This is a genomic window from Kribbella pratensis (assembly GCF_004365355.1).
GTDB lineage: Bacteria > Actinomycetota > Actinomycetes > Propionibacteriales > Kribbellaceae > Kribbella.
Genome location: NZ_SODP01000002.1, coordinates 1,789,781 through 1,843,832, shown reverse-complemented (window position 1 = coordinate 1,843,832; position 54,052 = coordinate 1,789,781). Strand labels below are relative to the sequence as shown.

Annotated in this window: 65 protein-coding genes and 2 tRNA genes (2 of these 67 cut by a window edge); 29 read left to right on the top strand and 38 right to left on the bottom strand. The window is 67.7% G+C overall.

Annotation, left to right across the window (positions count from 1 at the left end; translation table 11 throughout):
- Positions 1-2 carry a 2-nt sliver of an NAD(P)H-binding protein gene (locus tag EV653_RS25665; RefSeq protein ID WP_134106223.1) on the bottom strand. The gene continues 823 nt to the left of window position 1, outside the view, so only 2 of the gene's 825 nt are visible here; only part of the start codon is in view: it crosses the left edge, with 2 bases visible at positions 1-2; its stop codon lies off the left edge, out of view.
- A gap of 75 nt (positions 3-77) precedes the next feature.
- On the opposite strand from EV653_RS25665, the gene EV653_RS25660 reads away from it, so the two are divergent.
- The 3 genes from EV653_RS25660 (at position 78) to EV653_RS25650 (ending at position 2,084) form a co-directional block, all read left to right on the top strand.
- On the top strand, positions 78-500 hold the full coding sequence (locus tag EV653_RS25660; RefSeq protein ID WP_134106222.1) for a MarR family winged helix-turn-helix transcriptional regulator: 423 nt from the start codon (positions 78-80) through the stop codon (positions 498-500).
- Between the two features lie 72 nt (positions 501-572).
- Entirely contained in the window at positions 573-761 is a 189-nt protein-coding gene (locus EV653_RS25655) for a hypothetical protein (RefSeq protein ID WP_166679455.1), read from the top strand.
- Between the two features lie 111 nt (positions 762-872).
- On the top strand, positions 873-2,084 hold the full coding sequence (locus tag EV653_RS25650) for an alpha/beta fold hydrolase (protein WP_134106220.1): 1,212 nt from the start codon (positions 873-875) through the stop codon (positions 2,082-2,084).
- Between the two features lies 1 nt (position 2,085).
- On the opposite strand, the gene EV653_RS25645 is transcribed toward EV653_RS25650, so the two are convergent.
- On the bottom strand, positions 2,086-3,495 hold the full coding sequence (locus EV653_RS25645; protein ID WP_134106219.1) for an FAD-binding oxidoreductase: 1,410 nt from the start codon (positions 3,493-3,495) through the stop codon (positions 2,086-2,088).
- 86 nt (positions 3,496-3,581) lie between these two features.
- A complete protein-coding gene (locus EV653_RS25640; protein ID WP_134106218.1) occupies positions 3,582-6,752 on the bottom strand; it encodes a BTAD domain-containing putative transcriptional regulator in 3,171 nt (1,056 codons plus the stop codon).
- A 48-nt stretch (positions 6,753-6,800) separates the two neighbouring features.
- Between EV653_RS25640 and EV653_RS25635 the strand changes: the two genes are divergently transcribed.
- The 3 genes from EV653_RS25635 to EV653_RS25625 are packed head-to-tail and all read left to right on the top strand — an operon-like array spanning position 6,801 to position 8,282.
- On the top strand, positions 6,801-7,391 hold the full coding sequence (locus EV653_RS25635; protein WP_134106217.1) for a class I SAM-dependent methyltransferase: 591 nt from the start codon (positions 6,801-6,803) through the stop codon (positions 7,389-7,391).
- Positions 7,384-7,788: a GNAT family N-acetyltransferase gene (locus tag EV653_RS25630; RefSeq protein WP_134106216.1), complete on the top strand. Its 405-nt coding sequence runs from the start codon at positions 7,384-7,386 to the stop codon at positions 7,786-7,788. Before EV653_RS25635 ends, EV653_RS25630 begins: the two co-directional genes overlap by 8 nt.
- A 20-nt stretch (positions 7,789-7,808) precedes the next feature.
- Entirely contained in the window at positions 7,809-8,282 is a 474-nt protein-coding gene (locus tag EV653_RS25625; protein ID WP_134106215.1) for a hypothetical protein, read from the top strand.
- On the opposite strand, the gene EV653_RS25620 is transcribed toward EV653_RS25625, so the two are convergent.
- The 4 genes from EV653_RS25620 to EV653_RS25605 form a co-directional block, all read right to left on the bottom strand.
- Positions 8,279-9,238: an acetylxylan esterase gene (locus EV653_RS25620; protein WP_134106214.1), complete on the bottom strand. Its 960-nt coding sequence runs from the start codon at positions 9,236-9,238 to the stop codon at positions 8,279-8,281. The two genes, EV653_RS25625 and EV653_RS25620, sit on opposite strands and share 4 nt — an antisense overlap.
- A 4-nt stretch (positions 9,239-9,242) precedes the next feature.
- Positions 9,243-9,701, bottom strand: a complete 459-nt coding sequence (locus EV653_RS25615; protein ID WP_134106213.1) for a hypothetical protein — start codon at positions 9,699-9,701, stop codon at positions 9,243-9,245.
- 34 nt (positions 9,702-9,735) lie between these two features.
- Positions 9,736-10,701 carry a hypothetical protein gene (locus EV653_RS25610; RefSeq protein ID WP_134106212.1) on the bottom strand — a complete coding sequence of 322 codons (966 nt, stop codon included), beginning with the start codon at positions 10,699-10,701 and terminating at the stop codon, positions 9,736-9,738.
- Between the two features lie 76 nt (positions 10,702-10,777).
- Complete coding sequence (locus tag EV653_RS25605; RefSeq protein ID WP_134106211.1) at positions 10,778-12,361, bottom strand: LCP family glycopolymer transferase; 1,584 nt, start codon at positions 12,359-12,361, stop codon at positions 10,778-10,780.
- 265 nt (positions 12,362-12,626) lie between these two features.
- Between EV653_RS25605 and EV653_RS25600 the strand changes: the two genes are divergently transcribed.
- Positions 12,627-12,716, top strand: a tRNA-Ser gene (locus tag EV653_RS25600).
- Positions 12,717-12,881: 165 nt separating this feature from the next.
- Here EV653_RS25600 and EV653_RS25595 read toward each other — a convergent pair.
- Together EV653_RS25595 and EV653_RS25590 are read right to left on the bottom strand one after the other, a co-directional pair.
- Entirely contained in the window at positions 12,882-13,757 is an 876-nt protein-coding gene (locus EV653_RS25595; RefSeq protein WP_166679555.1) for an LLM class flavin-dependent oxidoreductase, read from the bottom strand.
- Positions 13,754-14,170 carry a PPOX class F420-dependent oxidoreductase gene (locus EV653_RS25590; RefSeq protein ID WP_134106209.1) on the bottom strand — a complete coding sequence of 139 codons (417 nt, stop codon included), beginning with the start codon at positions 14,168-14,170 and terminating at the stop codon, positions 13,754-13,756. Before EV653_RS25590 ends, EV653_RS25595 begins: the two co-directional genes overlap by 4 nt.
- A 28-nt stretch (positions 14,171-14,198) precedes the next feature.
- Between EV653_RS25590 and EV653_RS25585 the strand changes: the two genes are divergently transcribed.
- On the top strand, positions 14,199-14,855 hold the full coding sequence (locus EV653_RS25585; protein ID WP_134106208.1) for a phosphoribosyltransferase: 657 nt from the start codon (positions 14,199-14,201) through the stop codon (positions 14,853-14,855).
- A gap of 61 nt (positions 14,856-14,916) precedes the next feature.
- Here the strand turns inward: EV653_RS25585 and EV653_RS25580 are convergent, their stop codons facing one another.
- The 4 genes from EV653_RS25580 to EV653_RS25565 all read right to left on the bottom strand — a co-directional run bounded on the left by EV653_RS25580 (position 14,917) and on the right by EV653_RS25565 (position 20,388).
- On the bottom strand, positions 14,917-16,806 hold the full coding sequence (locus EV653_RS25580; RefSeq protein ID WP_134106207.1) for a phosphoenolpyruvate carboxykinase (GTP): 1,890 nt from the start codon (positions 16,804-16,806) through the stop codon (positions 14,917-14,919).
- A gap of 324 nt (positions 16,807-17,130) precedes the next feature.
- Positions 17,131-18,324, bottom strand: coding sequence for a hypothetical protein (locus EV653_RS25575; protein ID WP_134106206.1), 1,194 nt, complete (start codon positions 18,322-18,324; stop codon positions 17,131-17,133).
- Entirely contained in the window at positions 18,321-18,911 is a 591-nt protein-coding gene (locus EV653_RS25570; RefSeq protein WP_134106205.1) for a hypothetical protein, read from the bottom strand. The genes EV653_RS25575 and EV653_RS25570 overlap by 4 nt, the downstream gene beginning before the upstream one ends.
- A gap of 922 nt (positions 18,912-19,833) precedes the next feature.
- Positions 19,834-20,388, bottom strand: a complete 555-nt coding sequence (locus tag EV653_RS25565) for a hypothetical protein (RefSeq protein ID WP_134106204.1) — start codon at positions 20,386-20,388, stop codon at positions 19,834-19,836.
- A gap of 109 nt (positions 20,389-20,497) precedes the next feature.
- Here EV653_RS25565 and EV653_RS25560 point away from each other — a divergent pair.
- Positions 20,498-20,573, top strand: a tRNA-Arg gene (locus EV653_RS25560).
- A 632-nt stretch (positions 20,574-21,205) separates the two neighbouring features.
- Positions 21,206-21,601, top strand: a complete 396-nt coding sequence (locus EV653_RS25555; RefSeq protein WP_134106203.1) for a hypothetical protein — start codon at positions 21,206-21,208, stop codon at positions 21,599-21,601.
- Between the two features lie 204 nt (positions 21,602-21,805).
- Here the strand turns inward: EV653_RS25555 and EV653_RS25550 are convergent, their stop codons facing one another.
- The 8 genes from EV653_RS25550 to EV653_RS25520 all read right to left on the bottom strand — a co-directional run bounded on the left by EV653_RS25550 (position 21,806) and on the right by EV653_RS25520 (position 28,010).
- A complete protein-coding gene (locus tag EV653_RS25550; RefSeq protein WP_134106202.1) occupies positions 21,806-22,255 on the bottom strand; it encodes a hypothetical protein in 450 nt (149 codons plus the stop codon).
- Between the two features lie 834 nt (positions 22,256-23,089).
- Positions 23,090-23,230 (bottom strand): hypothetical protein, encoded by a 141-nt coding sequence (locus tag EV653_RS41315; protein ID WP_166679554.1) that lies wholly within the window; start codon positions 23,228-23,230, stop codon positions 23,090-23,092.
- A 100-nt stretch (positions 23,231-23,330) separates the two neighbouring features.
- Entirely contained in the window at positions 23,331-23,921 is a 591-nt protein-coding gene (locus tag EV653_RS25545) for a nucleotidyltransferase domain-containing protein (protein ID WP_134106201.1), read from the bottom strand.
- A 759-nt stretch (positions 23,922-24,680) separates the two neighbouring features.
- Entirely contained in the window at positions 24,681-25,028 is a 348-nt protein-coding gene (locus EV653_RS25540) for a hypothetical protein (RefSeq protein WP_202871818.1), read from the bottom strand.
- 621 nt (positions 25,029-25,649) lie between these two features.
- Positions 25,650-26,057 carry an arsenate reductase ArsC gene (locus tag EV653_RS25535; protein WP_370358551.1) on the bottom strand — a complete coding sequence of 136 codons (408 nt, stop codon included), beginning with the start codon at positions 26,055-26,057 and terminating at the stop codon, positions 25,650-25,652.
- A complete protein-coding gene (locus EV653_RS25530; protein ID WP_134106200.1) occupies positions 26,054-26,800 on the bottom strand; it encodes an aquaporin in 747 nt (248 codons plus the stop codon). Before EV653_RS25530 ends, EV653_RS25535 begins: the two co-directional genes overlap by 4 nt.
- A gap of 85 nt (positions 26,801-26,885) precedes the next feature.
- Positions 26,886-27,569, bottom strand: coding sequence for an arsenate reductase/protein-tyrosine-phosphatase family protein (locus EV653_RS25525; RefSeq protein WP_134106199.1), 684 nt, complete (start codon positions 27,567-27,569; stop codon positions 26,886-26,888).
- Between the two features lie 72 nt (positions 27,570-27,641).
- Positions 27,642-28,010, bottom strand: a complete 369-nt coding sequence (locus EV653_RS25520) for an ArsR/SmtB family transcription factor (protein ID WP_134106198.1) — start codon at positions 28,008-28,010, stop codon at positions 27,642-27,644.
- Between the two features lie 79 nt (positions 28,011-28,089).
- Here EV653_RS25520 and EV653_RS25515 point away from each other — a divergent pair, with 79 nt between their 5' ends.
- Positions 28,090-29,487 (top strand): FAD-dependent oxidoreductase, encoded by a 1,398-nt coding sequence (locus tag EV653_RS25515; protein WP_134106197.1) that lies wholly within the window; start codon positions 28,090-28,092, stop codon positions 29,485-29,487.
- A 170-nt stretch (positions 29,488-29,657) separates the two neighbouring features.
- Here the strand turns inward: EV653_RS25515 and EV653_RS25510 are convergent, their stop codons facing one another.
- Both EV653_RS25510 and smpB read right to left on the bottom strand, forming a co-directional pair.
- Entirely contained in the window at positions 29,658-30,194 is a 537-nt protein-coding gene (locus EV653_RS25510) for a GNAT family N-acetyltransferase (protein WP_134106196.1), read from the bottom strand.
- A gap of 20 nt (positions 30,195-30,214) precedes the next feature.
- Positions 30,215-30,694 (bottom strand): SsrA-binding protein SmpB, encoded by a 480-nt coding sequence (gene smpB, locus EV653_RS25505; RefSeq protein ID WP_134106195.1) that lies wholly within the window; start codon positions 30,692-30,694, stop codon positions 30,215-30,217.
- A 78-nt stretch (positions 30,695-30,772) separates the two neighbouring features.
- Between smpB and EV653_RS25500 the strand changes: the two genes are divergently transcribed.
- Entirely contained in the window at positions 30,773-31,279 is a 507-nt protein-coding gene (locus EV653_RS25500) for a DinB family protein (RefSeq protein ID WP_134106194.1), read from the top strand.
- A 4-nt stretch (positions 31,280-31,283) separates the two neighbouring features.
- Here the strand turns inward: EV653_RS25500 and EV653_RS25495 are convergent, their stop codons facing one another.
- The 3 genes from EV653_RS25495 to EV653_RS25485 form a co-directional block, all read right to left on the bottom strand.
- Positions 31,284-32,498 carry an RNA polymerase sigma factor gene (locus EV653_RS25495; RefSeq protein WP_134106193.1) on the bottom strand — a complete coding sequence of 405 codons (1,215 nt, stop codon included), beginning with the start codon at positions 32,496-32,498 and terminating at the stop codon, positions 31,284-31,286.
- A complete protein-coding gene (locus EV653_RS25490; protein WP_134106192.1) occupies positions 32,498-32,968 on the bottom strand; it encodes a YciI family protein in 471 nt (156 codons plus the stop codon). The genes EV653_RS25495 and EV653_RS25490 overlap by 1 nt, the downstream gene beginning before the upstream one ends.
- Positions 32,969-33,106: 138 nt before the next feature.
- Positions 33,107-34,135 carry a hypothetical protein gene (locus tag EV653_RS25485; RefSeq protein ID WP_134106191.1) on the bottom strand — a complete coding sequence of 343 codons (1,029 nt, stop codon included), beginning with the start codon at positions 34,133-34,135 and terminating at the stop codon, positions 33,107-33,109.
- Positions 34,136-34,204: 69 nt separating this feature from the next.
- Between EV653_RS25485 and EV653_RS25480 the strand changes: the two genes are divergently transcribed.
- From EV653_RS25480 to EV653_RS25470, 3 genes are all read left to right on the top strand, one after another.
- The gene (locus EV653_RS25480) at positions 34,205-34,960 is read left to right on the top strand and encodes an SAM-dependent methyltransferase (protein WP_134106190.1); all 756 of its coding nucleotides are present in this window, start codon (positions 34,205-34,207) and stop codon (positions 34,958-34,960) included.
- A gap of 78 nt (positions 34,961-35,038) precedes the next feature.
- Complete coding sequence (locus EV653_RS25475; RefSeq protein WP_134106189.1) at positions 35,039-35,797, top strand: phosphotransferase enzyme family protein; 759 nt, start codon at positions 35,039-35,041, stop codon at positions 35,795-35,797.
- Between the two features lie 28 nt (positions 35,798-35,825).
- Positions 35,826-37,085, top strand: coding sequence for a hypothetical protein (locus EV653_RS25470; RefSeq protein WP_134106188.1), 1,260 nt, complete (start codon positions 35,826-35,828; stop codon positions 37,083-37,085).
- Here the strand turns inward: EV653_RS25470 and EV653_RS25465 are convergent.
- From EV653_RS25465 to EV653_RS25440, 5 genes are read right to left on the bottom strand one after another with little or no spacing between them, the layout of a single operon-like run.
- On the bottom strand, positions 37,082-37,798 hold the full coding sequence (locus EV653_RS25465) for a transglutaminase-like domain-containing protein (protein WP_202871817.1): 717 nt from the start codon (positions 37,796-37,798) through the stop codon (positions 37,082-37,084). The genes EV653_RS25470 and EV653_RS25465 overlap by 4 nt on opposite strands.
- A 52-nt stretch (positions 37,799-37,850) precedes the next feature.
- Entirely contained in the window at positions 37,851-38,798 is a 948-nt protein-coding gene (locus tag EV653_RS25460; protein WP_202871816.1) for a threonine ammonia-lyase, read from the bottom strand.
- A gap of 58 nt (positions 38,799-38,856) precedes the next feature.
- The gene (locus EV653_RS25455; RefSeq protein WP_134106186.1) at positions 38,857-39,639 is read right to left on the bottom strand and encodes a nucleotidyltransferase domain-containing protein; all 783 of its coding nucleotides are present in this window, start codon (positions 39,637-39,639) and stop codon (positions 38,857-38,859) included.
- Positions 39,624-40,202, bottom strand: a complete 579-nt coding sequence (locus tag EV653_RS25445; protein ID WP_166679553.1) for a histidine phosphatase family protein — start codon at positions 40,200-40,202, stop codon at positions 39,624-39,626. Before EV653_RS25445 ends, EV653_RS25455 begins: the two co-directional genes overlap by 16 nt.
- A gap of 2 nt (positions 40,203-40,204) precedes the next feature.
- Positions 40,205-40,549 carry a ClpX C4-type zinc finger protein gene (locus tag EV653_RS25440; RefSeq protein WP_134106184.1) on the bottom strand — a complete coding sequence of 115 codons (345 nt, stop codon included), beginning with the start codon at positions 40,547-40,549 and terminating at the stop codon, positions 40,205-40,207.
- 92 nt (positions 40,550-40,641) lie between these two features.
- On the opposite strand from EV653_RS25440, the gene EV653_RS25435 reads away from it, so the two are divergent.
- Positions 40,642-41,076, top strand: coding sequence for a hypothetical protein (locus tag EV653_RS25435; RefSeq protein ID WP_134106183.1), 435 nt, complete (start codon positions 40,642-40,644; stop codon positions 41,074-41,076).
- Positions 41,077-41,109: 33 nt separating this feature from the next.
- Positions 41,110-41,607 (top strand): hypothetical protein, encoded by a 498-nt coding sequence (locus EV653_RS25430; protein ID WP_134106182.1) that lies wholly within the window; start codon positions 41,110-41,112, stop codon positions 41,605-41,607.
- On the opposite strand, the gene EV653_RS25425 is transcribed toward EV653_RS25430, so the two are convergent.
- Entirely contained in the window at positions 41,604-41,984 is a 381-nt protein-coding gene (locus EV653_RS25425; RefSeq protein WP_134106181.1) for a VOC family protein, read from the bottom strand. The two genes, EV653_RS25430 and EV653_RS25425, sit on opposite strands and share 4 nt — an antisense overlap.
- A 53-nt stretch (positions 41,985-42,037) precedes the next feature.
- Between EV653_RS25425 and EV653_RS25420 the strand changes: the two genes are divergently transcribed.
- Positions 42,038-42,412 carry a hypothetical protein gene (locus EV653_RS25420; RefSeq protein WP_134106180.1) on the top strand — a complete coding sequence of 125 codons (375 nt, stop codon included), beginning with the start codon at positions 42,038-42,040 and terminating at the stop codon, positions 42,410-42,412.
- Here EV653_RS25420 and EV653_RS25415 read toward each other — a convergent pair.
- The gene (locus EV653_RS25415; protein WP_202871815.1) at positions 42,409-43,191 is read right to left on the bottom strand and encodes a phosphotransferase; all 783 of its coding nucleotides are present in this window, start codon (positions 43,189-43,191) and stop codon (positions 42,409-42,411) included. The two genes, EV653_RS25420 and EV653_RS25415, sit on opposite strands and share 4 nt — an antisense overlap.
- 164 nt (positions 43,192-43,355) lie before the next feature.
- Here EV653_RS25415 and EV653_RS25410 point away from each other — a divergent pair, with 164 nt between their 5' ends.
- Both EV653_RS25410 and EV653_RS25405 read left to right on the top strand, forming a co-directional pair.
- Positions 43,356-44,198 carry a DUF72 domain-containing protein gene (locus EV653_RS25410; protein ID WP_134106179.1) on the top strand — a complete coding sequence of 281 codons (843 nt, stop codon included), beginning with the start codon at positions 43,356-43,358 and terminating at the stop codon, positions 44,196-44,198.
- 19 nt (positions 44,199-44,217) lie between these two features.
- Positions 44,218-44,595 carry a hypothetical protein gene (locus EV653_RS25405; RefSeq protein ID WP_134106178.1) on the top strand — a complete coding sequence of 126 codons (378 nt, stop codon included), beginning with the start codon at positions 44,218-44,220 and terminating at the stop codon, positions 44,593-44,595.
- On the opposite strand, the gene EV653_RS25400 is transcribed toward EV653_RS25405, so the two are convergent.
- The 3 genes from EV653_RS25400 to EV653_RS25390 form a co-directional block, all read right to left on the bottom strand.
- Positions 44,592-45,092 (bottom strand): methylated-DNA--[protein]-cysteine S-methyltransferase, encoded by a 501-nt coding sequence (locus EV653_RS25400; protein ID WP_134106177.1) that lies wholly within the window; start codon positions 45,090-45,092, stop codon positions 44,592-44,594. The two genes, EV653_RS25405 and EV653_RS25400, sit on opposite strands and share 4 nt — an antisense overlap.
- Before the next feature lie 38 nt (positions 45,093-45,130).
- Complete coding sequence (locus tag EV653_RS25395; RefSeq protein ID WP_134106176.1) at positions 45,131-45,964, bottom strand: carbon-nitrogen hydrolase family protein; 834 nt, start codon at positions 45,962-45,964, stop codon at positions 45,131-45,133.
- Between the two features lie 347 nt (positions 45,965-46,311).
- Complete coding sequence (locus EV653_RS25390) at positions 46,312-46,797, bottom strand: cupin domain-containing protein (protein WP_134106175.1); 486 nt, start codon at positions 46,795-46,797, stop codon at positions 46,312-46,314.
- Between the two features lie 99 nt (positions 46,798-46,896).
- On the opposite strand from EV653_RS25390, the gene EV653_RS25385 reads away from it, so the two are divergent.
- A complete protein-coding gene (locus tag EV653_RS25385; protein WP_134106174.1) occupies positions 46,897-47,343 on the top strand; it encodes a MarR family winged helix-turn-helix transcriptional regulator in 447 nt (148 codons plus the stop codon).
- A gap of 101 nt (positions 47,344-47,444) precedes the next feature.
- Here EV653_RS25385 and EV653_RS25380 read toward each other — a convergent pair whose 3' ends face one another.
- A complete protein-coding gene (locus EV653_RS25380) occupies positions 47,445-47,786 on the bottom strand; it encodes a hypothetical protein (protein WP_134106173.1) in 342 nt (113 codons plus the stop codon).
- 91 nt (positions 47,787-47,877) lie between these two features.
- Between EV653_RS25380 and fgd the strand changes: the two genes are divergently transcribed.
- Positions 47,878-48,882: a glucose-6-phosphate dehydrogenase (coenzyme-F420) gene (gene fgd, locus EV653_RS25375; RefSeq protein ID WP_166679552.1), complete on the top strand. Its 1,005-nt coding sequence runs from the start codon at positions 47,878-47,880 to the stop codon at positions 48,880-48,882.
- 31 nt (positions 48,883-48,913) lie between these two features.
- A complete protein-coding gene (locus EV653_RS25370) occupies positions 48,914-49,492 on the top strand; it encodes a GNAT family N-acetyltransferase (RefSeq protein WP_134106171.1) in 579 nt (192 codons plus the stop codon).
- A gap of 2 nt (positions 49,493-49,494) precedes the next feature.
- Here EV653_RS25370 and EV653_RS25365 read toward each other — a convergent pair whose 3' ends face one another.
- The gene (locus EV653_RS25365; RefSeq protein ID WP_134106170.1) at positions 49,495-50,259 is read right to left on the bottom strand and encodes an IclR family transcriptional regulator; all 765 of its coding nucleotides are present in this window, start codon (positions 50,257-50,259) and stop codon (positions 49,495-49,497) included.
- 112 nt (positions 50,260-50,371) lie between these two features.
- Here EV653_RS25365 and EV653_RS25360 point away from each other — a divergent pair, with 112 nt between their 5' ends.
- The 6 genes from EV653_RS25360 to pucL form a co-directional block, all read left to right on the top strand.
- Positions 50,372-51,574, top strand: a complete 1,203-nt coding sequence (locus EV653_RS25360; RefSeq protein WP_134106169.1) for a DUF6986 family protein — start codon at positions 50,372-50,374, stop codon at positions 51,572-51,574.
- 9 nt (positions 51,575-51,583) lie between these two features.
- Positions 51,584-51,823, top strand: a complete 240-nt coding sequence (locus EV653_RS25355) for a thiamine-binding protein (protein WP_134106168.1) — start codon at positions 51,584-51,586, stop codon at positions 51,821-51,823.
- Positions 51,816-52,247 carry a helix-turn-helix domain-containing protein gene (locus EV653_RS25350; protein WP_134106167.1) on the top strand — a complete coding sequence of 144 codons (432 nt, stop codon included), beginning with the start codon at positions 51,816-51,818 and terminating at the stop codon, positions 52,245-52,247. The genes EV653_RS25355 and EV653_RS25350 overlap by 8 nt, the downstream gene beginning before the upstream one ends.
- 91 nt (positions 52,248-52,338) lie before the next feature.
- Entirely contained in the window at positions 52,339-52,833 is a 495-nt protein-coding gene (gene uraD / locus EV653_RS25345; protein ID WP_134106166.1) for a 2-oxo-4-hydroxy-4-carboxy-5-ureidoimidazoline decarboxylase, read from the top strand.
- Positions 52,830-53,144 carry a hydroxyisourate hydrolase gene (gene uraH / locus EV653_RS25340; RefSeq protein ID WP_134106165.1) on the top strand — a complete coding sequence of 105 codons (315 nt, stop codon included), beginning with the start codon at positions 52,830-52,832 and terminating at the stop codon, positions 53,142-53,144. The genes uraD and uraH overlap by 4 nt, the downstream gene beginning before the upstream one ends.
- A 4-nt stretch (positions 53,145-53,148) precedes the next feature.
- A protein-coding gene (gene pucL, locus EV653_RS25335; RefSeq protein ID WP_134106164.1) for a factor-independent urate hydroxylase crosses the window boundary here: on the top strand, positions 53,149-54,052 show its 5' portion. The gene runs 2 nt beyond the window's last position; the window shows 904 of its 906 coding nt (coding positions 1-904); it begins with the start codon at positions 53,149-53,151; only part of the stop codon is in view: it crosses the right edge, with 1 base visible at position 54,052.

Below are 54,052 nucleotides of genomic sequence, written 5' to 3'. Positions count from 1 at the left end.
ATGGCAGACTCCTTTACCGGTTAACGATTCGGCGAGAACGTTAACCGGTAAACGATCTGATCGTCAAGGAGTGCCCGATGCCCGAGTTCCTGGAGTTGCACAGCAAGACGTCCAAGTTGCTGCGCGCCGCGGCGGACGCCGCCGTCCAACGTCACGGGCTGCGGCTCGGGCAGGATCATCTGCTCGCGGCGTTGTGGGCCGAGGACGGGCGTACGCCGGGCGAGATCGCCGCGGCGGTCAACGTCACCACACCCGCCGTCACCAAACTCGCCACCCGTCTCGCGGACTCGGGCCTGCTCGAACGCCGACCGGACCCCCACGACAACCGCCTGGTCCGGCTCTGGCTGACCCCGGCCGGCCGTGCCTTGCAGGAGCCGATCGAGGCCGAACGCCAGGCCCTCGAGGACCGGATCACCGCGACCCTCACTCAGGCCGAACGCGCCCACCTGATCAAGGCCCTGACGAAGATCCAGCAGGTGCTGGTGTCAGACCTCGCGTGAGCCGGAACGCTTCCGCCGTACGCTGGGGGTATGGCGAATGCGCCGGAGTGCCCGGTTTGCGGGGAACGAGGAGTGCCGATTCTGTACGGCCTCCCGACCCGCGTCGCCCGGGAGGCGGCGGCCGCCGGCAAGGTCCGCCTTTTCGGCTGCGTCGTACCGACCGAGCCGGACCAGTGGACCTGCGAACGGTCGCACACCTGGCGGGCCGACGACGACCAAGTCCTGATCGCCGTCATCGACGCCGCCCTGAAGCGCGACTGACTTCTGAGAGGTAGATCACCAGCCGCGACGTCACAGGCGTGAGGCCGGGCGGTGTCCTGGGGTGCGGTGGCCAACCCGTCGGGGGTGGGTCCAAGCATTCTGGAGATCGACGTGCGACACCTCATCACCCTGATCGCCGCGGCTACGGTGGCGACCGGTCTGGCCGCGCCGGCCCAGGCGGCCGATTGCAACGTGCAATGCCAGCTCGAGCTGCAACAGCAGAACGCCGTACCGCGGACCTCGTTCTACGACGCGCCCGCTCCGTTGCCCTGGGCACCGCCCGGCTCGGTGATCCGTCGGCAGGTGACGTCCGACTACACCGCCGGACCGGCGACCCGGATCATGTACCACTCGCGGACCTCGACCGGCCGCGATGTGGCCGCGACCGCAGTCGTTCTGGTGCCGGACGGCACGACACCGGCCGGCGGCTGGCCGGTCGTGGTGGACGCGCACGGCGCCAGCGGAATCGGCCGGCCGTGTGCGCCGTCGCTGATGAAGGACCTCTACCACGGCAACCAGATGATGGACTTCGTCAACCGCGGCTTCGCGGTCGTTGCGCCTGATTACGCCGGCCTCGGCACCGATGGCAGGCCTGAGCTCGTCAACAAGACCGCGGAAGCCAACGACGTCACCTACGCGCAGCAAGCGGCCCGCCGCGTGCGGCCGGACCTGTCGCCGCGGTGGGTGCTGTGGGGTCACTCGCAGGGTGGCGGTGCCGCGATGGGCGTCGCCGAGCGGCAGCGCCTCCACCCGCAGCCCGGGTACCTCGGTGCCGTCCTCACGTCGCCGGTCGCAAACCTGTCCGAGGTCGTCGACCACGTGGCCGCGACTCCGGGGTACGGCGCCTTCGCCGCGATGATTGCCCAGGGCGCGCACTTCAGCGACCCGAAGATCCAGCCCCGGCGGCTACTCAGCCCCGAGGCGTACTCCCGGATCGGCATCACCGCGATCGGCTGCCTGAACGCGGCATTCACGGCGTACGCCGACCTGACCGGGCCGCAGCTGGTCACGCCGGCGTACTCGACTGATCCCGCCTTCCGTCAGTACCTGCTGGTCAACTCGACCGGGACCCGGCCGCTCGGCGGACCGGTCCTGCTGCTCCAGGGCCAAGCCGACACCGTCGTTCCCGTCGGGGTGACCGACCGGATCGCGAACCAGCAGTGCCGGCTCGGGACGCGACTCACGTACAAGACGTACCCCGGCCTCGAGCACGACACCTACCCGTGGGTGCAGGGCATCGACGACGGCGCCATGCCAGACATCCTCGCCTGGACCGCAGACCGCTTCGCCGGACGCCCTGCCGCGATGTCCTGCACCCGGTGACCTAGGCGCTGGCCGGGCGGATGTTCTGGTTGAGGTGGAACAGGTTCGTCGGGTCGTAGGTGTTCTTGACGCGCACGAGCCGTTCGTAGGTCGCCGCCGGGTAGGACGCCCGGACGATGTCCTCGTTGGTCTCACCGGTGAAGTTCACGTACGACGCCGCGCTCGGCCCGAGCGAACTCCCAGCCGATCGAGCCCACTCGACGGCCGCGTCGTACCCGGCCGCGTCCTCGCTCCGGGCGACGACGTTGAGGATGTACTCGCGGTCGCGGGTGCCGAACGCAGTGGCGTCGGCCGGCACCCTGCCCATCGCGCCACCCAGATGGTGGACGTGGAGCTCCGACAGACCATTCGGTACTGCGGAGTGCGCGGCGACGAGCGCGTCGACCGTCGTCGGACCGAGGTCGGCGAAGAACGCTGAACGGAAGTAGTTCCGCAGACCGCGTGGGAACAGCGGATCGAGCAGCGTCTGCATCGCGTTGTACGGCATCGGTCCGAACAGATCGGCGACGACCGGTGCGAGTTCGCGGAACGGCCGGGTCGCGGCGTCACCCGCGTCCGGCTGCCCGGACCACATCCCCAGTACGGCGACGATCGGCTTGCCGTGAACCTCTTCCGGCAGGAACGGCAACGGCGGCGCGGTGGTGAGGTTGATCGCCAACGACAGGTCGTCCGGGGCCGAGGCAGCCGCAGTACCGAAGCCACGCAGTACGTCGGCAGCGCGATCGCCCGGGTAGAAGACGAGTCCCGCGAAGACCGTCGGACCGACCTCATAGGCCTTGAACTCGAAGGATGTGACGACACCGAAGTTGCCGCCACCGCCCCGCAATGCCCAGAGCAACTCGGGGTTCTCGGTCTCACTCGTGTGCAGGTACTGACCGTCTGCGGTGACGATGTCGGCCCCGATGAGGTTGTCGCAGGCCAGGCCTGCCTTGCGGACGAGCCAGCCGATCCCGCCGCCGAGCGTGAAGCCGGCGACTCCGGTCGACGACACCAGCCCGCCGGTGACGGCCAGCCCGAAGGCCTGCGCTTCGGCGTCCACGTCTCCCCACGTGCAACCGCCCTGCGCCACGATCTGCCGTCGATCGGGATCGATCCGGACCGAGTTCATCGGTGACAGGTCGATCACGATGCCGCCGTCGGTGGTCGAGAATCCGGGGATGCTGTGACCGCCGCCCCGGACGGCCAACGTCAACCCCTCGCTCCGGGCGAACTCCACGGCCCGGATGACGTCGGCCACCCCTTTGCACCGGACGATGAGCGCCGGTCGCTTGTCATGCGCTGCGTTCCAGATCGACCGCGCATCGTCGTACGACGGGTCGGCCGGGCGGATCAGCTCGCCACGAAGTCCTTCGGCAAGTTCACCGAGGGTAGCCTCCCCGAGCGTGTCCTGCCGCGCTTGCGTCGTTGTCATTTCCACTCCTGATTCGTTCCAGCCAGGACGTTTCCCGGCCTGACAACGACACTAGGAAGGACCTCTTCGCAATCGCTTAGCGTGACTTAGCGGCCCATGAGCAGGGCGGCGCGCGGCGTGCCGATGCGGCAGCCCAGCCGGGTGAAGATCTCCAAGGCCGCCGGACCGTGCCTGGTGACCACCTCAGTGTCACCGTCCTCGACGGCGAGCTCGGCCGCGAGCAGCCGCGTCCACGCCTCGAGTCGCAGATAGCCCTGCGGGTGAAAGGCTTCGACCGCCTGTTCGGTCAGGATCCGTGCGGTACGACGCTCGCCGGCGTACAACTCGACGACTGCCAGGTTCAGCAGAGCGCCACCCGCGGCGGGTGCATCGTCGACCGCCTCGCCGCGGTCGAGGGCCGCGCGTGTAAGCCGTCTTCCTGTCCCGGGATCGCCGGCCGCCGCCGCGAGCAGACCGAGGTTGGCAAGCGTCAGGCTCTCGCCGCGGCGATCTCCGAGTTGCTCCCGGATCCGGAGCGCCTCGCGCAGGTGCTTCTCGGCCGGACCGAACAGTCCCTGGTCACGTTCGATGCAGCCGAGATGGTTGAGGGCATGGCCGAGCCCGGACGCATCGTCGATTCCGGTGAAGGTGTCCACGGACCGCCGTACGGCGTCCTGTGCGGCGTCGAGGTTTCTCGTCAGGCGGTGGGCGTCGGCCAAGCCGGACAGCGCGTAGCCGGTGCCCTGGACGGCGCCGACCCGTCGACCGATCAGGAAGGTCTCCTCGAACACCGGGATCCACCAGCCGTCGATCGGTGCGAGCGGCAGACACATCGTGACGGCGGGGAAGAACCGGGTCGTGTTCGGATCGATCTGCCCGAGCCGCCGCAGGCATTCTTCGAAGCGTTCCTGCGCGAGTTGGGCGTCCTCGCGGAACAGGGCGGTCATCGCGACCAGGTTTTGTGCGGCCGCGGCGAGGGGCTCCACTCCGAGGGAGTCGGCCGCCGCGAGCGAGTCCAGCGCGGTCTGTTCGATCTCGTCGAGATCACTGCTCCCGAGCAGCAGCGTGCCGCGCAGTATCCGGGTGGAGACCAGGTCGACCTGGTCTCCGGACTGATAGGCGACGGCGACTGCCTCGTCGCCGAGTCGTGGGAGCCGGTCGGCCAGCCCGCTCCGGGCGAGCAGGATCGACAGCGCGAAGATGGCACGCGCTCGCTCGCGCGACGGTTCGACGGCGACGTCGAGAACGCGCTCGAGCCAGCCGGCACCTTCGGAGAAGTGCCCTCGTGCCAACCAGTACGGCGAGAGGCTGAGCCCGAGCAGCAAAGCCCGCTCGTGATCATGGCGGAGCGCCCAGTTGAGCGCGGCGCGGAGGTTGTCGTGATCGGCGTCGAGCAACTGAGGACGTTCGACCACCACGCCGGCTCGCTCGGGATCCTCGTCGGCCGCCAACTCCAGGAAGTGCTTGCAGTGCGCCGCCTCCATCTCGGCGGCCTCGTGTGCCGCGACCAGACGCTCACGCGCGAACAGGCGAATCGTCTCCAGGAGTCTGTAGCGGGAGCGTTGCCCGTCGTGGTCGACCAGCAGTAGCGACTTGTCGACCAGGCGGCCGAGGATGTCCAGAACATCTGAGCTAGGCAGACGTTCGTCGGCGCACACCTGCTCGGCGGACCGAAGCGAGAAGCTGCCGGCGAAGACCGCAAGCCGGCGCAGCAGCACCTGCTCGTCGTCCGACAGCAAGGCATGACTCCACTCGAGGGTCGCTCGCAGCGTCGCGTGGCGGGTGACCTCACCGGGACGGCCGAGCAGGGAGAGTGCTTCGCCCAGACGTGCGGCGATCTCTGCGGCCTCCAGATGCGAGGCGCGGGCGGCGGCCAACTCCAGGGCGAGCGGAATGCCGTCGAGGCAACGACAGATCTCTACGACTGCGGCGGCATTGGTGGCGTCGAGGGTGAAGCCGGGCCGGACGTCCTGGGCTCGGTCGACGAAGAGCCTTACCGACGAGAGCGTGCGGAGCCGGTCGAGCGCATCCGTTGGCTCGGGAAGCTCGAGAGACGGGACGCGGAACGTCACCTCGCCCGGAGCGTGCAGGGGTTCGCGGCTCGTCGCGAGCAGGCTGACGCCGGGGCAGCTTCGTCGTACTGCGCTTGCCAGTCCGGCACAGGCGGCCAGGAGATGTTCGCAGTTGTCGAGTACTAGAAGGAGATTGCGTGGAGCGAGCCGGGTGATCAGGGTGCGCGTCGAGTCCGAGCCGGCGGCCGGGTCGAGGCCTAGCGCGGCCGCGACGCTGTCGGCGACGAGGTGCGGATCTGCCACCGGTACGAGGTCGGCGATCCACACGCCATCGGCGTACGAGTCGACGAGTCGGCGCGCGGCCTCCTCCGCCAAGCGGGTCTTGCCGGCACCGCCGACGCCGGTGAGGGTGACCAGGCGGCCCTGCTCCATCAGGCGATGGACGTCCGCGATCTCGCGCTCACGGCCGACGAAACTCGTTAGGGCCGGCGCGAGGTTGTGCCGCGGTTGCTTGTCGACGGTGACGGTGCCGGTGCCGGTCAGCAGTTCTTGGTACACGCGCTGGGTGTCAGGGTCCGGATCGGTACCGTACGCCGTCCGCAGGTCGCTTCTCAGGCGTTCGTACTGCGCCAAGGCTTCCGACGAACGGCCCGTGGCCGCGAGCCGTCGCATCAGGCTGCGGACGCCGTGTTCGTGCAGCGGATCGATGGCGAGTGCGCGCGTCAGGGCGTCGAGCGCCTCGGCCTCATGCCCATCCGCTGCGGCCGCGTCTGCGAAGTCGACGAGGAGGTTGCCGAAGGTCGCGCGGAGTTCCTCGCGCGGCCGGACGGCCCAGTCCTCGAACCTGTCCTCCGGCAGCAGGTCGCCTGTGTACGCGGCGACTGCGGCGCGGAGATCGGCCAGGTCGCCGCTGATCCGACCCAGCGCAGCGAGTCGTTCGAACGTCCGTACGTCGACGTCGACGAGCCCGTCCGCGAGCAGTACGACGAAGTCGTCGCGCAGCTCCAGCAGGCCGTTGCTCGGCTCGTCGCCCGCGAGCGCCCTCCGTCCGACGTGCAGAGCTTGGTGGAGGTTGTTGACCGCCGACGTCGACGGCCGGTCCGGCCAGAGCGCCTCGAGCAGTACGTCGCGATGCAGCCGCTGATCGCGCGTCAACGCGAGCAGCTTGACCAGCGTCCGCGCCTTGCGCAGCCGCCACACCGTCGGATCGACGGATCGCCCCCCGCGATCGACAGCGAAACCACCGAGCAGTTGGATCCGCACCATCACCCTCCCCCCACGATCGTAGGCCCCGCCTTCGGCGAGGATGGGCGGATGAGCCAGCGGTGGAACCACAACATCCACTACCACTCACGCATTCTGCGCGCCGTCCCGCCGGGCGCCACGTCTGCGCTGGACATCGGCTGCGGCGAGGGCATGCTGTCCCGCGATCTGCGCCGCGTCGTACCGGCCGTCACCGGGATCGACCTCGACACGCCGAGCCTGGAGCTGGCCCGCGGGTACGGCGACGACATCTCATATGTGCACGGGGACTTCTTGGAGTATCCGCTGGAGCCGGCGTCGTACGACGTGATCGCCTCGGTCGCAACCCTGCACCACGTCGACGCCCGCGCGGGCCTGCTGCGAATGCGCTCGTTGGTGCGACCGGGTGGGGTGCTGGCCATCGTCGGCCTGGCCCGCACGACGATGCCCCGCGACGCGCCGTACGCCCTGGCCGCTGCCGCCGTAAGCACCGCCCACCGCGTCGCGAAGGGCAAGTGGGAACACCCTTCCCCCATCGTGTGGCCGCCGCCCGTAACCTACCCATACATGCAGGCCCTGGCCGCCGAACTCCTCCCCGGCTCGACCTACCGCCGCCACCTCCTCTACCGCTACTCAATCCTCTGGACCCGGCCCAATGCCTGAGATCCTCACCCCCGACCGCGACCTACTCGCCCGCGCTGTCCACACGTTCCTGAAGACCGATGCCGACACCACCTACCTCGAAACGCCCGGCACGCTGATCTTCGTGGCAACAACGGATGACGAGATCACCGGCTGGTGCTGGGGCTATCAGCTCCCTCGCCCCGACGGCGCCTCGATGCTCTACCTGCACCACCTCGCCGTCGCCGATTCTCACCGCCGGCAGGGCGTTGGCCGCGTGCTCCTCACAACCTTCATGACCGCCGGCCGGTCGGCCGGCGCCACCAAAATGTTCCTCACCACCGGCGCCAACAACACCCCAGCCCGCAACCTCTACGACTCCGTGGGCGGTGGCCTCGCCACGCAGGGCCCAACAGTCAACTACTGGTTCCTGCTGTAGTCGCTGCTTAGCCTGTGGTTGTGGACAAGGAGTGGGGGCCGGATCCAGATGCAAGCGAGTGGTTGCCGCTGGATATCACGGGTGAGGCGCTGGCCAGCGAAGAGATGGATCGGATTCGGGCCCTGCTGGAGCCGTTGACGGCGTACGACGGCGGCATGCTGTGGGACTCCGAGTCCACAACTCTCACAGTGCAGATGACCACGGAGGACGCCCTTCAACAGGCCCGGCTCCTCCTTCTGGTCACGAGCCCGACGTGGTTGCGCGTCCTGTTCGTCCAGGTCCAGTACTCCGCCGAGGAACTGCAGGAACTCTCCTCCCGCCTACTCGAACACCAGACCACGTGGACCGGCACCACCGGCATCAGCGGCGGCGTCGACCACTACACCAACCGCCTCGTGATGCTGGTTGACCGCAACGACCCACAAGCCGACATCCTGATCCAAGCCATCAACAACCTGAACGACCCGAGAATCACCCTCGACGTCTACTCCTAGAGCTTGGCGCCGATGAGTTGGTAGATGTCGTCGTGGGCGCCGGGGAGGTCGTCGTGGCCGAAGTCGGGGTAGAGGCGGGTTTCCTTGACCGTCTCGAGCTTGTTGTAGACGGCGAACTGGGTCGACGGCGGGCACACCTGGTCCTCGAGGCCGACGAAGAGCGTTACCTCGGCCTGGATGCGCGGGGCGAGGTTCTGTACGTCGATGTAGCCCAGCGTCGTGAACACCTCGTCCTGACGCAGATGCCTGGGGTCGCGCTTGCGGAACCACGTGACGATCTCGTCGTACGGCCCGGTCTCCAGGTTCAGATCCCACGTCCGCTGGTAGTCGCACAGGAACGGGTACACGCTCGCCGTGTACTTGATCGACGGCGTCAGCGCCGCCGCCACCAACGACAACCCGCCACCTTGGCTCCAACCGGTGGTCGCGATCCGCGAGGCATCCACCTCGGGCAGTCCACCGATCACGTCGGCCAGCCGCCGCGTGTCCAGGAAGATGTGCTTGTACAGCAACCCGTCCGGCCCGGCGTCCAACCCGTGCACCAAATGATGCTGCAGCGAGAAGCTATTGCCCTCCTGCGACGGAGTGCGGAAGCCGACCTGCTCCCGTACGTCGAGCGCCGCGACCGTAAACCCGCGCGCCGCGTACGGCAGGAGCTCGACCCACTTCGGCTGCTCACCGCCGTACCCGTGGAAGAGCAGCACCGCCGGCCCGGTCGGCTCAGCGGGCCGCAGCACCTTCGCGTGCACCCGATACCCGCCGGTCCCGGTGAAGTACAGATGCTGCGCGGTCGCCGTGGTCAGCGGGAAGTCGGTCGCGTCCACGAACTCCGTGTCGGCAGGGACCTCGTCCAGGGACGACAGCGCCTTGTCCCAGAACTCGTCGAAATCCGCAGGCCGCGGATTCGTACCCTGATAGGTCAGTAGCTCGTCGTACGACAGCTCGAAGGAAAGCACCGGATCATTCTGCGCCGCCGGTGTCCTCCGGCACAGTGCCGTCCCAGATCGTGTACCCGTGGGCTGCGTTCAGTTTGTCGCGCAGCGTGGTCTCGAGGGACGGGACCTGCTTCGGCGTGAGCCAGGACAGCGGCAGGAGGATCGGGTGGTCGGGCTGCTTGGTGCGCAGGACGATCGCCTCGCCGTGCGTGGTCTCCACCCGGCCGACCTCGGTGACGTCGGTCCAGGGCGTCCGTACGCCGCGCACCTCGATGTCGGAGTCCCGCAGCCGTGCGACCTTCGGCGGCCGGGCCAGGATCCACAGACCGGCCAGCGTGATCAGTCCGCCGAGCGAGATGAACACCGAGATCGCGACGGACGGCAGCCCCAGCGCCCACAGCACCGCGGCCACCCCGAGAATGATCAGCCCGGCGGCCAGGATTCCGAGGAACCGTCCCGACCGCATCCGGTACGTCGTACGCATCGACACAGGATCTCATCCGCCCGGGCCGGTCATGTCAGAAGGATTCAGTCTCCGAGGACGACGCGTTGCCGAGCGGGGTCTTGGCCAGGCTGATCGTCCAGTTGTACGACCCGTCGAAGATGTCGTCGAACTTCTGGTACGAGCAGTTCTCGGTGAACCGGTGGTTCTTCGCGTCCCAGCTCGTCCCGGACTTGAAGTAGACCCAGTAGTCCTGGCTGCGGATCCCGGTCAGCGTCGCGGTCTTGTTGGCCCGGACGTAGATCGACGCCTGCGGCCGGCGCGGGTCGCTGCCGGCGATCACGATCACCACGTCGTCGCCGGCGTTCCTGATCTCGAGCGTGCCCGAGCCGCGCGAACCGGACCGCTGGAACACGTCGCCGTTCTCGCCCCGGCCCGCGATCAGGGCCGGCTGGGCCAGCTTCGGCGGCACCGACAGCGCGCCGAATTTCACGCCCTTGCCGATCGACTTCTGCACGCTCTGCGCCAGCTCGGAGTACGCGAACCGCAGGCCACTCTTCGCCTCGTACAGCCGGACCTCCAGCGACTTCGGGAACCCGCAGCCCGTCTTCGTGCCGCCGGCCCGGGTCAGCTCCGTGCTCACGTCCCCGGCGTACGCGTCGAAGGCATCGAGTACGGCGGGATGCGCCGTCACCAGGCCCTTCGGCGGAGTGATCTTCGCCAGCTCGCCGCGTTCGATCACGACGGCCTTCGCGAGCTGGGCCCGGGACGCGTCGAAGGCCGCGATCGTCTGCGCGTTCATCACCCGGGCGACGGACGGCTTGAGCGCCTTCTCGACATTCGTCAGCGCCCGCTGGTACATCGGCACCGAAAGCGCGACCGCACTCGGAGCGGGCTTGGGTTTGGGCGCCGTCGACGCCGGCGGGGCACTCGTCTTCGTCGTACCGCGTGTTGGAGGCGCGGCGCCCTCGTCCGGCTCACCGCTGCAGCCCGCACAGACCAGAACCGCAGCTCCGACCACAACCGCCAGCGGACGCCTCACAGTCACCCCCAGGTGTGACTCGGCTTCAGTGAGTTGTCATGATTCCGCCGCTGGGGTTCAACCAACCGAATTTGTCTCAGTTTCCGGTCTGGCTCGGGTTGTAGGCGCAGGCGTCGTTCAGGTTCTGCGCGGCGCCGGGGGTGGCCGTCGTCTTCGACGGAGTCGGCTTCTTCGTGGTCGTCCCGGAGGTCGGCTTCTTGGTCGGCTTCACCGTCGGCGTCGACGCGACCGGGTTGGTCTGCGCGCTGAGCGCCTTCTGGATGATCTCCCGCATCGCCGCGTAGTCCGGGTTCTTGCCGGTCGGGAAGTTCTTGTCCTTGTCCAGGTCGATGTTGGTGACCTTGGCGCTCTTCACCTTCAGCCCGAGCTGGATGAACGCCCCCAGGATCTCTTGCGGAATGTCGGTGCGCAGCAGCTGCTTGCCGGCCGAGGCGATCTCCTGGTACTTCGTCACCAGGGTTGCCGGGTTGACAGTGTTCACCAGCGCGTGGATCGTGCAGCGCTGCCGCTCCTGCCGCGACGGGTCGCTGAGGCCGTACCGCCCGCGGGCGAACCACAGGGCGTGGTAGCCGTCGAGCTTCTGGTTCGGGCCCGGCTCGATGTAGCCGGACGGCAGGTGGTGGCCGTTCGTACCCGGCCCCTCGCCGTAGTCGCCGCCGATCGGGACCCGGTAGTTCACGTTCACCGTGATGCCGCCGACCGCGTCGATGATCTGCCGGAAGCCGGCCAGGTTGACCTGCATGTAGTAGTCGATGTCCAGCCCGAGCGCGGCGCTGGCCGCGAGCTTCACCGCGTCCGCGCCCTCGTTGTCGGTCTGGCCGAGGACGCCGGGGTGCTGCTTCGGGATGTTGTCGTACATCGAGTCCAGGTAGAACTCCGGCTGCTCGACGTTCCCCTTGCTCGGGTCCCAGTAGCCGTCCGGGTAGATCTTGTGCAGCGGCGAGTCCTCCGGGAACGGCATCCGCATCCAGTTCCGGCTGAGCGAGATCAGCGCGGTGTTACCGGTCTTGGTGTCGATACTCGCCACGATCACGGTGTCGGTGCGGACACCGGTCCGGCCCACGCCGTCGTCGGCGCCGAGCAGCAGCAGGTTCAGCCGCGGGGTCTTCGCCCACGGGTCGCTGGCGTTGGTCACCTTCGGCCGGGTCGCGCTCTTGGAGTTGCCCTCGGACTGGAACACGCTGCCGACCAGGTCGCGCTGCGCCATCACGGTCTGCGCGGCGACCGTCGTCGGTACGGCGATCCCGAAGCACAGCAACCCGACGAACATCGAGCCGGCCAGCCGGCTCGTGTAGGTCATGCTGACCGGGCGGAGCAGCTTGTGGGACGCGACCACGACCCAGATCCAGAGCACCCCGAGCAGTACGACGGCGCCGGTGGCGACCAGCAGCTGCCGGGGCGACACCGCGAGCGCGAGAACCGAGTCCCGCTGCGTGAGACCGACGTACGCCGCGATCAGCAGCAGGCCGACGCTGATCGTCAGCACGAACGCGCCGAGCTTCTTCCGGCCGCCCATCAACAGGCCGGAGCCCGGCACCAGAGCGCTGAGCAGGGTGAGTCCGATCGCCTTCGAGGCCGTCCTGGCCCGATGCGAACGGGCCCGGGACCGGCTGGCACGAGGCGCTGCCCTGCGACCGGCTGCGCGAGTACTCCGCGACATGGCTCCGTTCCCTGATCGACGACGTGGCGACCCCTCCGTTGGCCGCACGCAGCGGCCCACGGTACTTCAGACGCCTACCACACCGAGTTGGTTGACGCGTGACGCTGGCGACCCCCGTCGATGTCGCCACAGTACAGGGGCCTTGGGCTACTGCCCCAACGTGCTGCCCCCACCACCGAGAGTGTCGACCCACCCGCTTTGCCGCCGAGCCGGTCGAGCGGATAGTCTTGGCCGTCGTCGTGTCCCCCGCGTGGGGATCGTCGGAGGAGGCGTCGCCTAGTCCGGTCGATGGCGCCCGCCTGCTAAGCGGGTTGAGGGTAATCCCCTCTCGCGGGTTCAAATCCCGCCGCCTCCGCTCCTGGGGCTCCCCTGTCTGCAGAAAGCGCAGACCAGGGGAGCTTCGGCATTTCACCGGGGGTGCGACCCCCGGACCCCGCCCGGAGGGGCTCCGCCCCCCGGACCCCCCGGATCCCGTTCCTGGGCTGGATCCCTCGGGTTGGTGGTGGGTTGGGTTTGCTGGTTAGTGGCCCTTTGCTTTTGCGATTTGCTCGACCGTTCTCGGGGTCATTGGTTCCGGGGAAATGATCAGGTGTTGTACGCCTAGGTCTTCGTAGGCTCTGATTGCTTCGGGTAGGTCTTTTACTGGGATTGCGTTGGGGCTTGGGTCCGCTACTTGTTGGTCTGGGTCTCGGACGATGATGCCTGCGGTGGGGATTACTGCGTTGGCGGGTTTTGCGGCTGTCTCTACTGCTTGGCGGAGTGCTTCCAGGTGCTCCTCGAGCTTTTCGTTGGGGGTGCCGTACCATGCGGTGTTGTACATGTCCGCCCATTGGGCGGTGAGGCGCATCATGCGGGGGCGGTGGCCGGCTACCAGGACGGGGATGCGGTGGGGTGGGGCTGGGTCCAGGTTTGCTTCGCGGACCTCGTAGTACGTGCCTTTGTAGGTGACTGTTTCTCCCCGGATCATTCTCGCGACGATTTCCAGCCATTCTTCGAAGCGGCCGACGCGGTGGTCGGTTGGTAAACCGAATGCTTCGTATTCGGGGTCGTGCCAGCCTGCGCCTACGCCGAGGATCAGCCTTCCGTTGGACACTTCAGCGAGGGTCGCCGCCATCTTCGCCGTCAACCCCGGATCCCGGAACGACGCGCACAACACCATATTTCCGAGTTGCACCCTGGACGTGACCGCTGCGACCGCGGTCAGCAGGGTCCACGACTCGTGCATGCCGTAGATCTGGCCTTCGGGGTCGCGGTAGAGGAAATGGTCGGCGATCCAGACCGAGTCCAGGCCGCCCTGTTCCGCCGCCTCGGCTACTGCTCGCACGTCCTTCCAGCCGGGCATGCCGCCGTCAGGGCCATCGCCTGCACCCAGGGGAAGCATCACACCGATTTTCATGACCATGGGCCTACGCCTCCGATTTTGGTGGGGGTGATGTGGGTCAGGTAGCCGGGCGGCGGCGGCTCGGCCCCGGGCAGGAACTCGGCGTCGGGGCCGATGTAGGTCTTCGCGAGTTTCCGCAGTACGTCGACGGCGCCGCCTTCGGTGATGTGCGCGGTGCCGGTGATCACGAGGTACTCCGTCAGGCCCATCTCGTTGACGTTGCCGGTCTCCAGCGTGAGCGCCACCCGGCCGTCGCGGCGGATGTTCTTCACCTTCTGGTTGTTCGGGACGTGCGCGGCGATGATCTCGTCGCCGTCCAGGCCGACCCAGATCACCGAGACCTGCGGGCTCCCGTCGGGGTTGATCGTCGCCAGGTGAGCGAGCGCGTTCGACTCGAGCACGGCTCGGGCGCTCTCAGGGATTCGCATGGGGTCAACGTAGTTGGATCATGGCGGGATGAGGAGGCCGTATTTCGATCGGGCGGCTGCGGGCGAGGCGCTTGCCGACGAGCTCGGCCAGGTCGCCGGTTCGGTCCTGGTGCTCGGACTCGCACGCGGCGGCGTACCCGTCGCGGCGCCGGTCGCGGACGCCCTCGGTGCGGAGCTCGACGTGTTGATCGTGCGCAAGCTGGGGTACCCGGGACAGCCCGAGCTGGCGATGGGGGCGATCGCGGGCGTCGGCGAGGAACTGCATGTCGTGCGCAACGAACAGATCGCGCGGGACGTCGACGCGGCCGCGATGGAAGAGGTACGGCAGCGCGAGATCCTGGAGCTGCGCCGCCGCGAATCGGCGTACCGCGGGGATCGGCCGCCGATCGACGTACGCGATCGCGTGGTGATCCTCGTCGACGACGGGCTGGCCACCGGGTCGACGATGCGTGCAGCGGTGGAGGCGGTACGACGGCAGCGGCCGGCGCGCGTGATCGTCGCCGTACCGGTGGGTGGTGTGGAGAGCTGCCGGCGGCTGGCGCGGATCGCCGATCAGGTGGTGTGCGTGTGGATCCCGCGGTACTTCAACGCGGTCGGTCAGGCGTACCGGGACTTCTCGTCGGTGAGCGACGACGAGGTCCAGCGGGTGCTGGCAGAAAGTACAGCGCGGCGCCCCGGCGGGTGAGCCGAGGCACCGCGCTGTCGGTCCGGCCGCCGGCTTCCGATTCGGCGGCCGGAGGACCGATTCAGCCCAGTCGGGCCTTCAGGTTGTCGAGCTCGACCTTGAGCTCGGTCGGCACGGTGTCGCCGAGCTTGGCGAACCACTCCTCGATCAGCGGGATCTCGGCCTTCCACTCCTCGGCGTCGACGTTGAGCGCGATCTCGAGGTCCTGTGCGGTCAGGTCCAGCCCGGCGACGTCGAGCGCGTCGGCGGCCGGTACCCGGCCGATCGGCGTCTCGACCGCGTCGGCCTGACCCTCGATCCGGTCGATGACCCACTTCAGCACGCGGCTGTTCTCACCGAAGCCCGGCCAGACGAACTTGCCCGCGTCGTCCTTGCGGAACCAGTTCACGTAGAAGATCTTCGGCAGTTGCGCCGCGTCGTGCTGCTTGCCGACGGTCAGCCAGTGGTCGAAGTACTGCCCGGCGTCGTACCCGAGGAACGGCAGCATTGCCATCGGGTCGCGCCGTACGACGCCCACCTGGCCGACCGCGGCCGCGGTGGTCTCGGACGACAGCGTCGCACCCATGAACACCCCGTGCGCCCAGTCGCGCGACTCGGTTACCAGCGGGACCGTGGTGGCGCGGCGGCCGCCGAAGATGATCGCGGAGATCGGTACGCCGTTCGGGTCGTCGTACTCGTCGGCGATGATCGGGCACTGCTTGATCGGCGTGCAGAACCGGCTGTTCGGGTGGCTCGAAAGCTCGCCGTTGTCCGGCGTCCACTCGCGGCCCTTCCAGTCGGTCAGGTGGTCCGGCGGGGTCGGCGAGTACCCCTCCCACCAGACATCTCCGTCGTCGGTGAGCGCGACGTTGGTGAAGACCGAGTTGCCCTTCTCGATCGTGCGCATAGCGTTCGGGTTCGTCTTCCAACCGGTGCCGGGAGCAACACCGAACAGGCCGAACTCCGGGTTCACGGCGTACAGCCGGCCGTCCTTGCCGAACCGCATCCAGGCGATGTCGTCGCCGAGCGTCTCGACCTCCCAGCCCTCCAGCGTCGGGTCGAGCATCGCCAGGTTGGTCTTGCCGCACGCGCTCGGGAACGCGGCCGCGACGTAGTGAACCTTCTTCTCCGGCGAGATCAGCTTGAGGATCAGCATGTGCTCGGCCAGCCAGCCTTCGTCGCGGGCCATCGCAGAGGCGATCCGCAGCGAGTAGCACTTCTTGCCGAGCAGCGAGTTACCGCCGTACCCGGAGCCGTAGGACCAGATCGCCCGCTCCTCGGGGAACTGGACGATGTACTTCTCGTCGTTGCACGGCCACGGCACGTCCTTCTGGCCCGGCTCGAGCGGCGCGCCGACCGAGTGCAGGCAGGGGACGTACGGCGAGTCCTCGCCCAGCTTGTCCAGAACCTCGGCGCCGGTGCGGCACATGATCCGCATCGACGCGACGACGTACGCCGAGTCGGTGATCTCGACACCGAACATCGGCTTCTCGGCCGTCAGCGGGCCCATGCAGAACGGGACGACGTACATCGTCCGGCCGCGCATCGAACCGCGGTACAGCTCCGTCATCAGCGCCTTCATCTGCGCCGGGTCCATCCAGTTGTTGGTCGGACCGGCGTCCTTCTCCTCGGTGGAGCAGATGAAGGTGCGTTGCTCGACCCGCGCCACGTCACTCGGATCCGTGCGGACCCAGAACGAGTTCGGCTTCTTCTCCTCGTTCAGCCGGACCATCGTGCCGGCCGCGATCAGCTCGTTGGTCAGGGTGGCGTACTCCGCGTCCGACCCGTCGACCCAGTGGATCCGGTCGGGCTGCGTGAGCTCGGCGACCTCGGCCACCCAGTTGAGCAGGCCGGCGTGCTGCGTCGGGGCCGTGGTCAGGTCGTACGGCGTCGGATTTTCGCCGGGGAGGGGGTCCTTGGTGGCTGCTGAGGCGGCGGTCTCGGTATGGGTCGGGCTGGCGGTTGTCGTCATTCGCGGCTCATTCCCTCTCGGCTGTCGGGCCCGGCGACGTCCGGCCCCTCGACGCTGAAAGGCGGGTACGGCGTCCGGCCGCCGGGGTCTCCGGCGGTTCGATGCAGCTGGCTGGCGGTGTACTCGCTCGCATACCAGTGCGTCCAGTGGACGTATACCAGTGTGCAAGTGGTACTACGGTACGCGAACGACCCCGGGGCTGTGAACCGCCAGAACGTGAACCCGGTCACAAAGTTTTCGCGACAATCGCTTTCCGGCCGGCCTTGTGAAAATGAGAACGGCCCGCGCTGTTCGCGCGGGCCGTTCAGAAGATTTTGCGGTCGATCAACTGGTCTGCCGCCAGATGTCGTTGACAACCCGCTGGACGTCGGGCGCCTCGGCCGCCTGTCCGTAGACCATCGCGCCGACCAGCCACCACTGACCGCCGCTGAGGAACGCGTGCGTCATCGTGATCGTGTACGGCGCCTTCGTCGACACCGTCAGCCAAGTCCGCGCGTCCTTCGCGGTCGCCGGCGCGGTCGTCTTGTAGATCTTCGTCCACAGCTGATCGAACGACGGCCGGTCGGCCAGGCACTGCGCCAGACTCATGCACGGGTGCAGCGCGAGTTGCGCCTGGAACGAGTTCTTCAGGCCGTTCTTCGGGTCGTACTCGGACGCGGTCACGACCTTCCGCAGGATCAGCTGCGAGGACTCACCCAGCCGCATCACCTGCGGCGGCCGCGGCCAGCCGAGCGCGAACGGCAGCTCCGCGTTCGCGACGACCTGGAGATCGGTGCCGGCGTCGTACGTCGCGCCGAAGACGCCGGCCGATCCGTCGGGACGTTTGTACGGCGCTGTCGTCACGATGGAGATCGGTGGGATCAGAACCTTGGCCGGGAACGCCTCCGGGCTGACCGCCGGCGCGGCGACCTCGACCGGGTCGTCCTTCTTCACGGCGCTGCCGATGGCGGAGCCGATCGAGTACGTGATGCTGAAGACGATCAGGACGACGACCGCCACGACGGCGTAGATCCAGGAGCCGATCTTGCGGCTGTACTGGCGGGCGATGTCGATCTTCGACTGCTCGATCTCGGCCTGCGTCTGCGGTTGCTGCGGGCGGTCGACGTACGACGGGATGCTGTCCGCTTGCGGGAGGTCCGGGGGCATGGCGCCGTACCCGCTGAGTTGCTCGCGGACCGCCTGCAGGGACACGTCGTCGTTGCCGATGATCCCGTCGAGTGGGTCGATCAACCGCTCTGCGCCGGTCTGCCCGGGGATCAGTTGGGTGATCGCGTACGGGCGGCTGGAGTTGAAGTTGGCTGCCCAGAGCGGGGCCTCCTGCTGGCCCGGCACGAGCGCGGCATCGCGGCTCGCGCGGGTCAGTCGCTCCACGACCGTCTCGTCGCGCGCGCCGTCCTCGCTCAGCACGAGCGCGACGATCTCCATCCCGGTGAACGTGCGGCCGTGCCACAACTCGGCGAGCGGGTGCTGGAGCAGTCGCTGATCCAGCTGGTAGCCCGGGATCTCCGGCGTACTCACTTGCTCTCCCAGATGGCGCGATCCGCCAGCGCCAGCGCCGCCTTCTGCGCCACGTCCGCTTCGACCGGATTGGCTGTGTAGTCAACCTGTACGACGATGTCTGCGCGCTGCACGAGCGCGCGTACGGCCCACGATTCGCCGGCCATGCCGCTCGCGGTCCGGCTGACCTTGGTCGGGTACGGGCGGTCCTCGTCGAGCGTCTTCATCGGTGATCGGCTGAAAACCTTCTTCGCGGTCTGCGTCGGCGTGAACGGCATGTTCCCGGCGCCGGCGTCCTGCCCGCCGTACGGCGTGATGGTGACCTTCACGCTCGCCGCCGTGTACGCGCGGACCTTCGCCCGGGAGCTGCCCGCCTCGCAGGTGACCGTCGTACTCCCCACCTGCGTCATCACCACCGGCCCACTCGATGCCTTAGGCAACAGGCCCGAGACGTCCCCGATCCGCGCACACAAGTCCGCCGGCATCACCCGCGCCGCCACGATATCCGCAGGCGTCACCGGCTCCCCGACCGCCCACCCGATCCCACCCCCCGCAATAGCAGCCACCGCACACCCGATCGCCGCACCCCGCACCAGCCGACTACCCATACCCGCGACCTTAACCACACGAAGGTCCTCCCCAACGCCCCAGACAACCACCCTTAGACGGGAACCACCGCCGCTGGTTCCCACCAACGAGGTGGGCGTGTTTCCCCACCCGTGCGCTACAGGGTGCTCCCGCGTCCGCGTACCCCACACGTGCGCTACCCGCGGCCCCTTCGTCGCCGTGCTCCCGCGTCCGCTTCCGCCCGCCCTCGAGGTGTCTTGCGCGCTGCCGCACGCGGTGTGCGGCTGCCGCCGCGGCGACTACAGCGTGGTGGCTTAGTTGCTGTTGGGCGAGGTGGGGGTGGTGATGTGCCCCCGCGCGTGGGCTACGCGCGGCTCCTTCGTCGCCGTGCTCGCGCGCCCGCTCCCGCCCGCCCTGGGGTGTCGTGCGCGCTGCCGCGCGCGGTCTGCGGCTATCGCCCCGTCGACTGCAGCGGTGTGGGTCTGCGGCTGATGCGTGAGGTGGAGGTGGTGATGCCTCCCCACGCGTGCGCTACGCGCGACTCCTCTGTCGCCGTGCTCCCGCGTCCGCTCCCGCCCACCCTCGAGGTGTCTTGCGCGCTGCCGCGCGCGGTCTGCGGCTGCCGCCTCGTCGACTGCAGCGGTGTGGGTCTGCGGCTGATCGGTGAATTGGACGTGGTGGGTGTTCCCCACGCGTGCGCCACGTGCGGCTCGTTCGTCGCTGCGCCGCCGCCCGCCCCGAGGTGGCGTGTGCTCGAGATGGACGAGCTAGCTGTCGGGGGTGTTGCCGCAGGCTCGTCCATCACGTGTCCATGGAATCGCCGCCGACCCCGCACATGGTTGCCGACGGCCCCCGACTGCGCGGCCTGTCCGACGGCGGGATCTGCCCGGCGCCCCGGCGTACCGGACCTCGCGCGCGACCCCGTCGGACGGGAACCTCACGCGCGCCCCGGCGTACGTCCGGCTAACTCAGCAGCGTCTTGACCGACCCGCCGGACTCAGTGAGCTTCGTGCCCAGGCCCTTCAAGGCGTCGCCGACCGTGGCGAGGATGTCCGAGAGGTCCTGCAGGTTGCCGGCCAGGCTCTCGACCTCGGTCGCGACCCCGCCGATCTGTCCGCTCCCGTCGTTCAGCTTCTTGGCCGCCGCGTCGCCGACCCCAGGGATCTTGTCCAGCTCACCCGCCAGCCCGGCCAACATCCCGGCGGCGTCCTTCAACCGGTCCTTGGCCGCGTTCATCGTGCCCGCGCTCCCGGTCAGCGCCTTCCGCGCGCCACCCTCGCCGTCATCCCCAACGAGCGCCCCCGCAGCGTTCGCCGCCTGCTCACCGGCCTCTGCCAGCCCGGTACCGATCGTCTTCAGCAGCTCCGGCCACTGCCCGATCAACCCGACCGCCCCGTCCGGCAACCCCCGCACGAGCTCCAGGACCTTCTGGAAATCGTCCGAGTTCTCCATCACGAACCCGACGGCCTTCTTGACGTCCCCGAGATCCCGCCCGCCCAGCAAATCCTCGATACCCATGCGCGGATCGTAGGGCTCCCAACCCCCTCCGCACCCCACACCGCGCCGCCCTCCAGAGCCGATTGGCCTACACCCGCCCCCTCCATGTATCGTTACTCGACGTTGTCCAGCGCTCGTAGCTCAACGGATAGAGCATCTGACTACGGATCAGAAGGTTGGGGGTTCGAATCCCTCCGAGCGCGCCACGTAGAAGCCCAGGCAGACACTCTCTGACCTGGGCTTTTGTGTTTCCGAGGACAACAGCAGACAGGGCGGCTGTCGCGCTCGCCGCCCTCTTGACCCCGACGGTTGACCCCAACGTCACTCTCCGCGCTCCTCGAACAGGAACCCCGAGCTTGTCGACGGCCTCACGCTGCAACTCCTCGGCCACGTCGACGTAGTCGTGCGGGGGTCAGCGTGCCCGAGAATGTCCTGAATCTGCTCAAGCGGGACACCCTGACTCCACAGCAACGACGCGCACGAGTCCTGGAGCACGTCGAGCGGATCGACCCTCATGTCCGTGGGGCGACGCCGGCACCCTGTGGACGACAGTCATCACGGAGCTCACCCACGCGGGCAACTGACGACCGTGGGTCCTGCTCGTCGAAGTCCGCCGGGCTTAGCCGTTCGGACAGTCTGCAGGTCCGAGGGAGACAAGCCTACGAGTTGGACGTCGTGGTGCGGGGTCGCTGGCCTTGCTGCTGCGCACTGGCTGGGCGATGGTGCGGCGGAGGATCTGAGGACGTTGCTTGACCAGCCGGTTGCGATCCCCGATGTGCCGGGCGAAAGGCCTGGCGGCTTCCTGTACTTGCGAAGATAATCGGGGCTCGTGGGAGAGATGAACATAGTCTTCGCGGCGCCAGACGACGAGACCGCGATCGCGGAGCTCGGGGATTGGCTGGGGCGGGATCCTGTCCACAATGACGATGGACTCCGACCCGAGGCACTGGCCGACCTGGAATCGCTCCTCACCGGCCGGGACAGCCAGGAGATTGCGGCGGACCCCAGGTACTGCGTACAGATCTCTGAAATCCTCGATGAGGGCGCCGGCGTTGTGGAGGCCGGCCTGATGACGGTCACCGACACGCTCGCCCATGCGCTGGCGGTCGCGGATTCGGAGGCGCTGTCAGCGGCAGCGGCGTCGCACGGCGAGTACGTCGTCCAGGGACTGGCCATCGTCGCGCGCCACGCGGCAGCCCACGGCCACCACGTGTACAACTTCTGGTACTTCTGACCCGACACGGTCGTTTACTTGCGGCTGTGGTCTTGCGGTTGAGGTCGCCGGCGTCTGCCGAACAGTAGCCGCTGCTCTGTCGCTGCCCTGTCGTGTGCCACCTGTGTCGGGCTCCACTTGATGCATGACGGATCGCAGTCAGTTGATCCGTGACACGTCCAGCTAGACGATCGTGGACTGTTTCTGCTGTCGGGCTATTGGTGTTCAGTCCCAGAAGTTGAACAGCAACTCTCCGGCGGTGGTTGGTTTCCAGTAGTCGATCTGGTCGTGTTCGTGGGGGTCGAGAGCACTCAGGTCGACCTGCGATAGAGGGATTTGTAGCTCGTCGACGGTGAGGACGTGGGCGTGGGGCAGGTTCGTGATGGCGGTGGCGAGTTCGTCGTGGTTGACGAACGTGACCGTGGGGTCGCCGCTGGCTCGGGCATCAGCGAAGGCGATGAATGGCAGCGCGATGTGCCGCAGCACCGCGATCTGCTTCTGGTTGTGGGTGATGTCGATCTCGTGGAAGTTCGGCGTGACGCCGGCGGGAGTGACTGCGGTAACGGTGGCGCCGACGGCGCGGACGGCGTGGTGGCAGACGGCGGTGAACGCCCGCAGGTCCTCCTCGCCCTCGAGTGGCGCGTTGAAGCCGGTGACTCCGGGCGGCAGCTTCATGGTCGGGCTTCCCGGTCGTCGCGCCGCCGTCCACCGCCGCGCCCGCTCTCGGTTGTCTTTTCTGAACGCCAACAACATTGCTCTCCGGCGGAGGTTCACGACTCCGGGATGACGGGCCGATTTGGCCGGCTGTTCGGAATGGGGGCGGGGACGCAGGTTTGCTGCCGCTGTGCGTTGCAAGGGTTAGTGACAGTACATTCTGGGCCGCATAACATCCGGACGTGAAGACCTCGAGGACTGGCCACGGAATAGCGCTCGTGATCCTCGTCCCGGCGGCAGTACTTCGGCTCATCACTGGAGACCCACACGATGCGATCGCGCCCGGCCTCATGGCGGCGGTGCTCGGTGTCACGGGGTACCAAGAGTGGAGGCGTGCACTCCGCTCGCCGAAGGCCTGGACCAGGCGGCGAACCACCGTGACGATCTTGGTGGCAGCGCCAGTCAGCATCTTGGCCCTGGCAACGTTCGCGTGGATCGGCCAACAGGATCCGTGGCCGAACCCCGTTCTTGGTTGGGTTGGCGTTGTCATGGTGGTCGCGGTGCTTGTCCGGTTCACATTGAACGCCCGGCGAGAGGACCGGCTAGCTCGCCACGTGACCAAGCAAGGCACGCCAACCACCTGACACGCCAGCCGTGGGCTCGCTAACGGGCTTGCTAACAGCGGCCACGGATCGGGTCGGACACCCCTGGACAATCCGCCAGATCTGCGGGTGCCCTCAGGCGTGCTGTGGTCAGCGATGACGCCTCGAACTCGACTATGGATCAGAAGGTGAAATACAGGTTGGGGAGGATCCTGTGACCGATTCGGTACAGGATCCTCCCCAACCGTGACTGCTAGCTGATCGTGGCGACCTCGTACGCCGAGCACGCCGGGGCGTGGTCCGCGTCGCCGGGGAAGTAGACCCGGTAGGCGATCTGGCCACGGGCGGCTGGGCGGATGCCGAAGGCGTACTTGCCGGACGTGCTCAGCTTCACCGAGGCGGCGTGGCGCTTGATCGAATGGGTGTACCAAAGCCGGTCAGCGACGACGCGCAGCGGAACCCAGGCAGGCAGCAGCGCCCGCAGCCGTGCAAGCTCAGCGGAGGGCTGTTAGCCATGGGTGCTCGGGGTAGCGCGGTGCGATGCGATCGAAGAGCCAGCGGCGGCGTTCCGGGTCGAGCAGCTCGGCGACGTCGGCGAAATCGTCATTGTCCTTGGGTCGACCGCCGCGAGACTTGAACAGGAGCACAATCTCCGGAGCGAGGTACGGAAGGCCGTCGGGCGATCTGAGCGTGATCTCGTCGAGAGGCTTCCGGATAGTGCCTCGGCCCCTGTGGTAGACCCACTCGCCCGCGTCCGACGCAGCGAACAGGATCTGAATCGGGTGCGGGTGCAAGCTGTCAGGGAAGACCAGCGCATTGGGTCCGGGCGCGAGCTGTTCGCCAGGCGCCCACGGCCGGCACTCACCCGTCTCGGGATTCTGGACGGACGGCCGCGGCCTGGTGAAGGTTCTGGCGACCTCGTCGAGATCTCGCGCAAGAACCACAACGTCGGCATCGCCGTGTTGCCGTCGGACGCGACCGGCAAACAGGTCGAGCGCCCAACCTCCAGCTATCCAATAGCGACAGGGGTAGTCATGGAACAGGGCGCGCACCGCGCTGAGCGTTTCGGATCGGTCGATTGACATCAAGGGGAACTCCTCGCATCGGGTCGGATGCGGTGAGCCCCGGTGAGGGTCAGAGCCGCCGGATATACCAGCGAGGCGGCACCGCGCGCGATTGACGCATGTGGACCACCTCCTTTGTGCTCTGACGCTCGACGCAGCTTATCGGGGACTGCATCGCCAGGCACGGCAATTTGGCTTCGTGCGCACAGATCGCCCGAAGGGGAGTTGCGAGGAGTCGCCCGCAGACCCGAAGGTCAGGAGCTAGCTAGCCTGGGGGTTTCTGCTTGCGCAGGGCAACTCTCACGTCTGCTGACACGGCACCGTTGATGGTCCGGTCCGCTGTCTTCGTTGTCCTGGTCCTCGTCGATATGGTCAGCGGCCGGCGGCGAACACGTCAGCGATTCCGGACGCGTGGCGACGGATCAGATCGGCGTACGCCTGGAGCGTGATCGACCGGTCTGCGTGCCCAGGCCGGTCCGCGACGGGTGCGCTTAGTCGAGTGGCGGGCAGCGGAGCCGGCATCCCGGCGCGGGGGACTCGCGCTGGCCGTGCTCAAACTCGTAAGCACACTCGCCGCACATGCCTTCGAAGTCGTTCCCAGTGCCGGGATGCTCACACCACGGATGACGGCAGTGCGGACAGAGGCTCAGCTGCCGGAGCCGCCGGGCTCGCTCTCGACGCTCGCGATACCGTTCCAGGAAGCCGCTCACGGCAATGAGCATGCATCAATTCGCGTCCGCAGCTCTAGGCGCTTTTGAGCGCGCCAACGCAGCCGGGCGGTCACTCAACGGTCTTTTGCCGTTCGGTGCCGGTGTCGAAGAACGCGTCCAGGTATTCGTCGGGCTCGAGGACGCTGCTCCGCATCAACGAGAACACTTCGGCGCCGTCGCCCGGGGTGTCGGCGAGCCGGTAGGACTGCGCGATGCCGAGGTAAGTGTCGGGTGACTCCTCGATGGCGCCGGCGTACTCAATAGCTTCGACCTCGGCTCGTTCGATTGCTTCCTCGGCCGAGGCGGCAAGCCACAGCGTGATGCGCTCCTCGTACAGCGGGGTCGATCGGTCTGGTGGCCACCCGCTGGCGAAGACGCATCTGACGGCGAACCAGCATGCGTCCTTGTCGCTGCTCACGCTGACGATCCTCGCACCTGTGGGCAACCTCCACTCTGGCGAGTGCCCTGACGTGCCGCAGCCCGACGCTAGGTGGCAAACTCAGCGACTCCGGCCGCATGGCGACGGAACCCAGTCGTGAAGACGCAAGGGCTTGTGCTTCGAGGCCTCGAATTTGAGCGCGGCCCTACTCTTCCCAACTGTCTAGGACGGTGATGCGCCAGGGATCGCCCGGTCCGGATCGCTGTGCGATGTGGCCCGGGGGCATTGTTCCTAGCTGCGCGATCGAGCTATTTCTCTCGATCGCGTGAGCGATGTGGGTAGCGATCGACGCGCCGGGTGGGTTGGATCGTTGACACCGTCGCCGACGAGCCATGAGCCGTCCGGCGCGTGGATCACCTCTCGGGCGGGCTGTTCACCCGAGAGCACTGTCTTTTGTACGACTGCGCCCAAGGTGTTCGGGAAACCCTGGTCGTCGAAAGGGAACGGCAGGTGCCGGATCATCTCGCGCTCGTCGGCCATCTTCGGGTGCCTCGGCTCTGGTCGAATTGTTTGCACGGGCAGCCCTGCAGTGTGGTTGGGCGGCTGACGGGCTCGCAAGCAGCGGGCACGGATCGGTTGCCTGACCTGGGTTTGGGTGTCTCAGGGCTGGGCGGTCCGTAGTTCGGTGAGGAGGGTTTCTATGTGGGTGCGGATTTCGTCGCGGACCTGGCGGACGGTTTCTATTGGCTGGCCCGCGGGGTCGGTGAGTTTCCAGTCTTCGTAGCGTTTGCCGGGGTAGAACGGGCACGCGTCGCCGCAGCCCATGGTGATAACGACGTCGCTGGCCTGTACGTCCTCGGTCGACAGCAGGCGCGGGGTATTTGCGGTGATGTCGATGCCGACCTCGCGCATGGCTTCGACGGCGACGGGGTTGATCTGGTTGCCGGGCTCGGAGCCTGCTGACAGTACGTCGATCTCGTTGCCGGCCAAGGATCGGAGCCAGCCGGCGGCCATCTGGGAGCGGCCGGCGTTGTGGACGCAGACGAACAGGACGGTGGGTTTGCTCACGAGGATGCTCCCGCGGTTGTTTCGGTGTGGGGTGTGGCGACGTCATCGGCGGCTTTGCCCGCGTCGGGGTAGAGGACCGCGATTGCAGCTGTGCCGAGGATGGCCCCGAGGATCTGGAAGGCGATGAAGCCGGGGACGGATCCGGGCGCGATGCCGGCGAACGTATCGCTGAAGGCGCGGCCGATGGTGACCGCAGGGTTGGCGAACGAGGTTGAGGACGTGAACCAGTACGCCGCACCGATGTAGGCACCGACCGCAGCGGGCGCCGACGCCGCACGGCCGGTCCGAGCGAGCGCGAGGATCAGCATGATCAGCCCAGCAGTGGCGACTGTCTCACCGATATAGAGGTGGCCGCCGGATCGGTGGGTGGTCGACCAGGACACGGCGGTTTCGCCGTACATCAGGTTCGCCAGGATCGCCCCCATGACGCCACCGCCGATCTGGGCGGGGAGGTAGGCGGCCAGATCTCGTGCGCTGAGCCCGCCGCCAGATCGTTGCCCAAGCCACCGGTCGACCAGAGACACGACGGGGTTGAAGTGCGCACCGGACACCGGCCCGAACATCAGGATCAGTACGGCGAGCCCGAGCGCGGTGGCAAAGGAGTTCTCGAGCAACTGCAGACCTGTGTCGTTCGGCGAGAGCTTGGCGGCTGCGATGCCGGAGCCGACCACCACGGTCACGAGCAGCCCGGTCCCGAGCCCTTCAGCGAGAGCACGCCGCCAGAGCGATTGCGCGTCGCTCATCCGCGACTCACCGGCACGGCGAGGTTGGAGAGGCCTTCACGACGCGGCCACCCTTGCCCTTGCGCGGGTGGGCGGGTTGCTTCAGTCATCGCTTGCTCCTGGTGTCTGCCGGCGCGAGCCGATCAATGCGCTCGGCCAGCTCTGCATAGGCCGCTTCGAAGGCCGCGTCCGTGTCGATCGGCGCCGGGTCGGGGATGGACCAGTGCAGCTGCGGCCGTTGGTTGCTGGGCAGGCGCTCGTGGGCGTTGTCGCACACCGCGATCAGAAGATCATTGCCCTTGGCAACGTCATGCAGGTGGCTTGTGTGCCAGCCGGAAGGATCAAGCCCGTGCCGCCGGGCGACCTTGATCGCCCGCGGATGAACACGCTCGGCCGGTTCGGTGCCGGCGGAGACAGCAGGTACGTCGCTACGTCGGGACCAGATCGCGGCGGCCAGCTGAGACCGGGCCGAGTTCTGCGTGCAGACGAACACGACACGCTCCGCGGTGATCCGCGCTGGCGTAGCGATCGCGGCCAGCGCTTCCGGTTCGAGCCGGACATACGTACGTCGCCGGTCGCCCTCGGAGCGTGTTCGTACGACGAGGCCGGCATCCTCGAGCACCTTCAGGTGATGGGCGACGAGGTTCGTCGGCAGGTCCAGAGCGGCCCCGAGCTCCCCGGGCGCGGCATCACCGGCAACCAAGGTGTCCACGATCGCCAGCCGCGCCGGATCGCCGAGCGCCGCGTGGATGCGGGCTCGCTGCTCCCGAGTGAATCGCTCAGTGCTCATTGACTCAATGGTCACTGAGGTATCTACAAGAGTCAAACATCAACCGACCCCCGCCTGGCAAGAGGCAAGAGGTCAGTGCGCCGACGCGGTTTCCGGTACGGCGAGAAGGCCGGCGATCCACCGCAGCTTGTCGGGCACGGGCCAGTAGTAGACCCAGGTGCCGCGCCGCTCACAGTCGACCAAACCGGCCTCGCGTAGCACCTTGAGGTGATGCGAGATGGTCGGTCCGCTGACGTCGAACTGCGGGGTCAGATCGCACACGCAGATCTCGTCGCCCGCGGAGGTGATGATCGAGAACAGCCGGAGCCGGATCGGATCGGCGAGTGCCTTGAACACGCCCGCGCCCTCGGCGGCTCCCGCCGCGTCGAGAGCTGTGTCAGAGATCGGTGCGCAGCAGCCTGCGCCCGCGACGGGGGTCAACGCGATCTCTTGTTTCGACATGGATCTATCTTGACTCTTGTCGAATCAAGAGGCAAGCTGACTGTTGTTTCGATGATCTTCTAGATAGGGAGTTGGGATCGTGAGCGAGCAGACAGGGGCGCCGGTCGTCGTCATCGGTGCGGGTCCGGTCGGTCTTACGGCAGCCGCGCACCTCGCCGAGCGTGGCGTGGACTTCGCCGTACTGGAGTCCGGTCCGAGTGTCGCGGCGGCGATCGAGGAATGGCGGCACGTGAAGCTGTTCAGCCCGTGGCGCTACGCCATCGACTCCGCAGCTCGCCGCCTGCTCGAACGATCCGGCTGGATCGAGCCCGACCTGGCCAAGCTCCCCACCGGCGGCGACCTCATCGACGCCTACCTCGCACCGCTGACGAAGACTCCGGAGCTGAACGACCGCATCCGCTACAACACCCAGGTCACCGCCGTGACGCGGGTCGGCTTCGACCGCATCCGTACGACTGGCCGCGAGGCCGCGCCGTTCCTGATCCGCCTTGCTGACGGATCCGAACTGCTGGCGTCGGCCGTGATCGACGCGGCCGGCACCTGGCGGAAGCCGAACGTCCTCGGCGGCTCCGGCATCCCGGCCCGCGGTGAGGCCGAGGCTGGTGAAGGCATTGCCCATGCTCTGCCCGACGTCCTCGGCGTCGACCGGGACCGCTTCGCGGGTCGTCGTACGGCGGTCGTCGGCGCGGGCCACTCGGCCGCAACGACGCTGCTTGACCTCGGCCAGCTTGCCGACGAGGTGCCGGGCACCGAAGTTGTGTGGGTGGTGCGCGGGACCGACCAGGCCCGCACGTACGGCGGTGGCGATGCCGACGAGCTGCCCGCCCGGGGCGCGCTCGGCTCGCGGCTCAAGAAGCTCGTGCAGTCCGGCCGTGTCGAGCTGGTCAGCTCATTCCGCATCGAAAGCATCAGCCGCGCTGACGGCAAGGTGCGGCTGACGTCTGGCGAGCGTGGGGTGGTGGCCGACACCGTGGTCAACTCGACCGGTTTCCGGCCGGACCATGACATGGTCTCCGAGCTGCGCTTGGACCTGGACCCGATCATGGGCTCCACCCGCGCGCTGGCACCGCTGATCGATCCGAACAAGCATTCCTGCGGCACGGTTCCGCCGCACGGAGTCGACGAGCTCGCGCACCCCGAGCCCGGGTACTACGCGGTCGGCGCCAAGTCCTACGGCCGCGCCCCGACGTTCCTACTCGCGACCGGGTACGAACAGGCGCGCTCGGTCGTCGCCGCCCTGGCCGGCGACTGGGAAGCCGCGCGAGACGTGCAGCTCGACCTACCGGAGACCGGCGTATGTTCGTCCAACCTCGCGTACGGCGGCACGGCGGACGAGGCCGGCGGTTGCTGCGGCCCGGCCCCGCAAGCAGTCGAGCTCTCCGCACCAACCAGCCGCGGCCTAGCCACCGGCATCACCGGCGGCCTCCTAACCGTCATCGAAAACGACACCACCAAGTCCTCAGGCTGCTGCAGCTGACCCCTCCGGCAACCTCCGCGCCCGCCAGGCCCAGTCCTCGGCGCTCGCCTCGCGGATGGCTGTCGCGGTGGAGGGAGCAGTCGTGATCCGATGCTCGCGCGCCTCGTGAAGGGCCTGAGCAATCCGCGCAGCTCGCAGTACGAACCGTGCCGACGACGCCGCAGCGCCCGTCAGGCGGTTCTGGGTGGGGAGCGTAGGCCGAGCCATTGTTCGGTGCCCCAGGCTTCGAAGCGTTCTAGTTCGGTGAAACCTAGTTTGGTGGCTAGGCGGATTGAGGGGATGTTGGCGGATTGGGTGGTGAGGACTACCGGCTCTCCGGGGAGGGTGTGGTCGAACCAGGTGAGGGCTGCCGCGCAGGCCTCGGTGGCGTAGCCCGAGCCCCAGGACTGCGGGAGGAACAGGTAGCCGAGGTCGGCCTTGCCCGCGGCGGCTGGCCGGCGGTGGTCGGTTGCTCTTCTGAGGAGGATCTGGCCGATCATTGCTCCGTCGAGTTCGACGACGAAACTGCCGGGCCAGCGCTCGGGGATCGCGGGCGTCTCGCGCTCGAGTTCTTCGCGTGGGCGGGGGCCGCCGACGTACTTGTTCACCTCGGGCGACGCGAGTAGCTCGATGAACGCCGTACGGTCGCGCGCCTCGGACTCACGGAGTACGAGCCGCTCGGTCTTGATCGGCGCCGGCGGCCAGGCCACGGGTCCCAGGTCATCCACCAGCGCACGCTAACAAGAGATCAGTCCGAGCGGCCCTTCAGGCGGCGCTGGACCGCGCGCTCGGCCTCGCGGGTCGCCTCGCGTTCGGCGAGGGAGTGCCGTTTGTCCCAGGTTTTCTTGCCGCGGGCAAGGGCGATCTCGACCTTCGCGCGACCGTCCTTGAAGTACAGGAGCACCGGGACGATGGTCAGGCCGCTCTCGTTGACCTTGCGCTCGATCTTGTCGATCTGCGCACGGTGCAGCAGCAGCTTCCGCTTGCGGCGAGAGCCGCCGTTGAACCACCGGGACTGCGAGTACTGCGGGATGTGCACGCCGTGCAGCCAGATCTCGCGGTTCTCGACCTGAGCGAATCCGCCGACCAGGGAAGCCCGCCCGGCCCGGAGCGCCTTCACCTCCGGCCCCTCCAGTACGATCCCCGCCTCCCAGGACTCGCCCAGCTGGTAGTCATGCGCAGCCTTCCGGTTGCGCGCGACGACGGGCTCGGCCTCTGGCTTCTTCACATCGCGATTCTGCCTCCACGCCCGCCGTACGGGCTAACTCGGTGGCCCTGGGAGCGACCTGCACGTAACGTCACCGGCATGTCGACCTGGACCACGCCCGAGCGGCCCGAGCCACCCATCAACCCGGTCGACGAGCGGTCCGCTCTCGACGACCGCCTCGAGTACCAGCGCACGACGTTGCTGCAGAAGTGCGGCGGCCTGACCCCGGAGCAGCTGGCGATGCGATCGGTGCCGCCCTCGGAGCTGTCGCTGCTCGGACTTGTCCGGCATCTGTCCGGAGTCGAGGCCTGGTTCCACACGTACGACGGCCAACCGGACCACCACTACTTCTGGGACTACGTGCCAGGCTTGAGGACGGGCAGTGAGGTCGTCGACGTCACGCGGGCTGCGGATGACCTGGCCAGCTATCAGGCGAGTGTCGCCCGGTCGCGTACGGCGGTGGCGGGGCTCAGCCTCGACGCGGTCAGTCCCGGTGAGGACTACACGCTGCGGTGGATCTACCTGCACATGATCGAGGAGTACGCACGCCACAACGGTCACGCCGATTTCCTCCGCGAGCGCATCGACGGCGCCACCGGCGAATAGCTTGTCAGTCCAGTGCGGCTGCCTTGTTCAGTAGCACTGAGCGTTCGCGTTCGTTGGTGCAGAGGCGGGCGGCCAACTCGAGCTCGGCGCGGGCCTCGGGGAGGCGACCGAGGCGGGTGAGGAGTTCGCCGCGTACGGTCGGAACCAGATGCGAACCGGGGAGCTGGTCCGAGGCGATCAGTTCGTCGACCATGGCCAGTGCCTCGGCGGGACCGGAGGCCATCGCGACGGCGACGGCGCGGTTGAGCTCGACGACGGGCGAAGGCGCGACGCGGCCGAGGGCCTCGTACAGCACCACGATCCGGTCCCAGTCGGTTGCCTCGACGGATGGGGCCGACGCATGTACGGCGGCGATCGCGGCCTGCAGACCGTACGGTCCGAGCCCGCGAACGGACGCCTTGGCCAGCGACGCGAGCCCACGCTGGATCGCCGAGATGTCCCATCTCTGCCGGTCCTGGTCCTCCAGCAGGATCGGTGAACCATCCGGGCTCGTACGGGCCGGGAAGCGCGCGGCCGTCAGCTCGCACAGCGCTAACAGGCCGTGCACCTCCGGCTCGTCCGGCAGCAGCGCGGTCAGCGTGCGCGCGAGCCGGATCGCCTCGTACGCGACATCCCGGCGTACCAGAAGGTCGCCCGACGTGGCCGTCGAGCCCTCGGTGAAGATCACGTAGACGACGCTGAGTACGCCGCCGAGCCGCTCCCGGCGCTCATCGGCCGGCGGCAGCTCGAACGGTACGCCGGCCGCCGCGATCGTCTTCTTCGCGCGGGTGATGCGGGCCTGCACGGTCGGTACGGGCACCAGGAACGCGCGCGCGATCTGTTCCGACGACAGGCCCGCGACCACGCGCAGGGTCAGCGCCACCCGGGCCTCGGGCGAGAGGACCGGGTGGCAGCTGATGAACATCAGCGCCAGGATGTCGTCGTCGATCCGGTCCGGGTCGATGTCCTCGTCGACCATCGGGTCGGCCGCAAGCAGCGCGTAGCGGTCCTTCAGCGCAGTACGGCGGCGGATCGCGTCGATCGCCCTACGCCGGGCCGTAGCCATCAGCCAGCCGGCCGGACTGTCCGGAGGAGTGCGCGGCCACGACACCAACGCCTCAGCGACGGCCTCCTGCGCGGCGTCCTCGGCCAACGCGAAATCCCCGGTGAACCGAGTCAGCGCGGCCACGATCCGCGCCGACTCGATCCGCCAGACCGCCTCGACATCCGCCGAATCCATCAGCCCCGACCGGCGCTCTCACGCTCCCCGCCGTCACCGGCTTGCGCGGGCTCCTCGCCGGGGCCGGCTTCCGCAGACTCCCCACCGACTTCCCCGGAGTCCTCGTGGCCCGGCGGCCGTTCGTCCTCGCCGGCAACCCGCCGTACCTCGATCTTGGAGCCGGGCACCGACGGCAGCCGCTTGGCCCACTCGACAGCCTCCTGCTTCGACGCGACGTCGAGCATGAAGTATCCGCCGAACAGTTCCTTCGTCTCGCCGTACGGCCCGTCGGTCACCACCGGCGCCTCCCCGCTGAAGTCGACCACGACACTCTCGGCCGCGTCATCCAGCCCCTCGGCCGCGATGAAGACCCCGGCCTTCATCAACTCCTCGATGAACTGGTACGTCGAAGCCGCCAACTCCTCGAACCCAGCCATCACAGCCGCATTCGACTCATCGGTCCCCCGCATGATCAGCATGTACTTCGCCATCGCACTCTCCTAGTCCCTCGAACCGCCACCCGGCCCGCACCACCCCCAGGTCGAACGCCCAACCCCCAGATCGACAACACTCATGAAAAATCTTCTTGTCGCGAATCCTCGTCGGTGCAGTTGCCGTGGATCAACTAATCAGGCGGCGGTGATTGCGGTGATTGCGGTGAGGTAGTTGTGGGGGATTTCGGCGCGGGCTCGGAGTTCGAGGGGGTCGGCGTGGGGGAGTAGGCGGTGCCAGGAGGTGAGGCGGTGGACGTTGGTGAGGGCCTCGGTCGCGGCGAGGTCGGTGCGGAGCACCTGGGGGTCGGCGTCCAGGTGGTCGCGCCAAACCGTCAGGTAGGTGGTGAGTAGTTCGTCGCGGTCCGGGCGGGACAGAGGCGCGCGGGTCCAATCCGTGACGGCGTCGAGGAAGCCGTGGAGCGAGACGAACGGGTGGGCCCAGAGGGCGTTGCCGAAGTCGAAGAAGCGAGGGCGGAGTACGCCAGTCGAGCGGTCGGCGAAGATGTTGGCGGGGTAGATGTCGTTGATCTCCAGATCGAGCGGAACGGTGTCGCTGAGGGACGCAGTTCGTCGGTCCAGTACGTCGGCGGCGCGCGCGGCTCGTTTCAACAACTCCGGATCGAACTGGAGGGCCGACCATTCCTCCGCCACGGCGCGCACGCGGTCACCGGCGGCGCGCGGGTCGAGCTCGACCATCCCGTCGTACTCCGTCAGGTCGAGCCGGCCGAGGACGGTGCACTGGAGGCGGGCCAGGGCGTCGACGACGATGCAGCGCGTCCTCTGGTCCGCGACATCGGCGTGCGTCAGCGTCGTACCGTGATCGTCCGTCAGCAGCCAACGGCGTTCGCGATCGACCGCGAGCGGCACGATGACGTCGTACGGCGCGAGTCGGGCCAACGCGGCGACCAGCGCGGGCTCGAATCGATGGCCGGGGTTGTTCTCCTTGAACCACACCAGACCCTCGACGGTCGGATAGCAGCGCACGACCGACCAGAAGCGAGCGCGGTACGTGACGGGTACGCCGCTGATCCGGCGACCGTGTTCGGCAAGTCGACGAGCGACCCAGGCGTCCGCGGCCTGCGTCCACTGAGGTGATGTCCAGTGGCGGACCCATTGACCCTCCGCGTCGGGGCCGAGCGGTCTGGCGGGCGGCGGATCGTGCACCCGCGGCAGGCTACCGGCCAGCGAATAACCGGTTGCTCAGGCGTGGGGTGTCTCGGAGACTCGCGTCGCATGGATGATGCCGAGCTCGACGTGCTGTTGAGGAACGAGCGCTACCCGCGGTCTGCGGCGTACTCGGGGCGGTGGATGGTTGATGGCGGGATGGGGCCTAACGCCGTGTGGCAGGCGGAGGCATTGGGCGAGGTTATGGCGCTCGAGCCGGGGATGCGAGTACTCGACATGGGCTGTGGCGCCGCGCTCAGCTCGATCTTTCTGGCCAAGGAGTACGGCGTTGAGGTGTGGGCGACCGACCTGTGGATCAAGCCTGACGAGAACCTGCGCCGCGTGGCCGAGGCTCGACTGGAAGACCAGGTTCACCCGATCCACGCCGAAGCCCACGCCCTGCCGTTCGCCGAGGACTTCTTCGACGCGGTGGTCAGCATCGGCGCGTACCACTACTTCGGCACCGACGATCTGTACCTCGGCTATTACTCGCATTTCGTGAAGCGCGGCGGCCAACTCGGCATCATCCAGCCGGGCCTCGTCGCGGAGTACGAGACACTTCCCCCGCCGCACCTAGTGCCGTACTGGAAATGGGACTTCTGCGCCTGGCACAGCCCCGCCTGGTGGCGTCGCCACTGGGAGAAGACCGGCCTGGTCACCGTCGACCTCGCCGACCAACTCCCCGACGGCTGGCAGGACTGGCTGCAGTGGAACGAAGCCTGCGACCAAGACGCCGGCACACCGAACCGCGAGGAAGCCCAAATGCTCCACGCCGACGCCGCCCAATCGCTCGGCCTAACCCGTCTAGTTGCCCACCGCAACTGACTACGTCGACTCAACCCGTCGGTCAAACCCCGCGACTAACCAGATGCAGGCAGAGCCTACGTTCGGCAGGATGGCGGGGTGGAGGGTGAAGAGGTGCTGACGGGCGGGAACGTCGCTGATCGGGTCGTGCGGGTCGGGGCGACGGTGCGGAAGCCCGGGCTTCCGCAGACGCCTGGAGTCGAGGCGGTGCTCAAGCACCTCGCCACGCGGCAGTTCGACGGTGCACCGCGCACGTACGGGCGTGACGACGAGGGGCGACATGTCCTCGAGTACGTAGACGGCGAGCTCGCCCACGCAATGCCTCTGTCGACCCTGGACGAGTTGCGCCGGGTCGGCGGGCTGATTCGCGAGCTTCACGACGCGATGGAGAGCTTCGAGCCGCCGTCGGACGTCGCCTGGAACGTGATCGTTCCCGATCCCGCCGGCGGCGACCTGATCTGTCACAACGACCTCGCGCCCTGGAACCTGGTCCGCAACGGCGCACGCTGGGTCTTCATCGACTGGGACAACGCCGGCCCCTCGTCGCGGCTCTGGGATCTCGGGTACGCCGCAACCGCGTTCGTCCCGTTCGTTCCGGGAGGTGATGTAGAGGTCGACGGCACGCGGTTGCGTGCTCTGGTGGACGGCTACGGCCTCGACCCGCAGCAGCGGCGCGCCCTCCCCGCGCAGATCGCGGCTCGCACGCGCGGCCAGTACGATCTGCTGATTCGCGGCCACAAGACCGGCGAGCAACCGTGGGCACGTCTCTACGAAGAGGGCCACGCCGACTACTGGGGCCCGGCGGCCGCGTACGTCGCCGAGCATCACGACGCCTGGGTTGCAGCCCTGGTTAGCTGATGACCTGCTCGACGGCGAGGATGCTGGCATGGGGAGCATCACGGGGCCGGCCAAGGTGCTCGGCGCGGCGTTCGTTCTGGGCGCGGTTCTGGTGGCCGGCGTTGGCTCGGGCATCGGATTCGAGCAACCGTTCAGGATCGACGACTCGGGTGACCTGAGCGTCGTGTACGCCGTCCTCGGCGCCTGGTTCCTCGTGTACGTCGTACTGGCGATCGTCGTCGTCGCGGACGCCGCGCGCCTGGCGCGACGCGGTGATCTCGCCGCCGCCCAGGAGTCGGCGAACTTCGTGAAGCTCATCGCCATCCCGTACTTCCTCTTGAACTTTGTCGCACTGACAGAGGTGGTCGCGGTCGTCGGCGTCAACGATCGGGACCGGCTTGGTCTCGACGGGTTCCTTGTGGCGGTGCTGTTCGTCATCCTGACGTACGTCGTGTTGCTGCCGACGTCGGCGTACGGAGTGGCCTGCCTGGTGCTCATGAAACGGAGCGATCAGATCGGGCGGGTCTTCTTCGGGCTCAATCTGGTGCTGCAATTCCTGTTCGTCGTCGATGTTCCCAGCACGGTCGTCGTGGTCGAGGTGGCCAGGGACCGCTTGGGCACCACCCGCCGACCCGGAACGCTGTCGAGGAACCTGCTGACCGGCGTCCTCATGCTGGGCTCTTCGGTAGCCGTCGCGTGGCTCGCCTGCGTCGCGGTCTTCTGGCTGTTCGACCCGCCCGGGATGTTCGTCCGCGATGCGATCTATGTCCTCACGATCGCGTCGCCGGTGGAGTTCGTCCTGCTCGTGCTTCTCCCGGTCGTGCCACTGGTCACGTTGCGAACCTCGGTCCGGCTCTTCCTGACCAACGACCTCGACGCACTGCGGCGATCGGCCCGAGCAGTCAAGCTCGCCCTGATTCCGCTGTTCATCCAGAACTTCGTCCTCTGCGCGATCGCCGTACTCGCCAGCACGTTCCTCCCTATCGTCGCCACCCACGGCACGTTGGTCTTGCTGGGTCCCGGTGCCCTGGTGTTCCTCGGAGCCTTCGGCACAACTGGCCTGGTCTCGGCCGTCATCACGACGTACCTGATGATGCTGCCGACCTCGATTTACGGCCTGACGTCCCTCGCCCTACTGATGCGGCACCGAGCCATCACCCCACGCTTCTGCGCCCTCCACGCCGTCCTGCACCTGATCTTCGTAGCCGACATCATCAGCACGCTCGTAGTCACCCATCGCGCCCGCCAACTCCTGACGGCCGGCCCGTCGTCGGCTGGTTTAGAGCTGCGGTCGGAGTACGTGAGCTAGCGGGCTCCGGCTGAGCGGTGGGCCATCAAGGGCTCGCCGAGGGTGCGTGCGGTCAGGCAGAGGGTTTGGCCGTGTCGGGCGAATAGTTCGTCGCGGTGGTCGAAGTAGCCGAGGGTTTCGAGCACGTGGCCGGAGAGGTCGCAGGCGCCGTCCGAGCAGCTACCGCTCCAGGAGACTCCGGTACGACCGATCGCGTCGTACAGCGTCTCAGCTCCGTCGTTGGTGAAAGCCTTCGAGGGTACGTCGTCCGAGCCGAACAGCTCGCCTACCGGAATCCACCGTCCCGCGATCCGGAACTCAGGCCAGGCGAGGATCACGCGATGCGGCACAAGCCACGGCGTACAGGAGAACCGTGGGTACCAGAACCTTCCGTCGACCGCGATCCCTTCCACTCTCGTCGGGATGCCATGCCGCCGAGCCAACGTCTCCAGTACGGCGAGTCGCTGGCTGCAGGAACCGCGTCCACGCCGGATCGTCTTCGACGCCGCTTGCAAATCGTTCAGCGCATAGACCGGCCGAACCCGCGCCGCGATCGCCGAGTGTGCCTGCCGCAGCCAATCCCGCTCGGCAGCCTCGCTGAGCGTCCCCGCGAGTTCCGCGACGACCGGCGATTGCCAATCCAGCACGTACGTCGGCGCGGTGGACCCGTTGCCGTTTGAAGCTTGCCCGCCGGCATTGCCTCGCCGACGCGGCATTAGCAAGGACGAGGTCACCGAGCCAGTATGACTGGAACGCGGAGCGGGCCGGGATCAATCTGCAGCGACCTCACCAGGGCGCGCCGATCCAGCGGTGGTACGTCGGTAAGTCGACGTTGCTGCCGCAGATGATGGTGAGGACATGGCGGTCGACGAAGCGGGCGGGGTCTTCGAGGATGGCCGCTATCCCCAAGGCGGCGGACGGCTCGACGATGAGGCCGGCGTAGTTGTAGAGCAGGCGCATGCCGGTGATGATCGACTGCTCTTGGACCAGTACGGCGTCGTCGGCGATCAGGAGGAGGTCGTCGAGGACTTCCGGGATCGGGAAGCGGCCGGAGACTCCGTCTGCGATGGTATTGGTGGATTCGGTGGTGACGACGCGGCGTTGGTGCCACGAGTGCGTCAGCGCCGGCGCGCCGTGCGGCTGCACGCAGATCACGTCAATGTCGGGCGCCAACTCTTTCACCACATGACCCACGCCAGTGGCCATCGCCCCGCCCCCGAGCGCGATCAGTACGGTGTCGAATGTCGGCGTACCTTCCATCAACTCGAGACCGATCGTCGCCGCCCCCTCGCAGGTCTCGAGGTCGAGGCTGTCTTCGAGTAGACGAATTCCTTCGTACTGCGCGATTGCCGCGGCCCGCTCACGCGCCAATTCGTGGTCGCCGTCAACCAGTTCCACCTCGGCGCCCAGCGCACGAATCCGATCGAGCTTCGCCTGGGTCGCAAACCGCGAAGCTACAACCGTGACGTCAAGCCCACGACGCCGCCCCGACCAAGCAAGCGCCTGCCCTAGATTGCCCGCACTCGCGCAAACAACCGCCCGCGCACCCGCCTCAGCCAGCTGACTCGCAACCAACTCCGTACCGCGCCCTTTGAAACTACGCACCGGGTTAGCCGTCTCGAGCTTAATGCTCACCCCACAGCCAACCACCGACTCCAACGCCTCACACCTGTACTGCGGCGTATCCAGAAACACCCGATCAATAACCCCCAGAGCTCCCCGAATCCGCCTCATATCAAGCCGACTCTCTCCCACAACCCAAAAGCCTAACGGGCGCTGCCTTTGTCGTGGGCTAGTTCGAGGACTCCAAGAGGTCGAGGTAGGTGTGGGCGGCGGCGAGGCTTTCTGGGTGGACTAGGGGGTCGAACTGGGTGAGGAGTTGGTGAAGGGTGGCGAAGTGGTCGGGCCAGGTGCCTTCGGGGGAGCCGCCTAGGAATTCGATTGTGCGGAGGGCGTCGGGTGAGTGGCGGGCGAGTTGTTTGGCTGCGATGGGGATGAGGGCGAGGCGCAGTGCCTCTTGCTCGTCGGGGGTTTTCGGGGTGGCTGGCTCGTGGGCGCCGCGGTACTCCGAGAGGGATTGGGTGATGCCGTGTCGGTCGAGGAGCACGGTGCTGGCGGGTGGCCAGGTTGCCAGTGAGATCGGGTGGATGGACCAGTCGACCCAGAGTGGGAGGTCGTCGAGGACGTACTGCGCACTGATTGCTCGAGTGCCGATCGGACCGTTGTGGTGGGCATCGATCGCGAACGCTCGTCGGCCGGGTCCGCTGGGGAGGCGATCCGGTACTGCGTAGTCGTCGAGGTGCTCGTCCTTCACGACGAGCAGGAGGTCGACGTCGCTCCAGTCGTCGGCACGCCCTGCGCCCAGTGAACCAACCAGTGCTGCGCCGGCGACTGATGGATCGTCTTGGAGGGCGGCCGTCACCGCACTCAGCCAGCGGTCGCGGATGCGGGCCAGACGGGGTGCGGGCGGCGCGGTCGGTGCGGACGGTGCTGTCGGTGCGGACGGTGCTGTCGCGTTGGTCGTCCACCCGGTTGGTTCCGGCCGGGAGTCGCCGCGGCTCATCTGGCTGGCCATTCGGCGGGTTCCGGGAAGAAGGTCGGGCCTGTGTCTGTGGAGGGGAGTTGATTGAGTTCGCGTACGCCGCAGTGCTCGATGCCGGCGTCTCCGGTGAGGGACTCGATGAGCATGCCGTGGGATACGGCGATGAAGGGGGCGGCGTGGCGTCGGAGGGCTCGGGTTGCACGGCGGCGTACGGAGGATTGTGGTTCCCACCTGCGGGTTTCGCCGGGTGGCCACTCGCCGTTGTGGAGGTGGAAGTCGGCGACGGCTGCGAGAGCTTCTTCAGTACGCCAGGAGAGTGTTGCGTCTGGCAACCATTCGCGGAGGTCGACTTCGACTGCGGTGAGTGGGAGGCGGGTCTCGGCGGCTATCAGAGCGGCGGTCTGCAGGGCGCGTGTCATGGGCGAGGAGATGATGTGCCGGGCGCCGCTGTCGCGGAGCTTTCGGCCGACTTCTCGTGCCTGTTCGATACCCACGGGCGACAGCGGAGAAAGGTCGCGGGCCGGACCCCACCAGCCTTCTTCATCCAATTGAGTGCCATCGACTTCACCATGACGGACAAGGACAATTCTCGGCACGGTCATTCCTCGCCGGAGAAGCGTTCCCAGGCGGATTGACGGCTGATTCCTAGTGCTTCGCCGATCCGTGCCCACGTGACGGACCGCGAGCGGAGCCGTAGTACGCGGTCCTGGACGGCTGCTTCGACCTGGCTGTGTGACGAGTTGATCCGGGCCATGTCGGCCAGCAGTTCGTCGTCGCTCTTGCCGTCCAAGGGCGGGAACTTCGGCATGGGCTTCCCAGCGAGCAGTTGGTCGCACAGCCCCACGCACTCGTTGCAGATGAACACCCCAGGTCCGGCGATCAGGTGCTCCACCTCGTCCCGGACCTTGCCGCAGAACGAGCAACGCATCAGGTTGTCTGACATGACGCCTCCCGAGCTGTCAGGCCCACCCTGACAACGCTTGTCAGGTTAAGCCTGACAAGCCAGACCGGTCAAGGGTCCGGGAGAATCCGTGCATGGTGACGTATGTGAGGTACCAGAGTCCGGTGCCCGATCGACGCGGGCGGCGGATCGGGATCTTCGGCTTGGTGAACATGCTGGCGAATCGCGGGTGGTTGACTGCGGAGGAGGAGCAGTTCCGGCGTACGACGAATGCCTGGTACGACGCGACGTACGTGAATCCGTCGACTGTCGATCCGGCGATCTACGAGGACAATCCGTACGCCGCAGCGTGGTTCGTGCCGACTGCCCAGCATCTGCTGGTGCCGATTCCCGGCTACCTGAAGATCCTTGCCGCACACAACCTTCCGTGCGAGCGATACACCTCGACGTCGCCGGGCCGAGTCATCTACGAGGACCCGCACCAGGTAGTGGTCGTACCCCACGAGCCCGAGGACCTAGCCAAGGCGACGACACTCATTTGGCTCCCGCCCCGCAAAGAACACCGTTGAGCGTGGTGCGGGAAGCTGCTAGTAGTACGTCCCATGTCAAGTGACTGGGAAGCCTCGGAGTTGCCGCGCGGGATTGTGGCGTTGCTGGAGGAGCCGCAGGGGTTGAGCGACATTGCCGAGCGGCTCGAGGTGACGGATGCGCGAGTGCTCTGGTACCTCCACAGGCTCCGCGACACCGGGCGGGTCGTGGAGGGCGCCGGCCTTTGGCGGCGTACTGCGGCTGGGACGGAGCTTGCCGAGAGCCCAGCGCCGGAGAAGAGCGGATGGACCGAGCAACCAGGGGCGAGTGCGCAGGACTACGTCCAGGCGTACGCCGACGCCGCGGCGGGCATGTTCGGGACGGGGTTCGTGCAGGACATGGGTGAGCACGCCGGGCGGGTGCCGGGTGAGCGGGTCGCTGAGTTCCATGAGCGGTTGTTGGCCCTGGTCAGCGAGTACTTCGCGCCGGACAAGGTCGATCGCGCCGCGAGCCCGAAGTACGGCTTCCGCTGGGTGCTGACGCCGGTGGACCTGCATCCGCTCGACGATTAGCCGGGCGTCCAGCACAAACAGAATGGGTGGCCCGCCGGATCGGCGTACACCTGAACACCACGCGCGGCCGTGGAATCGCCAGCGGGTTTGAGGAGCCGGGCGCCGAGGGCGATGGCTCGCTCGTGGGCGGCGGTGTGTGCGTCGACGCCCTCGAAGTACAGGTCGAGGTGGATCTGCTGCGGCGTACCGTCAGGCCACTCCGGCGGCACATGGTCAGGTGCGAGCTGGACACCGAGCGCCCACCCGCCGTCGACCCAGATCGCGTGCCAGCGCTCGCTCCACTTCTCGACGGTGCCGTCGAGGAAGTCGGCCCAGAACGCGCTCTCGGCCTCGATGTCGGCCGCGTCGAAGACGATCATCCGGTGCTTGATGTCCATACACGCCAGTCTGGCTGCTCAAGTGGCCAGCTGGATCACTTACGGTGAGGTACATGGCGTTTGCTGCGAAGGGGAGCAAGGGAGAGTCGTTCCTTGCCGTGGTGGTTGGTGGTGGGGCGGCGTTCGGGTTGATCGTCGTGACGTCGCGGGCGTGGAAGGCGTGTCATGTCGACGTGACCGGAAGCGTGCCGAACGGCCTGACGTTGCTGTTCCTCGGGCTGCCGCTGGCGTTGATCGTCAACCTGGTGCTGTTCACCATCGTCTTCCGGTACGCCGGGAAGGCGTTCCTGTTCTCGCTGATCGCAGCCGCCGTCGCCATCGCGATCGCTGACCTCGCACTGTTCTCGTGGCAAGGCACTCCGGCCGGCTCGCCCGGCACCTGCCCGGGCAACGTCCCGCCGTGGTGGCCCACCTGGATCCCGACCTAGTCCACGAGTCGCAGGAGCGCGGCGGCACGTTCCGGGGCGCCGATGTCGGTCGTCGCGGGGAAGAGGCGACCCCATGAGCCGGCGCGCGTGAGGTGGCTGAGCCGGCGGGCGAGCGCGGCTGCCCGGCGTAGATCGGAACGCGGGTGTTCAGCGGTCCATGGCTCCAGGTACGCGTCCTCCAGCCGCGGGACCACCTCCGGGCCGAGCTGCTCCGCGGCGCGGTCGATCGCGACGAGCAGACTGCAGAACGGATGGGCGACATTCGCGTCACCCCAGTCGAAGAACGTGTACCGACCGGGCCCGGCCACCAGGATCTGCCCATCGTGCAGATCAGCGTGGTCGAGCGTGGCAGCGATCCCGAACCCGTCCAGCTCAGCGCAACACTCCACCAGCCGAGGCCGGAACGCCGACAACCGCTCGCGATCAACCGCATCAACCGTCTGCACGATCGAATCGAACAGCGCAGGCAGCACCCGGGCGTCCGGTACGCCGAGACGCACCAGCTCCTCGACCCGCGGTACGAGCGCCCGCTGCAGCTCGCCGTACTGAACCAGCACCTCTTCCCAATGCCGTACGTCCAAGGTCTGACTGCGTAGGAGCGGGCCGCCGTCCGGGAGAAGCGCCCAGCCGCGACTGCAGTCGACGGCGTACGGCGTGAGCACGTGCTCGGGCGCCCAACGCGACAACGCCTCGGCGAGCGCCGGCTCGAACGCACTGCCGGGCGACGTCGCCTTGAACCAGACCGGACGGTCAGCGCAGACCCGAATGATCACGACCACGGCCGAAGCCGCACCCGCCGCTCGCCCGTCTCGCTGACACCCAGCGCGGCGAGCTCCCGATCGAGCCACTCGAGGACCGCGGAGCGCCACGCGGGATCCTCCCAGGGTGTCCGTGCGTCCTCGTAGGATCCGCGGTCGATCTGCGTAGGGACAATAATCGAGGGATGACGCGCTGGCCGGACACCCAATTTCGGATCGGCATCTCCGGATGGCGCTACCCGCCGTGGCGCAAGGTCTACTACCCCGAAGGCCTCCCGCAGCGCGCCGAGCTCGAGTACGCGTCGAACCGGCTGAACTCGATCGAGCTCAACGGCTCGTTCTACGCCCTCCAACGGCCGACGTCGTACCAGCGCTGGCACGACGAGACGCCCGACGGCTTCGTCTTCTCGGTCAAAGGCCCGCGGTTCGTCACGCACATGAAGCGGCTGGCCGACGTGGATGCGCCGATGGCCAACTTCTTCGCCTCCGGAGTACTTGCGCTCGGCAACAAACTCGGACCGGTGCTGTGGCAACTACCGCCGAACTTCAAGTACGACGCGGAGCGGTGCGCGGCGTTCTTCGCGCAGTTGCCCCGGACAACGTCCGCTGCGGCGGAGGTTGCCAAGGGCCACGATGAGCGGATGGAGGGTCGCGCGCTGCTCGAATGCGCCGTCGACATTCCGCTGCGACATGCGATCGAAGTACGCCATGACAGCTTCAAGACCAAGGGGTTCGTCGAGTTGGCCCGCGAGCACGACATCGCGGTGGTGTGTGCGGACACGGCCGGCAAGTGGCCGATGTTCACCGACGTCACCGCGGACTTCGCCTATGTCCGGCTGCACGGCGCCGAAGAGCTTTATGTGAGCGGTTACGACGACAAGTCGCTCAAGCGCTGGGCGCGGAAGATCCGCTCGTGGAAGTGCGATACCTACGTGTACTTCGACAACGACGTGAAGGTGCACGCGCCGTACGACGCGGAGCGGCTGGCCAGCCTGCTCGGGATCAGTTCGGCGGCTGCCGAAGCATGACGGGCTTACCGTCGGCGGCATGACTGAGAACCCTGGAGAGCTCGTCGAGCAAGCGGTGGAGCGGTCGCTGAAGCTGGTCGTCACGTGGCCGGCGTGGGACGGCGAGCCGCGAATGTCCGACGACGGGCGGACGTTCACCCCGCACAAGGCGGTCCGCCGGATCGCCGACCATATGGTCGATCACCTCGCCGAGGTCGAGGCGCTGCTGGCCGGCGTGCCGACGCAGCCCGACGAATGGCACGCGAGCGCGCTCACCTCCGCCGCCGACCTCGCGCCGTTCTCCGAAGAGGGCGGAACTGCCGCACTGATCAAGTCGGCCGCTTCACGTTGCCGCACGCTCAGCGCTGGGGCCGGCGAGGCTGCGAGCACAGCTTGGTCAGTGCGGCAGGTCCGCTAGAACAGCCGCGCGCCGACCGGCTGCTCCAGGTCGAGCAGGAACTGCTTCCGCTTGAGGCCGCCGGCGTACCCGGTCAGCGAGCCGTTCTTCCCGATCACCCGGTGACACGGGATCACGATCGACAACGGGTTCTGCCCTACCGCCTTACCGACCGCCTGCGCCGCGTGCGCCGGCTCCCCGAGCCGCGCGGCGATCTCGCCGTACGTCGTGGTCTCGCCGTACGGGATCTCCTCGAGAACCGTCCACACCCGACGCTGGAACTCGTCACCGTGCAGCCGGGTCGGGACGTCGAAGGAGACCCGCGAGCCCGCGAAGTACGACTCCAATTGCTCGGCGACCGCCGCGATGAACGGGTCGGTGGCTTCGACTCGTTCACCCAGCGTCTCCAAAGACGGCTTCACCCAGTGATGCGGGAAGTAGACGCCGACCAGTACGTCGTCGTCGGCGACCAGTGTGAGGTCACCGATCCGGGTGCTGACAATCGCGTGCCTGTTCATACAGGTAGAACGCGTCAGCACCCGAACCTGTGAGGGCTCTACGAGCCGACGCGCTCCCGCGTCCGCTGCCGGAAGCTCCGGCCGGTCTCGCTGATGTCAGCCCGGTCTACGTCGGTCACCACAACCGCCGGCGTATTGTCCGACGGCCCCTGGACGGCCCACTCGCCACGCGGGTTGATCACACCCGCATCGAGCCCGGCGCCCGGGTTGGCCGGAACGGCGAGACTGATCCAGGACGTGTTGATCGCCGCGATCCCCCGGGCTTGGATCCCGATGTGCTCGTTGCGGTTCACGCCGTTGCTGCAGTACGACACGAGGACGCCGTCGGTCCCGAGGCGGTCGTACTCCGTGAACACCTCCGGGAAGATGACGTCCAGCCCGAGCGCGAGCCCGAACCGGTACCCGTCCACCTCGAAGGTCACCGGGTCCCTGCCCGGGGTGTACATCCAGGTGACCTTGGTCGTCGACAGCATGCGCTCGTCGTACCGTGCGACCAGCTTCCCCTGGTCGGACACGACGTACATGCTGTTGTGCGGCCGGGCGTCCGGCAACTGGTGGACCGTCGGGAGCACGGTCCAGATCCTGAGTTCGCGGGAGAGGGCGACGATCTGGTCGACCTCGTCCTGCAGGACCGTCCAGTCCGCCTTGGTCCAGTCGGACGGACCGACCTCGTCCGGACCGAGCGAGGACATCACCCGCTTGCTCGGGAAGCAGATCGCGCCCTCGGTGAAGTGGACGAGGCGCGCGCCGGCGGCCGCGGCCTCCCGCATCAGGCGACGTACCTCGGTGCCGCTCTGGCGGAGCAGCGTGGGGTTCGTCGGGTCCTCGTGGACGGTGGTCTGGGCGACGGCGATTCGTAAGGTTTCCGGCATGTCTTCTCCTGTCGGAGTCGGACGGAAGTGCCGGAGGGCAGACGTGTAGGACTCACCGGTTTTCGCGGCGCGGGCTCGGACCCGTTGCTTGAAGTTCCTGTGCGCTGTCATCTGGCCTTCCACGCACTCGCACGCGATCCCCCAGCGATCCCGTCGAGGCGGCTGACCAGGACGAGCGGCCCGAGACAGGAAGTCCCTTTGCCTTCTCACTGTGACCGCGCTGGGGCCGGTCGACGAAGGTGAGGCGCGGGCCGCGCCGGACCCATATCTTGTCCGAGTCCCCGCGCCGGAGTCAATCAAACTCGCCGCCGGGGCAGCGCGACGGAGCAAATAGGCGTGCGGGCTGGCTAGCTCGAGCGTTGGGCGCCCGGTCGCTCACCCCGGTCGTTCCATGCGGGACTTTCGACGAAGTGGACGTCGTACTCCGTGTGGATTCTGGCGATATCCGCGTCGGACAGTTCTCCGGCCAGCACTCGGGGCAGCAGGCGGAAGTACGGGAATCGGTCGATGCCGGGCGCGATCGTGATGAACAGATCCGCGCTCGCGTCCGGCGCCGCGCCGAATGCATGGCTGACACCGGGCGCCACGACCACATAGTCGCCCTGTCCGAAGACGTGGACGGTCTCGTCGACCAGCATCTCGAGCGTCCCATCGAGGACGTAGAACGCCTCACTGGACAGGTGATGGACGTGCGGCAGTGCCCCGGCCGTCCCAGGCGCCAGCCGGAGGCGGTTGGCCCCGAGCGCTCCGCCGGTGTGAGCCCCGTCAGCCAGGAGCCAGAGCGACGGATTCTCGACGGTTTCCGCATCCTGGGCGCGCTGGATCCAACTCATGAGTCGTGTGGTCAAGGCACGATCCCCCTCTAGTTTGATTGAAGCCTTCAATCAAACTACTGGTGATAGTTGACGGCGTCAACTGTTACTCTTCCGGTTGTGACCGAGTGGCTTGACGCCGACCAGCAGCGGGACTGGCGCGCCTTCATCGAGGGCTCGATCCGCTTGATCGACCTGCTCGACGCGCGGCTCCGCGAACAGCACGAGCTGACGCTGGCTGAGTACGAGATCCTCGTCCGGTTGTCCGAGGCGCCTGGGCGGTCGATGCGTATGGCTGAACTGGCGGACCTCGCGTACTACTCGCGGAGCCGGTTGTCGCACCGGATCCGGAGGCTCGAGGATCGCCAGCTCGTGCGCCGCAAGACGGCGATCGATGATGGGCGCGGCGTGGTGGCCACATTGACCGACACCGGATTCGCACTACTGGAGCGCGCTGCGCCCGACAATCTGCGGTCCGTCCGGGAGCACTTCGTCGACGTTGTCGAGACCGCCGACTTGCAGGCGATCGGACGGGCCATGCGCGCCGTCACCGACTCCCTCTCCTGACCGAAGTGGCGACGACGGCGCCCTCGACCTGGAGGACGGAACGCTCGGACGCGATTACTTCTGCCGCAGCCGCAGCCGGTCGGCGACTTCAGTTAAGGCGGTTAGCGGCGCAGGTGGTCGCTGGCTGCGTCCATGGCTACGCCGACCAGCTCCGGGCTGAGGTCGACGACCGTGTTCCCGTCGGCGTCCAGCTTGCCGGACTCCGTGATCGACAGGCCGATCAGCGCCAGCGCTCCGGCCCGGCGCTGTTGTAGACGAGCGGCCGGGTCGTCGGACCGCGGCGGCACCCAGGCGTCGTCCGGCTCGCTTGCACCGTCCTCTTCCCAGGCGGCGACGGCGCGTTCCGCAAGGGCAGCCGGCACGGTGACCCGGATCGAGGGCAGCCCGGCCGCGCGGAACGTCGTACCGATCAGACCCAGCACTCGGGCGTCGTCCGTATACACGCGAAGGATGGTAGCGACCACCGGCGGCATAAAGTCGGACCTGGACGCGGTTGTCCTCCGGAGTACGCGCAGACGACGTTTGGAGCAGAGGGTGAGCATTCGAGTCGGGTACAAGGCTTCGGCGGAGCAGTTCGGGCCGCGGGAGCTGGTGGAGTACTCCGTCCGGGCCGAGGAGCTCGGGCTCGACAGTGTGACCGTTTCGGACCATTTCCTGCCGTGGCGGCACGAGGGCGGCCACGCGCCGTTCGCGCTCGCCTGGATGGCGGCGGTCGGCGAGCGGACGAACCGGGTGCTGCTCGGTACGTCGGTGCTCACGCCGACGTTCCGGTACAACCCGGCCGTGATCGCGCAGGCGTTCGCGACCCTCGGCGTGCTGTACCCCGGGCGTGTCATGCTCGGCGTCGGCAGCGGTGAGGCGCTGAACGAGATCGCCGTGTCGGGGATGGAGTGGCCCGAGTTCAAGGAGCGCTTCGCCCGGCTGCGGGAGTCGGTGCAGCTGATCCGCGACCTGTGGACGAAGGACGGCGTCAGCTCCGAGGGGCCGTACTACAAGACCGTCGACGCGTTCATCTACGACCGCCCGGAGACGCCGATCAAGGTGTACGTCGCCGCCGGCGGGCCGCTGGTCGCGAAGTACGCCGGGCGCGCGGCCGACGGGTTCATCGCGACGTCCGGCAAGGGGATGGACCTGTACACCGACAAGCTCATGCCCGCCGTACGCGAAGGCGCCGAGAAGGCCGGGAAGAACTTCGACGACATCGACCGGATGCTCGAGGTGAAGATCTCGTACGACCGGGACGCCGATCAGGCGCTGGAGAACACGCGGTTCTGGGCGCCGCTGTCGCTCACGCCGGAGCAGAAGCACAGCGTCACCAGCGCGACCGAGATGGAGCGGCTGGCCGACGAGCTGCCGATCGAGCAGGTGGCGAAGCGGTGGATCGTGGCGTCGGACCCGGAGGAGGTCGTGAAGCAGTTCCAGCCGTACCTGGAGGCCGGCTTCAACCACTTCGTCGTACACGGTCCGGGGAACGACCAGGAGCGGTTCCTGACGCAGTTCACCGAAGACGTTCTGCCCTTGCTGCGCAAACTGTCTTGAGCTGAGGAGTCAGGCAGCTGACAATCAGCGAGTGCCCGACTATCAAATCGTTCGCGACGACGACCCGCGGTGCGCCGAGCTGGAAGCAGCCGGCTACCGCGTGGTCGCCGAGTCGTGGGCGGTCCGGCTGTTCGATCCGGATCGGGAGTTACTCGAGTCCGCCGTACGCCGGGCCACCGCCGGCGGGCTGACGATCCGCGAGCTCGGACCTGAATCGGCCGAGGTCCTGCACGAGCTCGAGAAGGCGAACGAGGACGACTACCCGTACACCCCGGCGACGCATCGGGTCGTGGGTGAGCTCGTCGACACCCGCGCGCTGTGGCCGGGCAACCGGGTGTTCGGCGCCTTCGACGGCAACCGGCTGGTCGGCGCGACGGTCATCGCCGAGAAGAACGGTTTCGGCGACACCGCCTTCACCTCGGTCCTCGCCACCCATCGCCGCCGCGGGGTCGCGCAAGCCGTCAAGGCAGCGTCCATCCTCGCGTTCCTCGACATCGGCATCACCCGCTTCTCCACCGGCGGCGCCGCCGCCAACCAAGCCAGCCTCCGCGCCAGCCAGTCCCTCGGCTACCAACTCACCGAACAGTGGCGAACCTACTCACCCGAGTAGACCTAGTGGAGGTCTTCTGACAAGGACTTCGCGGCCTGGGTGAGGAGGGGGACGGCGCGGTGGACGAGGTCTTCGGTCAGGCGGCCGGCGGGGCCTGAGATGGAGATGGCGAGGGGGGTGGGGGCGTCGGGGACGGCGACCGCTACGCAGCGGACGCCGACTTCCTGTTCGCCTTCGTCCATGGCGTAGCCGTGGTCCGAGGCCTGGTGGAGTTGGGTGGTGAAGGCGTCGGGGGTGGTGATCGTGTTGTCGGTGTGTTTCGGCATGCCGGTGCGGTGCAGCAGGTCGCGGACCTCCGACTCCGGGAACTGCGCCAGGATCGCCTTCCCGACGGCAGTGCAGTGCGGGAGCACGCGCCGGCCGACCTCGGTGAACATGCGCATCGAGTGCCTCGACGGGACCTGCGCGAGGTACACGATCTGGTCGCCGTCGAGCATGGCCATGTTGGCGGATTCGCCGAGTTCGTCGACGAGGTGCGCGAGGTGCGGGCGGGCGAACACGCTCAGCATGTGTGAGGAGCTCTCGCCGAGCCGGATCAGCTTCGGGCCCAGCACGTACTGCCGGGACGGCTCTTGACGCAGGTAGCCGAGGTCCACCAGGGTTCGGACCAGTCGGTGGATCGTCGGCAGCGGCAGGCCGGAGGCCGTGGCCAGCTGGGACAGGCCCATCATGCCGCCCGCGTCGGCCATGGTCTCGAGCAGACCGAAGGCACGCTCGATGGACTGCACACTGCCAGTACGGCCCTTGGTGCCGTTCGTCTCCGCCATGAAGACCGCCTTTCCGGATGACGGAAGTTTAGCGCCAGATCGCGGAAATACTAGATGCTTGTATCTTCCGCACTGTAGACATTAGTCTCCACAATACGGAAAAGGAGGCCTTATGGACGACCTGCTTGCTGAGCTCGACCGGCGCCTGGCCGTCGCGGACGCGGCCCTCGCCGCCGATTACCGCGGCGATCGCGGCGTCCGCCAGCCGATCCACACGGTGTATGTGCCGGCCGATCGGTACGACGTACGCACGGTAGGCGACTGGGGTGCGCGAGCGCGCGCAGCGCTCGACGAGTACGGCGGATCGGCCGCGGACCTCGCGAAGGTGCTGGATCTCCCGGCCGAGTTCGCGGACGACGTGTACGACCGGGTGCGGGCGAAGTTGGAGCGCGAACCGATCGAGGACCTGCGGATCGACTTCGAGGACGGCTACGGCAACCGCCCGGACGACGAAGAGGACGCCGCCGCGATCGCCGCCGCCCGAGTCCTGGCCGCGCACACCGACCCGGCGACGCCTTTCCACGGGCTGCGGATCAAGTCGCTCGAGGCCCCGACCCGCCGTCGCGCGGTCCGCACGCTCGAGCTGTTCGTCAAGGAAGCCACGATCACCGACGGCTTCGTTATCACGCTGCCCAAGGTGACGTCGGTCGAGCAGGTCGAGGCGATGGTGCTGATCCTCGAGACCCTCGAGCAGCAGTACGGCGTACCGCGGCTGAAGTTCGAGATCCAGGTCGAGACCCCGCAGGCGATCCTCGGCGCCGACGGCACCGCGCTGATCGCCCGGATGGTCAAGGCCGGCGGCGATCGCGTCACCGGGCTGCATTACGGCACCTACGACTACTCCGCTTCGCTCGGAGTCGCGGCGGCGTACCAGAGCATGGAGCACCCGGTCGCCGACCACGCGAAGGATGTGATGCAGCTGGCCGCGGCCGGCACCGGCGTCTTCGTGTCCGATGGTTCGACCAACGTTCTCCCGGTCGGTGACGCCGTACACGATGCGTGGCGACTGCATTTCCGGCTGGTACGGCGTTCGCTCGCCCGCGGCATCTATCAGGGTTGGGACATGCATCCCGCCCAACTCCCGACGCGTTTCGCGGCGACGTATCTGTTCTACCGAGAAGGCTTCGACCAGGCGGCGCGCCGACTGCGTGCGTACCTGGGTGACGGCGAGTCCGGCTACCTCGACGAACCGGCCACGGCAACGGCGCTCGCCGCTTTCGTACTGCGCGGGATCGAGTGCGGCGCGATCGATACGACGGAGTTCGACACCACCGGCCTCGCCAAACTGGCCCGCAGGCAGGTCCCCGAGAGCTAGCCTCGCGATATGAGACTCGTTGCGGAGTTCACCACGGAGCCCTTCGATGTCGAGGGTTCGCCGCCCGCACATGCGACCGAGGCGTTGCGGGCGGCCGAGGAGGCCGGTCTCGACTGCGACTTCGGCCCGCTCGGGACGCAGGTGAGTGGCGAGCAGCATCTGTTGCTGCCCGCGCTCCCGAAGGTGCTGGAGGCGGCGTTCGCGGGCGGCGCGAGTCAGGTGACCTTGCAGGTACGGCGCGATGCCTGAGCAGCCGCACCCGCTCGTCGAGGCGATCACACCACTGGTCGAGCGGCTGAACGCGGAGCTGGTCGCGCCTGCAGACGCCCGCGCCGATGACATCTGCCTGGCGTGGGAAGGCGAACCGGTGATCGCCGTACGCCTGCTCGCTCCCGCCCCCGTCAGCAGCTCAGCCGCCGCGGCCGCGGGAGCGGGAGCTGCGGGCGCCGCGGCCGGCGCCACGGGTTCGACGGGCGTCCAAGGGCTGTTGGCGGAAGTCGCCGACGAGCTGGGCGGTCCGCTCGATCGGCTCTCGCGGAGTGACAAGCAGCAGGCGGTGCTGATGCTCGAGGCGCGCGGTGCGTTCGAGTTCCGGAAGTCGGCCGAGATCGTGGCCGAGGCGCTCGGTGTCACCCGCTTCACCGTCTACAACTACCTGAACCGCGCCCGCTGATTTTCAACAAACTGTTGACGCCGAGCGGGTCGGATGTCACGCTCTCGTCATACGGAAAGTCGATTTCGGGATTCGAGAAGGTGTGTGATCCGTGGACCTGGAGGAGTTCAACTCCACTCCGGCCGACCGGCTGCGGCCGGCCCTGGCGGCCTGCTGTGACGTGCCCGAGTGGGTCGAAGGAATCCTGGCCAAGCGGCCGTACGGCGACGTCGCCGCACTGACCGCGGTCGCGGACCAGTCGCTGCGGGAGCTCGACGACGACGAGGTCGATCGTGCTCTCCAGGCGCACCCGCGGATCGGAGACCGGGCCCAGGGCGTGAGCACCGAGGCGTCCTGGTCGCGGAAGGAGCAGTCCGGCGTCGGCGACGACCCGGGCGCCCGCCGAGAGCTTGCCGAAGGCAACCGTCAGTACGAGGAGCGGTTCGGCCGGGTGTTCCTGATCTGCGCCACCGGGTTGTCCGCGCAGGACATGCTCACGAATCTCCGCGAGCGCCTCATGCACGACGACGTGACCGAAGCGAAGGTCGTTCACGAGGAGCTGCGCAAGATCGCGCTGCTCCGGCTGGCCAAGGTGGTGGACGGATGAGTTCTCTCAGCACCCATGTGCTCGACACCTCGCTGGGCCGGCCGGCGCAGGGTGTTCCGGTGCAGCTCCACCAAGGCGACGTCGTACTCGCGACGGGTGCGACGAACGACGACGGGCGGTTCGCCTTCACCCCGACGCTCGAACCAGGCACCTATCGGCTGCGGTTCGACGTCACGTCGTACGCCGAAGCGACTGGTCAGGACATCTTCTTTCCCGAGGTCTCCGTGACCTTCACGGTCGCCGACGAGCGGCACTACCACGTCCCCCTGCTGCTCAGCCCGTTCGCGTTTTCCACCTACCGAGGGAGCTGACCCGATGGCCATCCACCTGGGCGCCAACCAGTACGGCAAAGCCGAGAGCCGCGTTGTCCGGATCTACCGTGACACGCCCCGCCACCAGATCCGCGACCTGAACGTCTCGACCGCTCTGCGCGGCAACTTCGAGGCCGCGCACACGACCGGCGACCAGAGCGATGTACTGCCGACCGACACGCAGAAGAACACCGCGTTCGCCTTCGCGAAGGAGAAGGGCGTCGGGGCGATCGAGGACTACGCACTGACGCTCGGCGCACACTTCCTCGAGGCGTCACCGGCTGCCGAGGGCGCGCGGATCGAGGTCGAGGAGTACGCCTGGGACCGCATCCAGGTCGACGGCCAGGAGCACGACCACTCGTTCGTCCGGACCGGCGGCGGTGTGCGTACGACGGTCGTCAACGTCGAGGGTCGCGGCGCGGAGCGCAAGTCGTACGTCATCTCCGGCATCAGCGATCTCGTCGTACTGAAGTCGACCGGGTCGGAGTTCCACGGGTTCCTCAAGGACAAGTACACGACGCTGCCGGAGACGAACGACCGGATCCTCGCGACGTCGCTGGTCGCGCGGTGGCGCTACGACCACACCGAGGTCGACTGGGACAAGTCGTACGATCAGATCAAGGCGCTGCTGCTCTCGCGGTTCGCCACGATCCACAGTCTCGCTCTGCAGCAGACGCTGTACGGCATGGGCGAGGCCGTGCTCGAGCAGCACCCTGAGGTTGCCGAGATCAAGTTCTCCGCGCCGAACAAGCATCACTTCCTGGTCGATCTCTCGCCGTTCGGGGTGGAGAACCCGGGCGAGGTCTTCATCGCCGCGGACCGGCCCTACGGCCTCATCGAGGCGACCGTGACGCGCGACGACGCGAGCGACGCCGGCAGTGCGTGGCACGCCGTCCCCGGGTTCTGCT

Coding starts and splice junctions, on each gene's coding strand:
- EV653_RS25605 (WP_134106211.1), bottom strand. CDS start 12,361: ATGTCGCGGAGTACTCGCGCAGCCGGTCGCAGGGCAGCGCCTCGTGCC.
- EV653_RS25410 (WP_134106179.1), top strand. CDS start 43,356: ATGACGCGCTGGCCGGACACCCAATTTCGGATCGGCATCTCCGGATGG.
- EV653_RS25435 (WP_134106183.1), top strand. CDS start 40,642: ATGGTGACGTATGTGAGGTACCAGAGTCCGGTGCCCGATCGACGCGGG.
- EV653_RS25430 (WP_134106182.1), top strand. CDS start 41,110: ATGTCAAGTGACTGGGAAGCCTCGGAGTTGCCGCGCGGGATTGTGGCG.
- EV653_RS25565 (WP_134106204.1), bottom strand. CDS start 20,388: ATGGGTATCGAGGATTTGCTGGGCGGGCGGGATCTCGGGGACGTCAAG.
- EV653_RS25580 (WP_134106207.1), bottom strand. CDS start 16,806: ATGACGACAACCGCCAGCCCGACCCATACCGAGACCGCCGCCTCAGCA.
- EV653_RS25495 (WP_134106193.1), bottom strand. CDS start 32,498: ATGGATTCGGCGGATGTCGAGGCGGTCTGGCGGATCGAGTCGGCGCGG.
- EV653_RS25360 (WP_134106169.1), top strand. CDS start 50,372: ATGGACGACCTGCTTGCTGAGCTCGACCGGCGCCTGGCCGTCGCGGAC.
- EV653_RS25500 (WP_134106194.1), top strand. CDS start 30,773: ATGTCGACCTGGACCACGCCCGAGCGGCCCGAGCCACCCATCAACCCG.
- EV653_RS25615 (WP_134106213.1), bottom strand. CDS start 9,701: ATGCGTACGACGTACCGGATGCGGTCGGGACGGTTCCTCGGAATCCTG.
- EV653_RS25425 (WP_134106181.1), bottom strand. CDS start 41,984: ATGGACATCAAGCACCGGATGATCGTCTTCGACGCGGCCGACATCGAG.
- EV653_RS25440 (WP_134106184.1), bottom strand. CDS start 40,549: ATGTCAGACAACCTGATGCGTTGCTCGTTCTGCGGCAAGGTCCGGGAC.
- EV653_RS25520 (WP_134106198.1), bottom strand. CDS start 28,010: ATGTCGAAACAAGAGATCGCGTTGACCCCCGTCGCGGGCGCAGGCTGC.
- EV653_RS25640 (WP_134106218.1), bottom strand. CDS start 6,752: ATGGTGCGGATCCAACTGCTCGGTGGTTTCGCTGTCGATCGCGGGGGG.
- EV653_RS25645 (WP_134106219.1), bottom strand. CDS start 3,495: ATGACAACGACGCAAGCGCGGCAGGACACGCTCGGGGAGGCTACCCTC.
- EV653_RS25635 (WP_134106217.1), top strand. CDS start 6,801: ATGAGCCAGCGGTGGAACCACAACATCCACTACCACTCACGCATTCTG.
- EV653_RS25400 (WP_134106177.1), bottom strand. CDS start 45,092: ATGAACAGGCACGCGATTGTCAGCACCCGGATCGGTGACCTCACACTG.
- EV653_RS25530 (WP_134106200.1), bottom strand. CDS start 26,800: ATGAGCGACGCGCAATCGCTCTGGCGGCGTGCTCTCGCTGAAGGGCTC.
- EV653_RS25355 (WP_134106168.1), top strand. CDS start 51,584: ATGAGACTCGTTGCGGAGTTCACCACGGAGCCCTTCGATGTCGAGGGT.
- EV653_RS25490 (WP_134106192.1), bottom strand. CDS start 32,968: ATGGCGAAGTACATGCTGATCATGCGGGGGACCGATGAGTCGAATGCG.
- EV653_RS25555 (WP_134106203.1), top strand. CDS start 21,206: ATGAACATAGTCTTCGCGGCGCCAGACGACGAGACCGCGATCGCGGAG.
- EV653_RS25390 (WP_134106175.1), bottom strand. CDS start 46,797: ATGAGTTGGATCCAGCGCGCCCAGGATGCGGAAACCGTCGAGAATCCG.
- EV653_RS25455 (WP_134106186.1), bottom strand. CDS start 39,639: ATGGCCAGCCAGATGAGCCGCGGCGACTCCCGGCCGGAACCAACCGGG.
- EV653_RS25630 (WP_134106216.1), top strand. CDS start 7,384: ATGCCTGAGATCCTCACCCCCGACCGCGACCTACTCGCCCGCGCTGTC.
- EV653_RS25395 (WP_134106176.1), bottom strand. CDS start 45,964: ATGCCGGAAACCTTACGAATCGCCGTCGCCCAGACCACCGTCCACGAG.
- EV653_RS25470 (WP_134106188.1), top strand. CDS start 35,826: ATGGGGAGCATCACGGGGCCGGCCAAGGTGCTCGGCGCGGCGTTCGTT.
- EV653_RS25525 (WP_134106199.1), bottom strand. CDS start 27,569: ATGAGCACTGAGCGATTCACTCGGGAGCAGCGAGCCCGCATCCACGCG.
- EV653_RS25480 (WP_134106190.1), top strand. CDS start 34,205: ATGGATGATGCCGAGCTCGACGTGCTGTTGAGGAACGAGCGCTACCCG.
- EV653_RS25550 (WP_134106202.1), bottom strand. CDS start 22,255: ATGAAGCTGCCGCCCGGAGTCACCGGCTTCAACGCGCCACTCGAGGGC.
- uraH (WP_134106165.1), top strand. CDS start 52,830: ATGAGTTCTCTCAGCACCCATGTGCTCGACACCTCGCTGGGCCGGCCG.
- EV653_RS25660 (WP_134106222.1), top strand. CDS start 78: ATGCCCGAGTTCCTGGAGTTGCACAGCAAGACGTCCAAGTTGCTGCGC.
- EV653_RS25460 (WP_202871816.1), bottom strand. CDS start 38,798: ATGAGGCGGATTCGGGGAGCTCTGGGGGTTATTGATCGGGTGTTTCTG.
- EV653_RS25365 (WP_134106170.1), bottom strand. CDS start 50,259: ATGGCGGAGACGAACGGCACCAAGGGCCGTACTGGCAGTGTGCAGTCC.
- EV653_RS25545 (WP_134106201.1), bottom strand. CDS start 23,921: ATGTCAATCGACCGATCCGAAACGCTCAGCGCGGTGCGCGCCCTGTTC.
- EV653_RS25590 (WP_134106209.1), bottom strand. CDS start 14,170: ATGCGAATCCCTGAGAGCGCCCGAGCCGTGCTCGAGTCGAACGCGCTC.
- EV653_RS25350 (WP_134106167.1), top strand. CDS start 51,816: ATGCCTGAGCAGCCGCACCCGCTCGTCGAGGCGATCACACCACTGGTC.
- EV653_RS25585 (WP_134106208.1), top strand. CDS start 14,199: ATGAGGAGGCCGTATTTCGATCGGGCGGCTGCGGGCGAGGCGCTTGCC.
- EV653_RS25420 (WP_134106180.1), top strand. CDS start 42,038: ATGGCGTTTGCTGCGAAGGGGAGCAAGGGAGAGTCGTTCCTTGCCGTG.
- EV653_RS25570 (WP_134106205.1), bottom strand. CDS start 18,911: ATGGGTAGTCGGCTGGTGCGGGGTGCGGCGATCGGGTGTGCGGTGGCT.
- EV653_RS25405 (WP_134106178.1), top strand. CDS start 44,218: ATGACTGAGAACCCTGGAGAGCTCGTCGAGCAAGCGGTGGAGCGGTCG.
- EV653_RS25595 (WP_166679555.1), bottom strand. CDS start 13,757: ATGAAAATCGGTGTGATGCTTCCCCTGGGTGCAGGCGATGGCCCTGAC.